Consider the following 57671-nt stretch of genomic DNA (forward strand, 5'->3'; position numbering starts at 1 on the left):
GAACTCTCGGGGGTAGGGCTTGGGCACAGCGACATCCTTCCAGCTCGCCCACAGGGCAAGCCATCTCAGATGTCACCTATCGGTGCAGCAGACCCAACATGTCAAAAACGTGCCCGGCCGGCCGAAGACCGATCGGCTCGACGCGGTGTGGCTGGCCAAGGTCGTAGAACGCGGAATGTGCCGGCCCAGCCTGGTGCACCCCAAGCCGATCCGGCAGCTGCGGGATGTGACCCGCTACCGGCGAAGCCTGGTACGCGAGCAGACCAGGGAAAAGCAGCGCCTGGAGAAGACCCTCGAAGACGCGCAGATCAAGCTGGACTCCGTCATCAGCGACCTGCACGGGGTATCCGGTCGGCAGATGCTGCAGGCGATGATCGACGGACAGCGCGACCCGAAAATCCTGGCGGAGATGGCCCACGGATCGATGCGCCGCAAGATCCCCCAACTACGCGAGGCGCTGACCGGCCACTTCGACGACCACCACGCCTTCATCTGCGCCACCATGCTGCACCGCATCGACGCCCTCGCTACCGACATCGCCGGCCTGGACGCCCGAATCGAGGAGTTGATCGCCCCTTTCGCGGCGATGGTGGAGAAGCTGGATGAGATCACCGGCGTCGGCGTGCGCTCCGCGCAGGAGATCATCGCCGAGATCGGCGTGGACATGACAGTCTTCCCCACCGCCGCGCACATGGTGTCCTGGGCCAAGTTCAGCCCCATCGACGCCCAGTCAGCCGGCCGCAAAAAGGCCAACCCCACCGGCAAGGGCAACCCCTGGCTGGCCGCTACCCTCGGCGAGGTAGTCGCCGGACTCTCCCGCACCAGCACCTTCCTCGGCGAACGCTACCGTCGCCTGGCCCGCCGACGAGGCAAGAAACGGGCAGTCGTCGCGGCCGGCAACTCAGTACTGACCATCGTCTGGCACCTGCTTACCGACCCCGATGCCCGCTACCAGGACCTGGGCCCCGGATTCCACGAGTCGAGGATCAGCAAGCAGCGCCGTCAACGTGATCTCATCCGTCAGCTCGAACAGCTCACCGGCCAGAAAGTCGATCTCCAGCCCCCACCGCAGCCAGCCATCGCCTAACCAGAAGCCCTCAACCCGACCCGGCTCCACTGCGCTCCGCCGGGTGCTGCCGCCTGCCCACTCACTCACCGATTTTCGAGTCAGCATCCCTGCCGGGTGGAGGGTCATCCTCGACGAGGCGGAGACGCGTGTCGCTGACCGATTCGCCCGGGTGGAGCCGCGTCGGACCGCGGCGGCGTTCGTCGAGGGGCTCCTGTCGAGCGTGGAACGCAAGACGTGCTGGTCGCTTGCCGAACGCGCCGGTCATGTCGATCCGCAGGCGATGTAGCGGCTGCTGCGCACGGCGGTATGGGACGCCGACGCCGTCCGCGACGACGTGCGTTCCTGGCTAGTGGAGCAGCTCGGCTACCCCGATGGGGTGCTGGTCACTGACGAGACCGGGTTCCTGAAGACGGGCGTGTGCTCGGTCGGTGTGCAACGGCAGTACACCGGGACCGCTGGGTGTGTGGAGAACAGCCAGGTCGGGGTGTTCCTGGCCTACGTGTCACCGGCGGGCCGGGCGATGATCGACCGTCGGCTCTACCTGCCCGAGGCGACCTGGTTCGGTCGCCCCGACCGCCTTGCCGCCGCCGGCGTCCCCGGGACGTCGTCTTCGCCGCGAAGCCGGCCCTGGCTCGGCAGATGATCGCCGCTGCGTTGGGCGCTGGTGTCCCCGCCGCATGGGTGACCGGCGACGAGGTTGACGGCGCCGACCCCGACCTGCGCGCCGACCTGGAACATCGCGGGATCGGCTACGTCCTGGCAGTCGGCTGTGACCGACGAGTGGCGGTCAGCGACGGCAGCACCCTCATCCGTGTCGACGACCTCGCCGAGCGGATCCCCACCGCCGAGTGGCAGTTGCACAGTTGCGGTCCGGGCGCGAAAGGCCCCGCGAGTACCTGTGGGCCTGGATCACCACCGCCACCGGCCCGGGTGAGCATCGGTGGCTGCTCATCCGCCGCAACCGCAGCACCGGCGAGCTGGCCTTCTACCTGTGCTGGTCACCGCGGCCGGTGCCGCTGCACACCCCCGTGACTGTGGCCGGCTCCCGCTGGAGCATCGAGGAGCTGTTCCAGACCGGCAGGCCAGGTCGGCCTGGACCACTACCAGGTCCGCAGCTGGACCGGCTGGCACCGGTTCATTCGGCAACGTCGCGATGATGGCGATGCGGAACTATCGCGGAGCTGCGCCCGTGCACCCGCCCTCATCCGCGGTCCAGGCGGTCACACCGTCGGCCATCCACTGCGCGAGGATGGCTGGCCGTGCTGCCCGCAGCACATGAAGGTCGGTGCCAGGACTTCAGGCCGCCGTGCCGGTCCATGGCGGCCACCGCCTCCGGCACGCCATTGACAGTGAGCTGTGGCGGTTCGTCTTCCAGGTGACGCCGAGCAGGTTTAGCACCCACTGGCACAGGCCCATGATGCCTACGGACTCGTTCGTGAACATGTTGCGCGGGTACGAAGCTTTTGCCACGCACGGTAAGCCGGTTGGCGAATCGTGCCGTGGGGGAACAGGCCACGCGAAGTCGCCGGGGTGGGCGGTGAGGATCTTCCGCTGCCAGTCGGTGAGCACGACAGGGCGCTCGTGCTTCCTGCCGAGGCCGTGCTGGGGCAGCAGGCACGGCCAGTGTTTGCCATAGCTCTGCAGGTTGACGCAACCCCGCGCCTACACGCCCTGCACCGCAGCTGCGAGCACCGCTCTTCATGGCGTCCTCTCGGGCGTCGATGAGGCCGGGCCAGGCATCGGAGCAGGAGATGCACGCCGCGGAACCCGGGCGGTGGTAACGAGGTGCCCGGTCGCCGAGGTAGAGGCCGAAGAGGTAGGCGTACTGGCCGAGGTGTATCGGATGGTCGACGTCCGAGCGGCAGCGGAAGCACCGCAGCCGGGACCCTGTTCCTTCGGCTTCGCTCGGATCTTGCATCAGTGCCGACGTGGGATAGGAGAACTTGACGGCGCGGGCAGCCTCCGCGAAGGTCGCCCCGTGGAGGTACAGGCAACGTGGTCGGGTGCGCACCTCGGGTGGGTGCATGAACGATTTTTGAACGCCCGTACGACATTTGGTGTCCCCGGTGGGATTCGAACCCACACTGTCGGAGGTTTGAGCTCCGTTTCTCTGCCGATTGGAATACGGGGACCGGCTCGCCTGACGCTGTCGCGTCCTCGCCCGACGCTGTGGCGTCATGCCATAGGTTACCCACTACGCTAGGGGCGGCGACACCCGGCACGGCGGGTGTCGAGCACAGACTGGTGGGAGAGGCTCGTGGCCGAGACGCAGACGGACGTCGAGCGCAGGCGCGTTCTGATCGCCGAGGACGAGGCGCTCATTCGGCTGGACCTCGCCGAGATGCTGGTCGAAGAGGGCTACGAGGTGGTCGGGGAGGCCGGTGACGGCGAGACCGCCGTCCGGCTCGCCGAGGAGCTCAAGCCCGATCTGGTCATCCTCGACATCAAGATGCCGATCATGGACGGGCTGGCCGCCGCCGAGCGGATCGCCGGCGCCCGGATCGCCCCGGTGATCATCCTGACCGCGTTCAGCCAGCGCGACCTGGTGGAGCGGGCCCGGGCGGCCGGCGCGATGGCGTACCTCGTGAAGCCGTTCCAGAAGAGCGACCTGGTGCCGGCGGTGGAGATCGCGCTGTCCCGCTACTCCGAGATCGCCGCGCTGGAGTCGGAGGTCGCCGGGCTGACCGACCGGCTGGAGATCCGCAAGACCGTGGAGCGCGCCAAGGGTGCGCTCATGACGACCTACGGGATGACCGAGCCGCAGGCGTTCAAGTGGATCCAGCGCACGGCCATGGACCACCGGATGACCATGAAGGAGGTCGCCGAGCGGATCCTGGCCGAGACCGCCGGCGGCGAGGTCCCGCAGCCCACCTCCTGACCCGGGGCGGAACACGCCGGGCCGCTCGGAGTCCGCGCCGGGCCCTCCGTCGCGGTCGGCCGGACTGCCCGGGGGTGACGCACCGGGACGGCGCGACACGCCGGGGCCCGTGGAACCGGGCTCCCCGCCGGGCCAGCCGATCGATAACATCTGATCCCATGTGGTCCCGGCGGCTGGTGGCGGTGCTCGGTGTGGCCGCCGCGCTGCTGGCCGGCTGCGACCGGGCCCCGGCGGAGCCCGCCGCCGAGCCGCTGCGCCCGGCGTGGCAGCCGCTGAGCCTGCCCGCGCCGCCGGGCGCGGCCGGCCGGCCGCTGTTGCGCGACGCCGTGGCCTGCGCCGGCCGGTGGTACGTGGTGGGCGGGCTGGCCGACGCGGCGGGGGAGACGCGGCCGGCGGCCTGGAGCAGCGCCGACGGCGCGGCGTGGTCGGCGCTGCCGGTGGCGGCGTCGAGCTTCTACGGCCGCCAGCACGTGCTGTACGCGGCCGCCTGCCGGGACGGGCGGGTGGCGGCGCTCGGGGCGAAGAACGGCGGCGTGCACGGCAATCCCCGCACGGGCACCTGGGCACAGGCCCCGGACGGCGCGCTGCGGGAGGTGCCGGCCCCCTTCGAGCTGTACGCGGGGCCGCGGGCGGTGAGCGTGGCCCGGTTGGCCGCCGGGCCGGCCGGTTGGCTGATCGCGGGGGCCCGGGTCGACGGCGCGGCGGTCTGGACGTCCCCCGACGGCGCGCGGTTCACCATCCGGGAGGGTGTGCCGGAGCTCGCCGGTGACGGGCGCGGCCGGACGGTGGCGTACGACGCGGTGGCCGTGCCGTCGGGCTGGTGGGTGGTCGGGGCGGTGCTGCCGCCGGGCGCGACCGCGCTGGCGCCCCTGGCGTGGGCCTCGGCGGACGGCCGTGCCTGGCGGCGGGTGGCGTTGCCGGCGGCGGACGGGCGCGGCCAGGCGCAGCGGGTGGCGTCGGTGGGCGACGGCGGGCTGGTGGCGGTCGGTCCGGTGCGCGAGGGGTTCGCGGCCTGGCGGCTGGCCGGGGACGAGTGGCGGCGGGTCGGCGGGTTCGGCGTGCCGGGGCCGGGGGTGTCGTCGGTCGACGGTCTGGTGCCGGCCGGGCGTGCTCTGGTGGCGGTGACCGGGGACGGCGGCGGTCACGGACTGTGGCTCTCGGTCGATTCGGGGGATTCGTGGCGGACGATGGCGATGCCTGCCGTGGTGCCCGACGGCGGCGACACGGCGGTGGCGGCGGCGGCCCAGGGAGATCGACTGGTGTTGGTCGCCGATGACGGCCAAACGTCCCGCGCCTGGTGGACGGGGTTGCCGGTCATGGATCGGTAGGGAGTGGGCGCTGACCTGCCCGTTACCGACGAAACGAAGGCGAGGGGCATTCATGACAGACGGTTCTTACAGCGATCGTTTCCAATCCGCCACGGCGTGTAACGGTTCGGTCAACCCGCTCCGCTGGGGCTTTCGTCACAGCTGAAAGGTGGGATAGCGTCCGGCCCCAGACCGGCGACGACGGTCTGGTTCGTCCGCCCCCGCAAGGGCCAATAGGCAGCGGGTGGTTCGGACCATGGGACGGAGGAGGGTTCGGGCCTTGAGGCAGAAGCTCGCGCGCGTTATCGGTGGGGTCGCCATGCTGGCGCTCGTCGCCGGCGGCACCGCATGCTCCAGCGGTGGAGACGACACGGCGTCCGGTGGGGAAGCTTGTGGCAACAAGATCGCGTTCTTCGGCGCGCTGACCGGCAGCTCGGCGGCGCTCGGCATCAACGAGAACAACGGCGTCAAGCTGGCCGTCGACAAGTACAACAAGGAAAACGCCGACTGCAAGGTCGAGCTGGTCTCTCTGGACTCGCAGGGCAGCCCGGACCAGGCCCCGCAGCTGGCTCAGAAGGCCATCGACGACACGAAGATCCTCGGCATCGTCGGCCCGGCCTACTCGGGTGAGTCGGAGGCCGCCGGTCCGCTGTTCAACGAGGCCGGTCTGGCGACCATCACCCCCTCCGCGACCAACCCGACCCTGGCGAAGCAGAACTGGAAGACCTTCTTCCGCGCCGTCGGCAACGACCTCAGCCAGGGCCCGGCCGCCGGTAACTACATCAAGAGCGTGATCAAGGCCGAGCGGGCCTACGTCATCGACGACCAGTCCGCGTATGGCGCCGGCCTGGCCGACGAGGTCAAGAAGGTCCTCGGCCCGGTGGTCGTCGGCTCGGACAAGGTCCAGGGCGAGGGCAAGCAGGTCGAGTTCTCCGCCGTGGTCACCAAGGTCAAGGCCGCCAACGTGCAGGCCATCTTCTACGGTGGCTACTACCAGGAGGCCGGCCTGATCCGCAAGCAGCTCACCGCTGCCGGGGTCACCGCTCCGCTGATCGCCGGTGACGGCGTGAACGACAACGCGTACATCACCTCCGCGGGTGCGGCGGCGGCCGAGGGCACCATCCTCACCTGCCCGTGCCAGCCGGCCACCGAGGCGCGGGGCACCTTCGCCCAGGAGTACAAGGCCCTCAACGGCACCGATCCGGGCACCTACAGCGACACGGCCTACGACGCGGCGAACATCCTGCTCGCCGGCATCAAGGCGGGCAAGACCACCCGTGCGGGCCTGCTGGAGTTCGTGAAGGGCTACAGCGGCGAGGGCGTCGCGGCGAGCTACAAGTTCGTCGAGGGCGGCGAGCTCGACCCCGCGCAGGTCAAGGTCTGGGCCTTCAAGGTCCAGGGCGGCAAGGTCGTCCCGGATCAGGAGATCCCGAAGTCCTGACGCCGGTCGCTGCTACAGCGATTGAGTTGTGATCGCGGGTGCGGCCGGGAGCTCGCTCCCGGCCGCACCCCCTTTTTCTCTCCAGACCCTGATGGAGCGTCCCTCCCTTGAACTTCGACGGACTGTTCTCCAACTTCGGAGAACTCACCACGACCGGCCTGACGCAGGGCGCGATCTACGCCCTGGTCGCGCTGGGCTACACGCTGGTCTACGGCGTGCTGAGACTCATCAACTTCGCCCACTCCGAGGTCTTCATCGCCGGCGCGTTCGCCGCCCTGGTGTCCTGGAGGCTGTTCGGCCTCGACCAGGACTCGCAGGTCAGCGGAGCTGGCACGATCATCTTCTACCTGCTCGTCGCGGCGCTCGCGGCGGCGATCGCCTCGGCGGGCACCGCGACGGTGATCGAGCGGGTGGCGTACCGGCCGCTGCGTAAGCGCAACGCCCCGCCGCTGGCCTTCCTGATCACCGCGATCGGTGCCTCCATCGCCATCGCGGAGGCGTTCGGCATCTGGACCCGCCGGCTGCCGCAGGGCGCGCCCGCCCTGGTCAGCTCCAAGCCGCTGTTCCACATCGCCGGGGTGCCGATCGACGCGATCCAGCTGCTGACCCTCGGGTCCGCGCTGGTGATGATGATCGCGCTGGACATGTTCATCAACCGCAGCCGGGTCGGCCGCGGCATCCGGGCGGTGGCGCAGGACGCCAACACCGCCGCGCTGATGGGCGTGAACAAGGACCGGATCATCATGATGGTCTTCATCGCCGGTGGCGCGATGGCCGGCGTGGCGGGTCTGCTCTACGACGTGCGGATCCAGACCCTCACCTACAGCGTCGGCTTCCTGCTCGGTCTCAAGGCGTTCACCGCCGCGGTGCTGGGCGGCATCGGCAACCTGCGCGGTGCGCTCGTCGGTGGCCTGCTGCTGGGCGTCGTCGAGAACTACGCCTCCGGCCTGTTCGGCAGCCAGTGGAAGGACTTCGCCGCGTTCGCGCTGCTGGTGGTGCTGCTGATGTTCCGGCCGACCGGTCTGCTGGGTGAGTCGCTGGGGAGGGCACGGGCATGACGACCGTCCTGGAGAAGGTGCGCTCCGGCCGCGAGGCGGCCGGGGAACGGTGGCGCGGCGCGCCGCGCTGGGTGCGCTGGGCGCTGCTCGCCGCGGTGATCGTGTTCTTCTACGCGCTGCCGAACAAGGAGTTCTACCAGTACCTCGGGCCGATCCCGACCCCCGGTGCGAACTTCACGCAGGTGATGTTCACCGTCTCGATCTACGTGCTGCTGGCCGTCGGACTGAACATCGTGGTCGGCTTCGCCGGCCTGCTCGACCTCGGCTACTTCGGCTTCTTCGCCGTCGGCGCGTACACCGTGGCGGTGCTGACCTCGCCGAGCAGCGACATCAAAACGCTGTGGCCGTGGCTGCTGGCGGTGCCGGTGGCGATCGCGCTGACGATGGTCTCCGGCGTGATGCTGGGTACGCCGACCCTGCGGCTGCGGGGCGACTACCTGGCGCTGGTGACGCTCGGCTTCGCCGAGATGATCCGGATCGGGGCGGTCAGCTCGGAGTTCCTGAAGGGCCAGCGGGGCTTCAACCAGATTCCGCACCCGCCCGGCCAGTACGCCGACGGCAAGCCGATCTTCGGCGTGCTCGACGCCCGGCCCTACTACTGGCTGGTGCTCACGCTGATCATCCTGGTGGTGATCGGGGTGCGGAACCTGACCCACAGCCGGGTCGGCCGCGCCTGGATCTCCATCCGCGAGGACGAGGACGCGGCGCAGCTGATGGGCGTGCCGACGTTCAAGTTCAAGCTGTGGGCGTTCGCGGCGGGTGCCGCCATCGCCGGGCTGGCCGGTGCGCTCTTCGCGGGCAAGCAGAACTTCGTCAACTCGCAGAACTTCGAGCTGCTCAACTCGATCATCATCCTGGCGGCGGTCATCTTCGGCGGCTCCGGCAACATCGTCGGCGCGATCGTCGGCGGCGGCCTGGTGGCGTACATGATCGAGCGGTTCCGCGGCATCGAGGTGCTCGGCTACGAGCTGTACGAGTTCCGGTTCCTCTTCTTCGGCCTGGTGCTGGTGATCATGATGATCTTCCGGCCCGAGGGCCTGATCCCGAACCGACGACGCGCGGCGGAGTTCAAGGACCGCCGCAAGGAGGTGACCGTCGGTGAGTGACACCGAGCAGACGCCGGCCGTCCCGGCGCAGGCCGGCGCGCCGGCCGTGGAGGCGGTGCCCACCCGGGAGCCGCTGCTGGAGGTCGACAACGTCACGCTGCGCTTCGGCGGCGTGGTCGCGCTGAACGAGGTGGACTTCACCCTGTACAAGGGGGAGATCCTCGGTCTGATCGGGCCGAACGGCGCCGGCAAGACCACCTGCTTCAACGCGATGACCGGCATCTACCAGCCCACCGAGGGGCAGATCAGGTTCCGTGGCCAGAAGATCAGCGGCAAGAAGCGGCACCAGATCACCAAGATGGGCATGGCGCGGACGTTCCAGAACATCCGCCTCTTTCCCGAGATGACCGCTATGGAGAACGTCCTGGTCGGCGCGGACGCGCACCACAAGACCAGCGTCATCTCCGCGCTGTTCCGCCTGCCGCGGTACTGGAAGGAGGAGCGCGAGGGCCGGGAGAAGGCCGAGCGCCTGCTGGAGTTCGTCGGCATCCGCAAGCGGATGCACGAGTTCGCCCGCAACCTCTCCTACGGCGAGCAGCGGCGGCTGGAGATCGCCCGCGCGCTGGCCACCGACCCGGTGCTGCTCTGCCTGGACGAGCCGGCCGCCGGTTTCAACCCGGCGGAGAAGGAGGAACTGCTCCAGCTCATCCGGCAGATCCGGGACACCGGCGTGACCGTGCTGCTCATCGAGCACGACATGCGCCTGGTCATGGGCGTCACCGACCGGATCGTGGTGCTGGAGTTCGGAAAGAAGATCGCCGAGGGGCTGCCCGCCGAGGTGCGGGAGAACCCGAAGGTGATCGCGGCGTACCTGGGGGTGCCGGACGATGCTGCTTGAGATCGACGACGTGAGCCTGCTGTACGGGCGGATCCAGGCGCTGCACGGCATCAGCCTGACGGTGGACGAGGGCGAGATCGTCGCCCTGATCGGCGCCAACGGCGCCGGCAAGTCGACCACGATGCGGGCCATCTCCGGGATCCGGCCGGTCGCCAGCGGGAGCATCCGGTTCAACGGTGAGGACATCACCAAGCTCCGGGCCGACCTGCGGGTCAGGCGGGGGCTGTGCCAGGCGCCGGAGGGCCGGGGCATCTTCCCGGGCATGACGGTGCTGGAGAACCTGGACATGGGCGCCTACACCCGGCGGGACCGGACGGGCATCGCCCAGGACCTCGACCGGGTGCTGAACCTGTTCCCGCGCCTGGCGGAGCGGCGCAAGCAGGCCGGGGGTACCCTTTCCGGCGGCGAGCAGCAGATGCTGGCCGTCGGCCGGGCCCTGATGAGTCGACCGAAGCTGCTGCTGCTCGACGAGCCCTCGATGGGTCTGGCGCCGATGCTGATCCAGCAGATCTTCGACATCATCACCGAGATCAACGAACAGGGCACCACCATCCTGCTGGTCGAGCAGAACGCCCAGCAGGCCCTGGCCCGGGCACACCGGGCGTACGTGCTGGAGACCGGCCGGATCGTCAAGAGCGGGACCGGTGCGGACCTGCTGCACGACCCGGCGGTCAAAGAGGCCTACCTCGGCGTGGCCTGACCGGCCGCCACCCCTCATCGCAAGGAGAACGACATGTTCCACATCTCTGGTGGCCGCCGGGCCGTGCTCGGCGCCACGGGTGCCGCGCTGCTCGCCCTCTCGCTCGCCGGTTGCGGCGAGAAGGAGAGCACCGAGCAGCCGGGCGCCGGACCCAGCGTCACCGCCGCCGCCGACTCGGCGCTGGCGGCGAAGGTGCCCGACGCCATCAAGGCCGACGGCGTGATCAAGGTCGGCACCGACTCGACGTACGCCCCGGCGGAGTTCCTCGACGCCGACGGCAAGACGGTCGTCGGCTTCGACGTCGAGTTGTTCAACGCCGTCGCGCAGAAGCTCGGCCTGAAGGCCGAGTACGAGTCGGCGCCGTTCGACTCGATCCTGCCCGGCGTGGACTCCGGCAAGTACGAGATCGGCGTCTCGTCGTTCACCATCAACGCCGAGCGGATGAAGACCGTCAACATGGTCAGCTACTTCTCCGCCGGCACCCAGTGGGCGACGAAGGCCGGCAACCCGGCCAAGATCGACCCGAACGACGCCTGCGGCAAGAAGGTCGCCGTGCAGGTCGGCACCGTGCAGCTCGACGACATCACCGCCCGGTCGAAGAAGTGCACCGACGCCGGCAAGCCGGCGATCACCATCGACCAGTACCAGGCGCAGAGCGACGCCACCGCCGCCGTGGTCAGCGGCAAGGACGACGCCATGCTGGCCGACTCGCCGGTCGGCGCGTACGCGGTGAAGCAGAGCAACGGCCAGCTGGAGCTGCTCGGCGACATCTACGAGTCCGCCCCGTACGGCTACGCGGTGAAGAAGGACCAGGCCGCGTTCGCCGAGGTGCTCAAGGAGGCGGTCACGGCGGTCATCGCCGACGGCACGTACCAGGGCGCGCTGAAGAAGTGGGGCGTCGAGGGCGGCGCCATCACGACCCCGGCGCTGAACCCGACCAGCTGACCATGTCGGTCGGAACAGAAACACCTGAACGGGCACGGCCGGAACCCATCCGCGCCGTGCCCGTGCGGCATCCCGGGCGGTGGGTCGCCGTCGCCGTGATCGGGGTGCTGGTGGCCATGTTCGTGCACCTGCTGGTGACGAACAAGGCGTTCAACTGGTCGCTCATGGTCGACGAGATGTTCCGCCCGCCGATCATGGAGGGGGTGCGCGGCAGCATCGCGCTGCTCCTGACCTCCATGCTGATCGGCATCGTGCTGGGCATCGTCCTCGCCATCATGCGGCTGTCGGAGAACCCGATCCTGCGCGGCGTCGCCTGGGCGTACACCTGGTTCTTCCGGGCGGTGCCCCGGCTGGTGCTGGCGATCCTCTTCGGCAACCTGGGCATCCTCTGGGCGCGCATCGAGTTCGGGCTGCCGTTCGACCGGCAGATCGGTGCCCTGTTCGGGGTCGACGACTTCGAGGCGCGGCTGTTCGGCTTCTCCGCCTTGGAGGTCCTGGCCGGCTTCGTGGCCGGCATGCTGGCGCTGGGCCTCTCCGAGGCCGCCTACATGGCGGAGATCGTCCGGGCCGGCATCCAGTCGGTCGACGAGGGCCAAACCGAGGCGGCCCAGGCGCTGGGCATGCGGCGGGGGCAGATCCTGCGCCGCATCGTGCTGCCGCAGGCCATGCGGGTGATCGTCCCGCCGACCGGCAACGAGACCATCGCCATGCTCAAGGACACCTCGCTGGTGGCCTTCGTGCCGGTCTCGACCGAGCTCTTCTTCCAGCTCAGGGCCGTCGGCAGCCGGACCTTCCAGGTCTTCCCGATGTTGGTCGCGGCGACCATCTGGTACCTGCTGCTGACCAGCGTGCTGCTGGTCGGGCAGTACTACCTGGAGCGGCACTTCTCCAAGGGCGTCGGGCGCAGCGGGCGGGCGAGGACCAGGCTGCGGGCGATCACGGCGGAGAGCGGCGGCACGACCGGGAAGGTGGATGGCGGATGACCGAGGTGACGGCGCCGGCCCAGGCCGGCGCGCCCACGGCGGAGTCCGGGCCGATGGTCCGGGCCGAGCAGGTGCACAAGTCGTTCGGGTCGGTCGAGGTGCTCAAGGGAATCGACCTGGAGGTCCGCAGCGGCGAGGTCTGCTGCCTGCTGGGCCCCTCCGGCTCCGGCAAGTCGACGTTCCTGCGCTGCATCAACCACCTGGAGAAGATCAACGCCGGTCGGATCCGGGTGGACGGCGAGCTGATCGGCTACCGCGAGCGCGGCGGGAAGCTGCACGAGATGCGGGAGAAGGAGGTGGCCGCCCAGCGCCGCTCGATCGGCATGGTGTTCCAGCGGTTCAACCTCTTCCCGCACATGACCGCCCTGCAGAACGTCGCCGAGGCGCCGGTGCTGCTGGGCCGGGAGAAGAAGGCCGCCGCCCGGGACCGGGCCGCCGCGCTGCTGGAGCGGGTGGGGCTGGGCGACAAGCTCGGCAACTACCCGGGCCAGCTCTCCGGCGGGCAGCAGCAGCGGGTGGCGATCGCCCGGGCGTTGGCGATGCAGCCGAAGCTGATGCTCTTCGACGAGCCCACCAGCGCGCTCGACCCGGAGCTGGTCGGCGAGGTGCTCGACGTGATGAAGGACCTGGCCCGCGACGGCATGACGATGATCGTGGTGACCCACGAGATCGGCTTCGCCCGCGAGGTCGGCGACTCGCTGGTCTTCATGGACGGCGGCGTCGTGGTGGAGTCGGGCAACCCGCGCGAGGTGATCGCCAACCCCCGGCACGACCGGACGAAGGCGTTCCTGGCCAAGGTGCTGTGACGGGGCCGCCGGCGCGGCCCGCTCGGGCCGCGCCGGCGTCCGCGCCGGGCCGGTGGCGTGGCATGCCGATGGCGGCCGTGCCGGTGTCCCGGACTGTCGGGGCGGGCGGCTAGAGTCGCTCGCGTGACAGCTACGACGCCGCGCCTGCTCCTCGTCGACGGACACTCCCTGGCATACCGGGCGTTCTTCGCCCTGCCGGTGGAAAACTTCTCCACCACCACAGGGCAGCCGACCAACGCGGTCTACGGCTTCACGTCCATGCTGATCAACGTGCTGCGCGACGAGCAGCCGACGCACATCGTCGTCACCTTCGACGTTTCCCGCCGTTCCTTCCGCACCGAGAAGTACGCGGAGTACAAGGCCGGCCGCAGCGAGACCCCGACCGACTTCAAGGGCCAGGTCAGCCTGGTCAAGGAGGTCCTCGCGGCGCTGCGCATCCCGGTGGTGGAGAAGGAGGGCTACGAGGCCGACGACGTCATCGCCACCCTCGCCTGCCAGGCCCGCGACCAGGGCATGTCGGTGCTGATCACCACCGGCGACCGGGACGCGTTCCAGCTCGTCGGCGACCAGGTCACCGTGCTCTACCCGCGCAAGGGCGTCTCGGACCTGGCCCGGATGGACCCGGCGGCGGTGGAGGCGAAGTACGGCGTCGCCCCGGACCGCTACCGCGACCTGGCCGCGCTGGTCGGCGAGACCAGTGACAACCTGCCCGGCGTCCCCGGCGTCGGCCCGAAGACCGCCGCGAAGTGGATCAACCTGTACGGCGGGGTCGAGGGAGTCGTCGCGCGGGCCGACGAGATCAAGGGCAAGGCCGGCGACAGCCTGCGCGAGCGGCTCGCCGACGTGATCCGCAACTACGAGATCAACTGCCTCGTCTCCGACCTGGAGCTGCCGCTGCGTCCCGAGGACACGCGCTGGGAGGGGTGGGACCGCGAGGCCGTCCACCAGGTCTTCGACACCCTCGAGTTCCGCATCCTGCGCGACCGGCTCTACCAGTACCTGGAGGCCGTGGAGCCGGAGGCCGAGGCCGGCTTCGACCTCACCGGCGAGGTGCTCACGGAGCCCGGGGCGGTGGCCGGGTGGCTGGAGACGCACGCGCCGGCCGGCACCCCGGTGGGCGTGGCGGCGAAGCTCGACACCGGGCCCAACCGCCGGCACACCGCCTCCGTGACCGGCATGGCCCTGGCGACCGCCGGCGGCGCGGCGGCCTGGCTCGACCCCGCCACCCTGGAGCCGGCCGACGAGGCGGCCCTGGCGGCCTGGCTGGCCGACGAGGCGCGACCCAAGGTGCTGCACGACAGCAAGCCGGCCGTGCTCGCGTTCGCCGCGCACGGCTGGCGCCTGGAGGGCATCCTCCGCGACACCCAGATCGCCGCCTACCTGGCCCGTCCCGACCAGCGCTCCTACGACCTGACCGACCTGGCCCTGCGCTACCTGCACCGCGAGCTGCGGGTCGACGCACCGGAGACCGGCCAGCTCACCCTCGACGGCCTCGGCAACGACGGCGAGGCGGAGCAGAACCTCATGCTCCAGGCCCGGGCCACCCTCGACCTCGCCGACGCCATCGACGCCGAGCTCTCCCGCGACGGCGAGCAGTCCGCCCGGCTGATGGCCGGGGTGGAGCTGCCGCTGATGCGGGTGCTCGCCGGCATGGAGCGCACCGGCATCGCCGCCGACACGCACTACCTCTCCGAGCTGGAGGCGCACTTCGCCGCCGAGGTGAAGGCCGCCGCCCAGGGGGCGTACGCGGCGGTGGGGCGCGAGTTCAACCTCGGCTCGCCGAAGCAGTTGCAGGAGATCCTCTTCGGCGAGCTGGGCCTGCCCAAGACCAAGAAGATCAAGACCGGCTACACCACCGATGCCGACGCCCTGCAGTGGCTCCACGCGCAGAACCCGCACCCGGTGCTGGCCCACCTGCTGCGCCACCGGGACGTGGCCAAGCTCAAGACCACCGTCGACGGGCTGCTCAAGTCGGTCTCCGACGACGGGCGCATCCACACGACGTTCAACCAGACGGTGGCGGCCACCGGCCGGCTCTCCTCGACCGAGCCCAACCTGCAGAACATCCCGATCCGCACCGAGGAGGGGCGGCGGATCCGCCGCGCCTTCGTCGTCGGGGAGGGCTACGAGTGCCTGCTCACCGCCGACTACAGCCAGATCGAGATGCGCATCATGGCGCACCTGTCGTCGGACGACGCGCTCATCGAGGCGTTCAACTCGGGCGCCGACTTCCACGCCGCCACCGCCTCGTCGGTCTTCGGGGTGCCCCTCGACGAGGTCACCGCGGACCAGCGGCGCAAGATCAAGGCGATGAACTACGGCCTGGCGTACGGGCTGAGCGCGTTCGGCCTCTCCCAGCAGCTCGGCATCACCGCCGAGGAGGCGCGCGGGCTGATGGAGGACTACTTCGCCGGCTTCGGCGGGGTGCGCGACTACCTCCAGGAGATCGTCTCCCGGGCCCGGCACGACGGCTACACCTCGACGATCCTGGGTCGCCGGCGCTACCTGCCCGACCTGGTGAGCGACAACCGGCAGCGCCGGGAGATGGCCGAGCGGATGGCGCTCAACGCGCCGATCCAGGGCTCGGCCGCCGACATCATCAAGGTGGCCATGCTGCACGTCGACACCGCGCTGCGCGAGGCTGGCCTGCGCTCGCGGATGCTGCTCCAGGTGCACGACGAGCTGGTGTTCGAGGTCGCGCCGGGCGAGCGGGAGGCCCTCGAGGCGCTGGTGCGGCGGGAGATGGGCGGGGCGTACCCGCTGTCGGTGCCGCTGGAGGTGTCGGTCGGCGAGGGGCGGGACTGGAACAGCGCCGACCACTGAGTGTCTTCGTGGTGGGGGTTCCGGGCAAGCCCGACCCGCTCGGGCGGTCAGGCTTGATCCCTGCGCGGGCCGGGCTGCCCCGGAACCCGTCGCGGTCGGCGTCGTGCCGAGACCCCATCGGCTCGTGGTCCTACGTGCTGGCCCGGTCCGGCGTACCACCCCTGCCGGGCGTCGTGGCCGGGTCCGGTTCAGCGTCCCGGTCCCCGGCGGGCCTTCGGAGGGGCGCCGTGCCGCTCCAGGGCCTTCCGGGACGGTCCGCCGGGCGACGGAAGCGGGGCCTTGACGGGATCGTGGCCCCAGTTCATCAGGGAGTACCGCCACCGGGTCTGGCGCACGTCGCCGCTGGGTCGCTGCGCCATGTGCCGCCGGACGTACCCGACGACCTTGCGCATGTGCCGGTAGTCGGCCTCCGAGAGCTGGTCGCGCTTGCGCCGCAGCAGATCGATGATCTTCCGGCCGGACTCGTGCCCGACGGACTCGCCGCCCTTGGTGCCCTTGCGCCACCCGACGTGCTTGGACTCCTCGGTCTCCAGCCACGTCGACAGCTCGCCCGGCTTCATGTTCACCGCCTCGGCGAACTCCCGGTAGACGTCCCGGTCCTCGTCACTCCCGCTCACGGCGCAGCACCTCCGGTCGGTGGGCGACGTCCCGGCCCGAGTCGTCGTTGCGGATCCGGTACTGCGGATGCTCCGGGGACGCGTTCACGGCGTGCCCGCGCACGTGCGTCCGGTCGATCAGTTTCTCCTTGACCACGCCGTACGCCCGGCCGCTGTGACTGGCCCAGGAGACGTGGTCACCCTTGCGGAACTCGTTCTGCTCGGCCATGCCGGGTGGGTACCCGGCGTCGATGCCAGGAAACGGCGGGCCGGCTACGGGGTGATCTCGGCGATCGGCAGCTCGATCTCGAACGGCTCGCTGAGTTCGACCAGCTCGGCGCTGTCGGTGATCAGTTCATACTGCCGCTCTCCGCCCGGCCCGAGCCGCTCGCCCCGGCGGTAGGCGTAGACGTGCACGGGATCCTGTTCGATGCGCCAGTGGAACGGGATGCCCGCGGCGGCGTACTCACCCGGCTTGGCGAACCTGTCGGTGCGCCGCGCGTACCCGGGGACACCACCTCCACGGCGAGGATGACGTCGTCAGGCACGAGCAGTGACCGGTCGGGGGTCACCTCGGCTCGGCGCAGCAGCACGTCCGGCTGTCGACTGGTGTTCGCGTTGAGGGCCACGCCGACGGCCTGAGCGGCGCGGAGGTGGGCGGGGGCGTGGGTCCGCAGCCACAGCCAGAGCAGGCTGGAGATGTCCTGGTGGCCCAGGGAGGGGGATGGTGTCACCTGGATGACTCCGTCGACGAGTTCGACGCGCGGGGCGTCGTCCGGCAGGTCGAGCAGGTCCTCCAGCGTGTAGTCCGCACGCTGCTGCCGGTCGGGTCAGGACACCAGGGGCCAGGTGGTGTCGCGATCGGCTCGGCGTTCACCGGCTCAGCGCAACCCTGCCGGCGGCCCCGGACGTCGCACCGACGGTCCGGCTTCTCAGGCGGGCTTCTCGGTGACGAAGATGGCGGTGCCGGGGAAGAGGCGGCCGCGCAGCGGGCTCCACTGTCCCCAGATCCCCTGGTGCCCCTCGGGCCACTCCGGCTCGACCAGGTCGACCAGGTCGAACCCGGCGCCCACGATCTCCCGGACCCGGTCGCCGAGCGTGCGGTGCTGCTCGACGTAGGTGGCCGCGCCGGTCTCGTCCTGCTCCACGTAGGGGGACCGGTCGAAGTACGAGTGCGTGGCGGTCAGCCCGCCCTCGCCCGGGTCGTCGAGGAAGATCCACCGCATCGGGTGGGTCACCGAGAACACCCAGCGACCGCCGGGGCGCAGCACCCGGAACACCTCGCGCATCACCGCCGCCGAGTCGGCCACGAACGGGATCGCCCCGAACGCCGTGCAGGCGGTGTCGAACGCCGCGTCGGCGAAGGGCAGCGCCAGCGCGTCGGCCTGCACCAGCGGCACGCGTACGCCGGTGCGCGCGGCGGCGAGGGCGGCGTGCCGCAACATGCCGGCGGACAGGTCCAGGGCGACCGGCCGGGCGCCCCGGGCGGCGAGCCACCGCGCGGCGGCCGCGGCGCCGCAGCCGACCTCCAGCACCCGCCGCCCGGTCAGGTCGCCCAGCAGCCGTACGTCCGCCTCGCGCACCCCCTCCGGGCACCAGACGAAGTCGAGGTCGCCGAGGAAGCCGCCGTGCTCGGCCTGGTAGTCGTCGGCGTCGGTGTCCCACCAGTGGCGGCTGGCGCGCCGGGCCTCGGCGTCGCCCACCCGGCGCCGGGTCACCCGGCTGCTGTCGTCGTCCACCCGCTCACGCTAGGCCCCTCCTGCGTCGGGCGCGACGGCGGGCGGCGGGGCCCGGGGCGCGGCGGAACGGAGGTGGCGCTACGGTTCCGGTGGTGCCGCTGTGACAGACGCGACACGTGGGGCGCCTTCCTGCCGAAATCTCCGCTTTCGCAGGTGGCGAGGCGTCGAGAGGGCGGGAGGCCTTGCACGCTGTGGTAATGCAGCAGGTAGGCTAGACGATGCGCTCGCGGATCGTGTGCCTCGGCAGGGAGCAGGTGCGCGGTCTCCGGGACCACTGGCGGAGTTACCTCCATGATCTCACTCGATCTTCGGTGTGCCCGGCGACGGATCCGCTGGCGCGAACAGGTCACCGCGACACCAGCCTGCTGTGACACACCATCCGACCGGAGCAACCGCCCACATGACGAGCAGCATCGAGGCCCCCTCGAGCGCCACCCGGGTCACCCACGACGATCTCGGTTCCGAGGAGGCTTTCCTCGCCGCGATCGACGAGACCATCAAGTACTTCAACGACGGCGACATTGTCGAAGGCACCGTCGTCAAGGTCGATCGGGACGAGGTCCTGCTCGACATCGGCTACAAGACCGAGGGCGTCATCCCCTCTCGGGAGTTGTCGATCAAGCACGACGTGGACCCGGCCGAGGTCGTTTCGGTTGGTGATCACATCGAGGCCCTGGTCCTCCAGAAGGAGGACAAGGAGGGGCGTCTGATCCTCTCCAAGAAGCGGGCGCAGTACGAGCGGGCCTGGGGCACCATCGAGAAGATCAAGGACGAGGACGGCGTCGTCCGCGGCTCGGTCATCGAGGTGGTCAAGGGCGGCCTCATCCTCGACATCGGGCTGCGTGGCTTCCTGCCCGCCTCCCTGGTCGAGATGCGTCGGGTGCGGGACCTGCAGCCGTACGTCGGCCGCGAGCTCGAGGCCAAGATCATCGAGCTGGACAAGAACCGCAACAACGTGGTCCTGTCCCGCCGGGCCTGGCTGGAGCAGACGCAGTCCGAGGTGCGCACCGAGTTCCTCAACAAGCTGCAGAAGGGCCAGGTCCGCAAGGGCGTCGTGTCCTCGATCGTCAACTTCGGCGCGTTCGTCGACCTGGGCGGCGTGGACGGCCTGGTGCACGTCTCCGAGCTGTCCTGGAAGCACATCGACCACCCGTCCGAGGTCGTCGAGGTGGGCCAGGAGGTCGAGGTCGAGGTCCTGGACGTCGACCTGGACCGCGAGCGGGTCTCGCTGTCGCTGAAGGCGACCCAGGAGGACCCGTGGCGGCAGTTCGCCCGCACCCACGCGATCCAGCAGATCGTGCCGGGTAAGGTCACCAAGCTGGTGCCGTTCGGCGCCTTCGTCCGGGTGGACGACGGCATCGAGGGCCTGGTCCACATCTCCGAGCTGGCCGAGCGCCACGTGGAGATCCCGGAGCAGGTCGTCCAGGTCGGCTCCGAGGTCATGGTCAAGGTCATCGACATCGACCTGGAGCGCCGCCGGATCTCGCTGTCGCTCAAGCAGGCCAACGAGGGCTTCGTCGAGGGCGAGGAGCACTTCGACCCGACCCTCTACGGCATGGCCGCGACCTACGACGCCGAGGGCAACTACATCTACCCGGAGGGCTTCGACCCGGAGACGGGCGAGTGGCTCGAGGGGTACGACAAGCAGCGCGAGACCTGGGAGAACCAGTACGCCGAGGCCCGTCAGCGCTGGGAGGCCCACACCAAGCAGGTGCAGACCTCCCGCGCCGCCGACGCCGAGGCCGCTGCCAACCCGGCTCCGGCCGTCACCGGTGGCACCACCACCTCGACCAGCGCGGCCCCGAGCCGGCAGGCCGAGGAGCCGGCCGGCACCCTGGCCACCGACGAGGCGCTCGCCGCTCTGCGGGAGAAGCTCGCCGGCGGCAAGTGACCCGCTGAACGACGGACGAGGGCCCCGTCCCCGCGATCGCGAGATCGCCGGGGGCGGGGCCCTCGCCGTTGCCCGCCCCTCCCGGCCCCTGCTCCGGCGCGGGTCGGCCGCTCGGCGCCGTTCCGGCGGGCCCAGGCACCGGCCGGTTCGATTCGGTGGGGCCGGGCCCGTCCGCGCCGGTGGGGCCCGGAGGCCGGGCCCATCCGCTCGGCGGCCAGCCAGACCCGTGGCTCAGACGGCCCGCGCCGGCCTCCGTCCGGCGTGGCGGGCGTGTCGGGCGCGGGCACCGGCCCGGTTTGGCGGTGCGGGGAAGATCGGGTTGACTGGTCCGGTGCTGATGGTGGGGTTGACCGGGGGGATCGGATCCGGCAAGAGCGCGGTGGCGTCCCGGCTGGCCGAGCGGGGCGCGGTGGTCATCGACGCCGACCAGGTGGCCCGGGAGGTGGTGGCGCCGGGCACCGAGGGACTGGCCGAGATCGTCGCGGCCTTCTCCGACCGGGTCCTCGACGCCGGCGGGGCCCTCGACCGGGCGGCGCTGGGCGCGGTGGTCTTCGCCGACGAGGCGGCCCGACGCCGGCTGGAGGCGATCATCCATCCCCGCGTACGGGCCCGCACGGCCGAACTGGCCGCCGCGGCGGCGCCCGATGCGATCGTGGTCAACGACGTGCCGCTGCTGGTGGAGGTGGGGCTCGCGCCCACGTACCACCTGGTGGTCGTGGTGCAGACGGCGGTGGCCACCCGGTTGGCGCGGCTGGCCCGCGACCGGGGGATGGACCGGGCGGAGGCCGAGCGACGGATCGCCGCGCAGGCCGACGACGCCCGGCGCCGGGCCGCGGCGGACGTGGTGCTGACCAACGACGGCAGCCTGGTCGACCTGCACGCGGCGGTCGACGCGCTGTGGGACGAGCGGCTGTTGCCCTACGAGGCGAACCTGCGCGAGCGGCGACCGGTGCGGCCACACCGCGTCGTGCTGACCGAGGCCGACCCGACCTGGCCGCAGCAGTACGCGCGGCTCGCCGCCCGGATCCGGCACGCGATCGCCCCCGCCGACCTGCGGATCGACCACATCGGCTCGACCGCGGTGCCCGGGCTCGCCGCCAAGGACGTGATCGACATCCAGCTCACCGTGCCGACCCTCGCCGACGCGGACGGCCCGCTGGCCGAGCGGCTCGCCGCCGCGGGCTTCCCGCGCCTGCCCGGCGACTGGTGGGACAACCCCCGACTGCCCGGCAGCGGCCGGTGGGAGAAGCGGCTGCACGGTAGCGCCGACCCGGCCCGCCCCGTGTACCTGCACGTCCGCGCCGTGGACTCGCCCGGCTGGCGGTACGCGCTGCTGATGCGCGACCACCTGCGTGCCGACCCGGACCAGCGGGCGGCCTACCTGCTGCTGAAGCGGGAACTGGCCGCCTCGGCCCCGGACAGCGCCACCTACACCACGGCGAAGGACCCATGGTTCGACGAGGAGCACCTGCGCGCCGAGGGATGGGCGGCGCAGACCGGCTGGCGCCCCTGACCGGTCACCGGCCGCCGTCGCCGGCGCGTCGGGGCCCTGACGTCACCCCGGCGGCGACCCCGGCCCCGCTCGGTCACCGCCCGGCGGCCGGCGCCTCCGGGCGCTGCGGCGTCGACCGGGCAGCGGGCAACCGGGGCACCGCGCCGGGGGTCAGGTCGAGCTGGGCCCAGGCACCCGACCGGGTACGCAGCTCCAGCCGGCGCAGCACGCCGGACCGGTCGATCCAGTAGCGCAGCAGCGCCCCGGACGTGCGCAGCTCGACCACGTCCACGGTCCTCCCGGACAGGCTGTCTCCGCGCACCCGGAGGGTGGCGCCCCGCGGCGCGGGCGACCGGGCGGCCCGCAGCGCCGCGTCGAGCAGCAGGCCCAGGTCGCCGGCGTGCGTCGGGTCGGCCCGCCAGCCCCGGGCGGGCGGCGGCAGCGGGGGCCGGCCGGGTGCCTCCACCGTGCCGGAAACCGTCGTGGCGGGGACCTCCGCCCGGGTCACGTCCGTCCCGTCGACGCGCAGCAGCGCCCGGCGCTCCGGTACGCCGAGGTCGGCGACGGCCACGTACGCGGCCCGGCCGGTCCAGCTCACCCAGCCGGCGCCGCGCAGGTTGGTGCCGGTGGCCAGGGGCGCGGTGAGGGTGACGGCGGCGCCGCCGGCGGCGCGGAGCCGGGCGGGCAACCGGTCCAGCCGGTCCCGCTCCCCGGCGGTCGGGGCGCGGGGCTGCCCGGGCCGGCCGCCGAGGGCGTCGACCGGCCGCAGCGTCGGCCGGTCGGTGCGGGTGAGCTGCACGGTGACCGGCCCGACGCCGGGCAGTCCGGTCTCCAGCCGGTGCAGGCGGGCGTCGCGGTCCAGCCAGTAGCGCGGGTGGTCGCCCGTCGCCGCGGACGCGGCTGGCGGTGGCGTGCCCGGGGCCGACGGCGCCTGGAGGATGTCGACCGGCTCCGCGCCGACGGTGGCGCGGCCCACCCAGCGGGCGGCCTCCGAGGGCGGCTCGGGGCGGTTCGCGCCGAGCCGGAAGAGCAGGTCGAGCACGGCGGCGAGCCCTCGCCCGCCGGACGGGTCGTGCAGCCGCCAGCGGTCCGCCGGCGGCACCAGCGGAGGCGGCGCGGCGGTGGGCACCGCCGACGGGTCGGGCCGCAGCACGGCCACGGTCGGCGTGGCCTGCAGCAGGCCGCGTTCGGCGCCCGCGCCGGGCCCGCCGACGTCCAGGTAGACCAGCGGCCGGGACCAGTCGACCCAGCCGACCAGTTCGGTGCGGTCGGATCCGGTGCCCGTCGTCACCCGCACCCCGGCCCGCAGGTCGCGGTGGTTGGTGACCCGCATCGCGGCCAGCCGCTCGCGCTCGTCGCCGGTCAGCGCCCGGGGCGGCTCCGACCGGTCGGGCGACCAGCTCAGCAGCCCCGCGACCAGCGCCGCCGCGGAGAGCACGGCCACGACCGCGAGCACCAGCAGGGTGGTGCGCCGGCGGCCGGTCAGCACCCGCGGGACGGCCCCGGTGTGGGCGTCGTCGTGTGGCGGGGAGGTCGGGTCGGGACGGGTGGCCCGGGCGGCGGAGGTGTCCACGGATGGTTGAACGGGATTCACCGTCGCGGGGTGACGAGCAGGGGCGCTCGCGGCGGCCGGTCAGCGCCTCGGGCGCGACCACGTCGGGTGCGCACGCCGGGCGTGCCGGGTGCTGCGACCCCTGTGCCGGGGGCGGGCCGGCCGCTGAGGGCCTGGCCGCCTGCCCGGTCGGCCGCCGCGAGCGGCCTACACCGAGAGCGTAGTCTCGTGAGATCGGCCACACAATGGGAATATCGAAGCCGATCAGGGACTGTCCGTAGTCGGCGCGGGGTGTCGGACCCCCGGCGTACCGTTGAGGTCATGGCGCTCGACATTCCCCGGCTCGACGGCCGCTTCCAGGTCGTCAGCGACTTCCAGCCGGCCGGCGACCAGCCGGCGGCCATCGACGACCTGGAGCGTCGGGTCCGACGCGGCGACCGCAACACGGTGCTGCTCGGCGCGACCGGCACCGGCAAGAGCGCCACCACGGCGTGGCTCGTCGAGCGGTTGCAGCGGCCGACGCTGGTGCTCGCGCCCAACAAGACGCTCTGCGCGCAGCTGGCCAAGGAGTTCAGCGAGCTGCTGCCGCACAACGCGGTGGAGTATTTCGTCTCCTACTACGACTACTACCAGCCCGAGGCCTACATCCCGCAGACCGACACCTACATCGAGAAGGACTCCTCGATCAACGAGGAGGTCGAGCGGCTGCGGCACTCGGCGACGATGTCGCTGCTCACCCGGCGCGACGTGGTGGTGGTGGCCACCGTCTCGGCGATCTACGGCCTGGGCACCCCGGAGGAATACCTCGACCGGGCCGTGCGCGTCGCCGTCGGGCAGGAGCTCGACCGCGACCAGCTGCTGCGCCGCCTGGTCGACATCCAGTACTCGCGCAACGACATGGCCTTCAACCGGGGCACCTTCCGGGTCCGGGGCGACACGCTGGAGATCATCCCGGCCTACGAGGAGCTGGCCGTCCGGATCGAGCTCTTCGGCGACGAGGTGGAGAAGCTCTACTACCTCAACCCGCTCACCGGCGACGTGGTCCGCGAGGTCGACCACCTGCTGATCTTCCCGGCCACCCACTACGCGGCCGGTCCGGAGCGGATGGAGCGGGCGATCCGCGACATCGAGGCCGAGCTGGGCGAGCGGTTGGCCGAGCTGGAGCGGCAGGGCAAGCTGCTGGAGGCCCAGCGGCTGCGGATGCGCACGACCTACGACATCGAGATGATGCGGCAGGTCGGTTTCTGCTCCGGCATCGAGAACTACTCGATGCACATCGACGGCCGGCTGCCGGGCAGCCCGCCGCACTGCCTGCTCGACTACTTCCCCGACGACTTCCTGACGGTCGTCGACGAGTCGCACGTGACCATCCCGCAGATCGGCGGCATGTACGAGGGCGACGCGTCGCGCAAGCGGATGCTGATCGACCACGGCTTCCGGCTGCCCAGCGCGGCCGACAACCGGCCGCTGCGGTTCGACGAGTTCCTGGAGCGGGTGGGCCAGATGGTCTTCCTGTCCGCCACGCCCGGCCCCTGGGAGCTGGAGCAGGCCCAGGGCGAGTTCGTCGAGCAGGTGATCCGGCCGACCGGCCTGATCGACCCCGAGGTCGTCGTCAAGCCCACCAAGGGCCAGATCGACGACCTGATGCACGAGATCAAGCTGCGCACCGAGCGCGACGAGCGGGTGCTGGTCACCACGCTGACCAAGAAGATGGCCGAGGACCTGTCCGACTACCTCCTGGAGAACGGCATCCGGGTGCGCTACCTGCACTCCGAGGTCGACACGCTGCGCCGGGTGGAGTTGCTGCGTGAGCTGCGCAAGGGCGACTACGACGTGCTGGTCGGCATCAACCTGCTCCGGGAAGGTCTCGACCTGCCCGAGGTGTCGCTGGTCGCCATCCTCGACGCCGACAAGGAGGGCTTCCTGCGCAGCGGCCGGTCGCTGATCCAGACCATCGGCCGGGCGGCCCGGAACGTCTCGGGCCAGGTGCACATGTACGCCGACAAGATCACCCCGTCGATGGCGGACGCGATCGACGAGACCAACCGGCGGCGGGCCAAGCAGATCGCGCACAACGAGGCGCACGGCATCAGCCCGGAGCCGCTGCGCAAGAAGATCCACGACATCCTCGACGACATCTACCGCGAGGCGGAGGACACCGAGAACAGCCGCGTCGGCGGTGCGGTGCGGCAGCTGTCCCGGGGCAAGGCGCCGGTGAAGGAGACCCGCAGTCGCGGCCGGGCCGCCGGCGCCGGCCCCGCGCGGGAGGGGATGGCCCGGGCCGAGCTGGCCCAGCTCATCCAGGAACTCAACGACCAGATGCTGGCCGCGGCGCGGGAGCTGCAGTTCGAGCTGGCCGCCCGGATCCGCGACGAGGTCGCCGACCTGAAGAAGGAGCTGCGCGGCATGGACGCCGCCGGCGTGAAGTGACCGCCTGGAGGAAGCCGGCGGAGCCGCCGGCTTCCTCGCCCTGCGGTTACACCACGAGGCCGGCCCGTCGCCCGAAGATCACCGCACGCTTCCACCGAGCGGACCCCGGCCCCGGGCGCCGGGCCCGGGGTCCCGGAGGCGCCCGCCGTACTGCACCGCCCCCGTGACCTGGTTGGCGACGTCTGCTCGTTCGGCACGTACCGGCCCTGACAGGCGGCCGGCGGCGCCCGGCCGGCAACGGGGCTACTAGTCTCGATTGCGGTACGCGAGCAAACTATTGCGCTGGGTGATCGTCCTGCGTAATCTCCCTCGGTGGGGAGGCGGGGATGCCGTTGTCAACGAGTCCGGTCATTCGACGCGCGCGGTTGGGCGCCGAGCTGCGCCAGTTGCGCAGGCGGGAGGGGCTGACACTGGAGCAGGTCTGCGACCGGCTCGGCTGGGCGTCCACCTCCAAGCTGTCCCGCATCGAGCTGGGGCAGAGCCGGCCGGATCTCGCCGACGTCCTCGACCTGCTCGACGTCTACGAGGTGCCGCCGCCGCAGCGGGAGTCGCTCATCGTCATCGCCCGCGATGCCGCCACCAGCCGGGGCTGGTGGAAGGCGCTGGGGGAGATGGGGGAGCGGCAGCGCACCTACGCCGAGCTGGAGGCGGGGGCGGCGACCATCGTGGACTGGCAGCCCGCCGTCGTGCCGGGGCTGCTCCAGACCCCGGCGTACGCGCGGCTGCGGATCGCCGCCGGGCGGCTGCTCGACCCGACCGTCGACGTGGAGGCCGACGTGCGCGCCCGCGCGATGCGGCACGAGGTGCTGCGGCGGGCCGACCCGCCCCGCTACACGGCGCTGCTCGCCGAGGCGGCCTGCGAGGCCGGCGACACCCCGCCGCAGGTGTGGCAGGAGCAGCTGCGGCACCTGGTCGAGCTGGCCGGCCTGCCGCACGTGACGATCCGGCTGCTGCCCCGGGGCGTCGCCGCGCGGGGCGGGGCGCAGCCGCTCACGCCGTACTCCTGCTACTCGTTCCCCGACCCGGCCGACCCCCGCACTGTGATGCTGGAGGCGCTGACCACCGACGTGCGCCTGGCGACGACGGCCGACGTCGGCCGCTACGACCAGCTCACCGGTTGGCTGCTGGACGCGGCGCTCAGCCCGGAGGAGACGAGCGCGGCGCTGAGCCGGCGTGCCGTCGAGTGATTCCTGCCGGGGCGGCGATGCCTGCCGACTGACCCGGCCGCGTGCGAGCAGCGCGGCCGAGGCGCTGCCCGCCGGATATCGCCGCGCGGGCCACCGGGCCCGGCGCCCCCGAGCCCGTCGGGACCGGCAGCCGGCGCGTGCACCGCGCAGGGTAGGACAGGGGTACGACAGTCTCAGGCCGGCACGTCCACGAAGTGCTCGACCAGCGGCGGGTTGGCGAAGTACGGGCCGATCAGCGCCCGCCACTGCGTGAAGCGCTCGGTGCCCCGGAAGTTGTCGTTGTGCGCCTCGACCGAGTCCCACTCGACCAGCAGCACGAACCGGGACGGGGACTCCACGCCCCGGGTCATCCGCACCGACCGGCAGCCCGGCGTTCCGGCGAGCACCGGGTGCCCCTTGGCGTACGCGGCGGCGAACTCGTCCTCGTGTCCCGGCAGTACGTCGATGAGCGCGACCTCAAGCACCATGGCCGCAGCCTTTCACGTCGCCCCGGCGGCCCGCCGTCGCGGGGGCCTGTTCCCGGTGGTCGGGCGGATCTAGGGTGGGCGCGCGGAGAGGGGAGAGGCATGATCGACTGGCTCATCGGCACGGCGTTCACCGTGGCGGGCACCGGCACCACCCGCGCGGAGCTGCTGGGCTTCGCCACCGGGGTGCTCAACGTCTGGCTGGTGGCCCGGCAGCGGATCGCCAACTGGCCGGTCGGCATCGCCAACGTGTTGCTGCTGATGCTGCTGTTCTGGACGGCCGGCCTGTACGCCGACGCCGGCCTCCAGGTCGTCTACGTCGTCCTGGGCCTGTACGGGTGGTGGGCGTGGCTCTACGGCGGCGAGCGGCGCAGCCGGCTGACGGTCAGCCGGACCAGCCGCCGGGAGTGGTGGGCGCTGGGCTGGCCGGGGTGGCGCTGACCGGCGCGCTGTGGGCGCTGCTGGACCGGGCCACCGACTCGACGGTGCCGCTGCCGGACGCGCTGACCACCGCGCTGTCGCTGCTGGCCACGTACGGGCAGACCCGCAAGCGGGTGGAGAGTTGGTGGCTGTGGATCGCGGCCGACCTGATCTACATCCCGTTGTATGCCTACAAGGGCCTGTACCTCACGGCGGCGCTCTACCTGATCTTCCTCGGTCTCTGCGTGCTCGGGCTGCGCGAGTGGCGGGCGGACCTGCGGCGCGGCGCCGGCGCGACCCGGGCGCCGTCCGGCCCGGCCCCGGTGGCGGCGTGACGGGCCCGGCGCCGGCCGACGAACGCCCGGCGCCGGCCGACGAACGCCCGGCGGCGGGTGGCGGCGGCGCGGCCGGGCCGGGGGCGCCGGAGTTCCGGCACGGGCTGGTGGTGGGCATGTTCTATCCGCCGCACGCCGGCCACCACGCGCTGATCGCGGCCGCCGCCGCCCGCTGTGCGGCCGTCACCGTGGTGGTGGCGCCCTCGCGCCGGGAGTCGATCCCGCTCGCCCTGCGGCTGGACTGGCTGCGCGAGGTGCACGCGGACACCCCGTGGGTCCGCTTCGTCGGGCGGTACGACGACCACCCGGTGGACTACGCCGACCCGGGCGTGTGGGACCTGCACTGCGCGGTGTTCCGCGAGGCGCTGGGCGGGCGGCGGGTGGACGCCGTCTTCTCCTCGGAGGCGTACGGCGAGGAACTGGCCCGGCGCTTCGACGCCGTCGGCGTGTGCGTGGACCAGGGGCGGCGGTGCGTGCCGGTCTCCGGGACGGCGGTGCGTGCGGACCCGGCGGGCCACTGGGACCGGCTCAGCGCGCCGGTGCGGGCGTGGTTCGTCCGGCGGGTGGTGGTGGTCGGCGCGGAGTCCACCGGCACCACCACGATGGCCGCCGCCCTCGCGGAGCACTACGGCACCCGGTGGGTCCCCGAGTACGGCCGGGAGTTGACCGAACGGAAGCTGGCCCGGCTGCGCGAGCGGAACCCGGCGGCCACGATCTTCGACGTGGTTTGGGACTGCGACGACTTCGCCGAGGTGGTCCGGGAGCAGCAGGCGGCGGAGGACGCGGCGGCCCGGTCGTGCGGCCCGCTGCTGTTCTGCGACACCGACGCCCGGGCCACCGCCGTGTGGGAGGAGCGCTACCTCGGGTCGGCGTCGGCGGAGGTGCGCGCGGCGGCCCGGCGGCCCGCGCTGTACCTGCTGACCGACCACGTCGGGGTGCCCTTCGACGACGACGGGCTGCGCGACGGGGAGCACCTGCGGGCGTGGATGACCGGGCGGTTCCGGACGGAGTTGGCTGGGTGCGGGGTGCCGGTGGTCGAGCTGACCGGCCCGCATCCGGAGCGGCTGGCCCGCGCGGTGGCGGTCTGCGACGCGTTGCTCGCGGACGGCTGGCCGCTGGCCGACCCGCTGGTGCCCGGCGGGTCGCCGGCGGACCCGCACGGCCCCGCCACCCGGGAGCACCTAGCCTCCTAGGATGCACTACGCACAGTGCGTGTGGCCTCACCAGGAGGGTCGGCGGCTGCCGGTGGGCGAAGACACGGGCAGCCCGAGGTGCGGTGGCTGGGTGCGGTGGGCAAGAATGGCGGACGAGGAGGGGAGTATTCCCCCGCGACGGAGTCGTCAGCACGGTCGAACGCCGATCCCCGGTGGGCGACCCGGCCCCGTCGGTCACCGCCTCCAAGGGCGATGGCGGAAGAGACCTCCGACAGTCACCAGAGTCAGCGTCACCGGCACACCGCGCCCACCGAGGGCGTACGGTGTGCCCGTCGTTGCGTGTCTGCCGGAGGAATGAACCTTGGACGTGTCCGGACTGGTCTGGGCGGGGACCCTCGTCGTACTGACCGGGATCCTGCTCGTGGATCTGCTGATCATCGGTCGGCGGCCGCACGAGCCGAGCGTGCGCGAGTCAAGCCTGTGGGTCGGCTTCTATGTCGCCCTGGCCCTGATCTTCGGCGCCGGCGTCTGGCTCGCCTCCGGGGCGAGCGCGGCGGGGGAGTTCTACACCGGCTGGCTGACGGAGTACAGCCTCTCGGTCGACAACCTCTTCGTCTTCGTGATCATCATGGCGCGCTTCGGCGTGCCCCGGAAGTACCAGCAGAAGGTGCTGCTCATCGGCATCGTGCTGGCGCTGGTCATGCGGGGCGGGTTCATCGCCGCCGGCGCCGCGCTGATCTCCCAGTTCTCCTGGGTGTTCTACATCTTCGGCGCGTTCCTCATCTACACCGCGATCAACTTCGTCCGGCAGGGCGAGCCGGACGAGGACGATTTCAGCGAGAACGTGCTGATCCGGTGGAGCCGCAAGGCGCTGCCGATCTCGCGGGACTACGACGGCGCCAAGCTGACCACCCGCTCGCCGAAGGGCAAGCGGATGTTCACTCCGATGCTGATCGTCATGATCGCCATCGGCACCACCGACCTGATCTTCGCGCTCGACTCGATCCCGGCGATCTTCGGCATCACGCAGGAGCCGTACCTGGTCTTCACCGCCAACGTCTTCGCGCTGATGGGTCTGCGGCAGCTCTACTTCCTGCTCGGCGGCCTGCTGGACCGGCTCATCTACCTCACCTACGGCCTGGCCGTGGTGCTCGGCTTCATCGGCGTGAAACTGGTGCTGGAGGCGCTCGCCGACAACAACCTGCCGTTCGTCAACGGTGGGGAGCCCGTCTCCTGGGCCCCGCACATCCCGATCTGGCTCTCGCTGACGGTCATCCTCGGCACTCTCGCCGTGGCGACCGTGGCCAGCCTGGTCAAGTCCTCCCACGACCGGCGCCGCCTGCTGTCCGACGCCCGCCGCTGAGGCGTACCCGCGCGACGAGGGGGCGCTCCCGGACCGGGAGCGCCCCCTCGTGCCGTACGCGGGTCAGACCCGGTGCGCGCCGACCAGGGTGGCGGTGCGTTCGGCCGGCAGCCGCTCCTCCAGCACCCGGCGCTGCAGGTAGCAGGCGTGCAGCATCCGCCGGTCGTCGCCGGGACGAGGGTCGGCGGTGACGATGCCGATGTGGTGGATCTTCCGGCCGGGCCGGGCGAAGAAGTAGAGGTCGCCGGGGCGTTCCGTGCCCAACGGCACCGGCGTGGTCGCCGCGGCCTGGTCGTCGGCGTCGCGCGGCAGCAGCACGCCGAGCCGCCGCCAGGCCAGGTGGACCAGGCCGGAGCAGTCGATGCCGTACGCGGACACGCCGCCCCAGATGTAGACGACGTCGACCAGCCGCTGGGCGACGGCCAGCACCTCCCCGGCCGACGGGGGCGTGGTGGGCACCGGCACGGCGTGGGCGGCGGGCAGCCAGAGCGGGTCGGCGTGACCGGGCGCGTGCACGGGGCGCCAGCCGTCGACCGCCGGGCCGGCCGGGGCCAGCCGGGTGCCGAGGACCACCCCGGGCACGACCTCGGCGCCGCCCGGGGCGGTGCGCAGGGCGGTGACGGTGGCGTCGACCACGAGCGGCTCGGCGTCGGCGGGGCCCGCGCCCGGGGCGAGTTGCTCGGCGGGGAGCCAGCCGGGGTAGCCGCGCGGGTGCAGCCCGGGGGCCGGCTGCTCGACGGCCACCACCTGCGCCCAGCCGTCCGGGCGTACGTCGGTGACGAGCACCCGCTCGCCGAGCAGCAGTTGGCTCAGCACGCAGTCGCCGACCTGCTGGTCGGTGTCCATCCCGGAGATCCAGGCCGCGATGTCGGTGCGCGCGGCCAGGGCGGGACCGTCGACGGGTCGTACCGCCTCGGGGGCGGTCCAGAGGGTCGCGACGGCGACCCGGACCACGGCCTCCCGGCCCGGTTGCAGCTCCACGTCCACCCCCAGCTCGATCGTTCCCGCGACCCTATGAAAGTTTCCGCCAGTCATCAATCACGAGTCTGCATCTTTGCTTCAGTCACGGAGGTCACGCCGAGGCCCGGCGCGTCCGGCAGCACGACGGTCGCGCCGTCGTACCGGAGGCCGTCCCGCACCGGCGACCGGGCCAGCCACCACGCGGCGTCCAGGTCGGCGACGGCGGTGGTGCCGTAGGCGGCGACCAGGCTGGCGGCGGCGCCGATGCCCACCTGGCTCTCCATCATCGACCCGACGACGGTGCCGAGGCCGTGCGCGGCGGCCAGGTCGAGCAGGGTCCGGGCGGGGTGCAGGCCGCCGCACTTGGCGAGCTTGACGTTGACCATGTCGGCGGCCCGGCGGCGGATGACCTCGACCAGGTCGCGGACGCCGAAGACGGACTCGTCGGCGAGGACCGGCACGTCCACCCGGTCGCTGACCCAGGCCAGCCCGTCGAGGTCCCAGCGCGGGACGGGCTGCTCGACCAGTTCCACGTCCAGCCCGGCGTCCTCGACGCCGCGGATCACCCGGACCGCTTCGCGCGGGGTCCAGCCCTGGTTGGCGTCGAGCCGGATCCGCACGTCCGGGCCGACGGCCGCCCGCACGGCGCGGACCCGCTCCAGGTCGCCGGCGGCGTCGGTGCCCACCTTCATCTTGAGCACGCCGAAGCCCTCCGCCTGCCGCTGTCGGGCCGCCGCCGCCAGGTCCACCGCGTCGCCGGCGGCGAGCGTGACGTCCGTGGGGACCCGCAGGCCGGTGCCGCCGAGCAGCCGCACCAGCGGTACGCCGAGCCGTCGCGCCGCCAGGTCGTGCAGGGCGACGTCGACGGCCGCCTTCGCCGCCTCGTTGCCGGCGACGGCCCGTTGCACCTCGGTGCAGCGGGCCACCAGGTCGTCGGCGTCCCGCCCGGTGAGCGCCGGGCCGAGCAGGTCGCGGACGCACGCCTCGGAACCGGCCACCGACGCCCCGGTCACCTGCCACACCTGGGGCGCCTCGCCGTAGCCGGAGCGGCCGTCGGCGTCGACGACCTCCACCACCAGGGTCTCCACGGTGGTGGTGCGGCGCAGTGCGGTGACGAACGGGGTGTGCAGGGGGGCGGAGAGCCGGTGGGTGCGTACCGCGGCGATCGTCATGTCCGGCACCCTATACGGACACGCACGGGCGAAGGGGAGGCCGATGAGCGGACGGAGCGAGCGGGGCTGGGACCTGGTGGGCGCGCCGAACGCGCGGGACCTCGGCGGGTTGGTCGGCGTGGACGGCCGGCGGGTGCGGCCGGGTGTGCTGATCCGCACCCCGGCGCTGGGCCGGTTGGCCGACGAGGACCTGCCGGTGCTGGCGAAGCTCGGCCCGGCCTGCGTGGTCGACCTGCGGGACCACTCGGAGATCGTGGTCGCCCCGCCGGATCGGCTGCCGGGTGAGCCGACCGTGGTGCACCTGCCGGTGCACGACGCCGAGCACCCCGTCTTCACGTACGTCTCGGCGGTGCTGCTCGGGCACGACCTGGGCGCGTACGCGGCCCTGGCCGAGCAGGGCACCCCGGCGGCGATGGCGGCGATCTACCGCTGGTTCGTCACGGGGGCGTCGGCGCGGGAGAGTTTCGGCGCGGCGGTGCGGTTGGCCGCGGAGGCGCGGAACCTGCCACTGGTCTACCACTGTTCGGCCGGCAAGGACCGCACCGGCTGGTTGACGGTGCTGCTGCTCAGCGCGCTCGGCGTGGACGAGGCCGCGATCCGGGCGGACTACCTGGCGAACAACGCGCTGACCGAGAGCCTGCGGGAGGTCCTCCTGGAGGCGATGCGCCGGCGGCAGCCGGGGCTGGACGTCGGGGCGGTGCGGCCGGTGCTGGAGGTGCGCGAGGAGTACCTCGACGCCGCGTACGGGGAGGTGCGCCGGGTGCACGGCTCGTTCGGGGCGTACCTGCGCGACGGGCTCGGGATCACCGATGACGTCGTGGCGGCGTTGCGGGCGCACCTGCTGGAGTGACGGCACTGCGCGGTGCCGCTCCGGCAGGCCGACCGGCCGTCACAGGTCGTGCCGGGCGGCCCAGGCGGCGGCGGAGATCCCGGCGATCAGCCGGCAGGCGTCGTCCTCCGCCTCGTCGCCGTCGGGGCCGCCGTCGGCGAGGTCGGTGGTGGTGCAGGCGACCACCGCGTACGGCGGCGCGTCGTCGGGGAAGACCACCCCGGCGCCGTGCCGTACGCCGTGCACCCAGCCGTTCTTGTGCGCGATGCGGGTGCCCTCGGGCAGCCCGGCGGCGAGGTCCTCGCGGTGCTCCTGGGCGAACAGCACGTCGAGCATGGCGGCGCAGCCGGCCGGCGAGGCGAGCGGGCCCGGGGTGTGCGCCCCGGTGGCCAGCGCGCCGAGCAGGGCGGCCAGGTCGGCGGCGGTGACCAGGTTGGTGATGCCCGCCTCGCGGGCCGCGAAGTCCTCGATGCCCCGCCCGGTGACGCTGTGTCGGGCCCCGGCGAGCGCCCAGACCTCCGCCACCGCCGGCAGGCCGACGTGGCCGATGACGATGTTGGTGGCCAGGTTGCTGGAGCGGACGATCATCCGGTGGGCGAGCCAGCGCAGCGGCGCGCTGTCGCCGACCCGATCCCAGACGGCATCGTCGTTGTCGTAGTGGCGGGCGCAGGAGAACCGGGGCGTGCCGGGCAGCGCCGAGTCGAACTCGTTGCGCACCGGCACCGGGGCGTCCAGGTCGAGGGTGCCGGCCTCGGCGGCCCGGTGCAGCGCGACGAGCACGGCCGCCTTCATGGTGCTGGCCGCGTAGTGGGTGGCGTCGGCGTGCCGGGTCCAGGCGGGGTCGGCGCCGGGTCGCCCCACGTACGCCGACACGGTGCCGGGCACCCCGTCCAGGTGGGCGTCGAGCTCGTCCCAGGTCATGCGGGTGACCGTAGCGGATCACCGGCGGGGCGGCGGAACGGGGCGATGGGTCGTACCGTGCGGAGATGACGGTTGCCGCCTACGACGCGCACGCCGACTGGTACGAGGCGTTCGCCGCCGACACGTCCAGCGACTACATGACCCGGGTCCGCGGCCGGCTGCGCGACCTGCTCGGTGCCGGCGCCGGCCGCTGCCTCGACCTGTGTTGCGGCACCGGCCTGCAGGCGGCGGAGCTGCGCCGGCTGGGGTGGTACCCGGTGGGGGTCGACCTGTCGGGCGGGCAGTTGCGGCACGCCCGGCCGCGCCTGCCGGTGGCCCGCGCCGACGCGGCGGCGCTGCCGGTCGCCGACGGCTCGGTGCCGGCCGTGGCGTGCGTGCTGGCCCACACCGACGTGCCGAACTACGCGGCGGTGGTCGCCGAGGCGGCCCGGGTGCTCGCGCCCGGCGGGCGGTTCGTCCACGTCGGAGTGCACCCGTGCTTCGTCGGGGCGTTCGCCGACCGGTCCGACCCGGAGCGGATCGTGGTCGACGGCGGCTACGCCGACCGGGAGCGCAGTTTCCGGGCCTGGACGCCGCACGGGGTGCGGGTGCGTGTGGGCGCGTGGCACGTCCCGTTGGCCGACCTGCTCAACGCGGTCACCGACGCCGGCCTGACCCTGGTCCGCACGGCCGAGTCCGGCCCCGGCCCGGTGCCCGACCTCTTCGCCTTCCTCGCCACCCGCCCCGCCTGACCCGGGCGTCGCGAACGGGCGGAGCCCGGACCGCGCGGGGCGGTCCGGGCTCCGGGAAGGCTGCGGTCGTACGTCAGCCGGCGTGCTTGCGGCGGGCGGCGGCCCGGCCGCGGGCGGTCTGGTCGAGCACCACCTTGCGGATCCGGACGGCGGCCGGGGTGACCTCGACGCACTCGTCCTCGCGGCAGAACTCGAGGGCCTGCTCCAGCGACAGCTTGCGCGGCGGGATCAGCTTCTCGGTCTCGTCGGCCGTGGAGGAGCGCATGTTGGTGAGCTTCTTCTCCTTGGTGATGTTGACGTCCATGTCGTCGGAGCGGGAGTTCTCCCCGACGATCATGCCCTCGTACACCTCGGTGCCGGGCTCGACGAAGAGCTGGCCGCGCTCCTGGAGGTTGGTCATCGCGAACGCGGTGACCGCGCCCGAGCGGTCGGCGACCAGCGAGCCGTTGTTGCGGGTGCGCAGCTCGCCGAACCACGGCTCGTACGACTCGAACACGTGGTGCAGGATGCCGGTGCCCCGGGTCTCGGTGAGGAACTCGGTGCGGAAGCCGATCAGGCCGCGGGCCGGGACCAGCCACTCCATCCGGATCCAGCCGGTGCCGTGGTTGACCAGCTGCTCCATCCGGCCCTTGCGGGTCGCGAGGAGCTGGGTGATCGCGCCGAGGTACTCCTCGGGGGCGTCGATGGTGAGCCGCTCGACCGGCTCGCAGGTCTTCCCGTCGATCTCCCTGGTGACGACCTGCGGCTTGCCCACGGTCAGCTCGAAGGACTCGCGGCGCATCTGCTCGACCAGGATGGCCAGGGCCAGCTCGCCGCGGCCCTGCACCTCCCAGGCGTCCGGGCGCTCGGTGGGCAGCACCCGCAGCGACACGTTGCCGATCAGCTCCTTGTCGAGCCGGTCCTTGACCATGCGGGCGGTGACCTTGGCTCCCTTGACCCGGCCGACCAGCGGCGAGGTGTTGGTGCCGATGGTCATCGAGATGGCCGGCTCGTCGACGGTGATCAGCGGCAGGGGCTGCGGGTTCTCCGCGTCGGCCAGGGTCTCACCGATCATGATCTCGGGGATGCCGGCGACCGCGATGATGTCGCCCGGGCCGGCCGAGTCGGCGGGCTTGCGCTCCAGGCCCTCGGTCATCAGCAGCTCGGAGATGCGGACCCGCTGGGTGCTGCCGTCGGTGCGGCACCAGGCCACGCTCTCGCCCTTGCGGATGGTGCCCTGCCGCACCCGGCACAGCGCCAGCCGGCCGAGGAACGGGGACGCGTCGAGGTTGGTGACGTGCGCCTGCAGCGGCGCGTCCTCCTCGTACGCGGGCGGCGGGATGGTGTCGAGCAGGGTGCGGAACAGCGGCTCGAGGCTGTGGCTGTCGTCCGGGACCGCGCCGTCGGCGGGCTGGGTCAGCGAGGCGATGCCGTCGCGGGCGCAGGCGTAGACGATCGGGAAGTCGATCTGCTCCTCGTCGGCGTCCAGGTCGAGGAAGAGTTCGTAGGTGTCGTCCACGACCTCCTTGATGCGGGCGTCGGGACGGTCCACCTTGTTGATCACGAGGATGATCGGCATGCGGGCCTTGAGCGCCTTGCGGAGCACGAACCGGGTCTGCGGCAGGGGGCCCTCGCTGGCGTCCACCAGCAGCACCACCCCGTCGACCATGGTCAGGCCGCGCTCGACCTCGCCGCCGAAGTCGGCGTGGCCGGGGGTGTCGATGATGTTGATGGTCACCGGGTCGGAGCCGTCCGCCGGCATGTACCGCACGCCGGTGTTCTTGGCCAGGATGGTGATGCCCTTTTCCCGTTCGAGGTCCATCGAGTCCATGACCCGCTCGGTTACCTCGCCGCGGGCGCCGTAGGCGCCGGCCTGCCGCAACATGGCGTCGACCAGGGTCGTCTTGCCGTGGTCGACGTGGGCGATGATGGCGACGTTGCGGAGGTCGGTGCGAAGCTGCATACGCTTCATACTCCTGTCTGCGGTTGCCGGGGCATGCGTCGGGGTCTCCCCCCAGATGGCCCGGATCTCTGCCGAAACTGATGTTCCGACCGTTTCAGCGCCTGGCATGCTGACCCCCGTGGGAATGGGGGCCCGATGCACGACCTGCTGACCTGGCTGCAGGGCCTGCCGCCCCTGCTGATCTATGTGATCGCCGCGATGATCGTCGCGGGGGAGACCGCCGTGATCTTCGGTCTGCTGGTGCCGGGCGAGGCGACCCTGCTGCTGGTCGGTTTCCTAGCGTACGCGGGGACGCTGCGGCTCGCGCCGGCCCTGCTGGTGATGATCCTTGCAGCCGTGATCGGGGACACACTCGCGTTCCGTGCCGGCCGCCGGTACGGGCCCCGGCTGCGGGCCGGCCGGCTCGGTGCCCGGGTGGGCCACGAGCGGTGGGGCCGGGCGGACGCGATGCTGGGCCGGCTGGGCGGGCGTGGCGTGCTGACCGCCCGCTGGGTGGCCTTCGCCCGCACCCTGGTGCCCCGGCTGGCCGGCGCGGCGGGGATGCCGTACCGGCGGTTCGCGCCGTGGAACCTCGCCGGCGTGGTGACCTGGGTGGGCGGTTCGGTGCTGGCCGGCAACCTGGCCGGCGAGTCGTACGAGACGGTCTCCCGGCTGCTGGGGCGGGCCACCGGTGCCGTGCTGGTGCTGGTGGCCGCGCTGGTCGCGGTGGTGCTGGCGGGGCGGTGGCTGGGCCGCAACCCGGACCCGGCGCGGGCGCTGGCGTCCCGGGCCGCCGGGCTGCGGCCGGTGCGTTGGCTCAGCGGCCGCTACGGCGTGCTGTTCTTCCTGCTCGCCATGCACGTGGGGCCGGCCTGGACGCTGCTGATCAACCTGGTCGGCGGGCTGCTGCTGCTCTTCGTGGCGGGGTTCGCCATCGCCTGGGTGCTGGGGGCGGTGGTCCGGCACAGCGGGCTGGCGGTGATCGACGGGGCCATCGCCGACTGGTTCGCCGACCGGCGTACGCCGGGGGCGGTCGACGTCACGCTGGCGGTCGTCTCGGCGCTGCGCGGGTCGACGCTGATCGTGCTGGTGGCCGTCGTGGCCGCGGTGCTGGCCTGGCGCAACCGGCCCTGGCGGGCCGACCTGCTCAGCGTGGTCGGCACGGTGGGGGCGTTCGTGCCGCTGGTGGTGCTCGCCGTGGTGGTCGACCTGACAGGGTCGGCCACCGGCGGCCCGGGGAGCCGGGATCCCGCCCTGTTCCCGACGCAGAACGCCGTGGTGGCGGCCAGCCTCTGCACCCTCGCCTGGCTGCTGTCGCGCGGGGCGCGGTGGCCGGTGGCGGTGGCCGCCTGGACCGGCGCGGCGGCCGGGATGGTCGGCATCGTCGGTGCCCGCCTCTACCTGGGGTGGAGCAGCGCCAGCGGCAGCGCCACGGCGGTGCTGCTCGGGGTGGCGTGGACGGTGTTGTTCGTGGTGGCCTGGGCCACCCGCGACCGGGCGGTGGGCGACGCCCCGGCGGAACCGGAACCGGCGGCGGTGCGCGCCGACGCCTGACCGGGGTCCGCGGCCTCCTTCGGGGCCGTGACGTCGCCGAGTGGGCGACCCCGACCCGGCGGGCCAGACCGCGCCACGGCCCCGGATCGCGTCGGTCAGTCCCGGGCCGCTGCCGGCTCCGGGTGGGCCGGGGCGTCGGCCGTGGCGGGCTCGGGGGTGATCCGGCCCGGCCACCAGAAGCGGTCGCCGAGCGCGAACGCCAGCGCCGGCACCAGGACCGTCCGGACGAGCAGGGTGTCCAGCAGGACGCCGATGCAGACGATGATCCCGATCTGGGTCAGCAGGATCAGCGGCAGGACGCCCAGCACGGCGAAGACCGCCGCGAGCAGGATGCCGGCGCTCGTGATGACGCCGCCGGTGACCCGCAGGGCCGACAGCATGCCGTCCCGGGTGCCGGTGCGCCGCGCGTCCTCGCGGGCCCGGGTGACGAGGAAGATGTTGTAGTCGACGCCCAGCGCCACCAGGAACACGAAGGCGAGCAGGAGCACACCGCTGTCCAGCGCGGGGTACCCGAGCACGTGGTCGAAGACCAGCCACGACGCGCCGATGCTGGCGAAGAACGACGCGATCACGGTGAGCACGAGCAGCACGGGCGCGATCAGGCCGCGCAGGAGCAGCACGAGTACGGCGCCGACGAGCAGCAGGATGACCGGCAGGATGAGCCGTAGGTCCTTGCCGTCGGCCTCGCCCGAGTCGTAGGTCGCGGCGACCGGGCCGCCCACGACGGCCCCGTCGAACGCGGCGGCGCCCTCGACCGGGGGCGGGGCGGAGCCGGGCACGGCAGCGACCGCGTCGCGCAGCGCCTCGACGGTGCGGTCGGAGGCGGCGGTGCCGGGCTCCGCGTCGAGCACGACGTCGACCTGGGCGATCCGCGTGCCCGCCTCGCCGGGCCGCGCCGAGGCGACGCCGGGCACGGCCGCGGCGGCGTCCGTGACGGCCCGTGCCGCCGAGGGGGTGGTCAGGACCGCGACCGGCTGGGTCGTCCCGGCGGGGAAGGCGCGGGCGAGGGTCTCCGCGCCGGCCACCGCCTCGGGTCTGACCCGGAACTGCTCGGTCTCGGACAGGCCGGTGCGGATGCCGAGCCCGCCGAGGGCGAGCCCCGCGAGCAGCAGCGTCGCGAGCACGGCGACCGGCAGCGGACGGCGTTCGACGGCGGCGCCGAGCCGGCCCCACAGCCGGCCCTCGCGGACCGGGCCGCCGACCCGGGGCACGAACGGCCAGAACAGGCCGCGGCCGAAGATCACCAGTGCGGCGGGGAGGACGAACAGCGCGGAGAGCATGGCGAGGACGACGCCCGTCGCGCAGGCCACGGCGAGGGCGCGGTTCAGCTCCTGCTCGGACAGCAGCAGGGTGAGCACGCCGAGCACGACGGTGAGGCCGCTGGCGAGGATGGGCTCGGCGGTGCGGCGCAGCGCGGCGCGCATCGCGACGAAGCAGTCCTCCTCGCGGCGCAGCTCCTCCCGGTAGCGGGCGATGAGTAGCAGCGCGTAGTCGGTGGCGGCGCCGAAGACCAGGACGCTGGCGATGCCGGTGACGGCGCCGCCGGGCAGGTTGATGCCGACCGCCGGGACGATCGTGTCGAGGGCGCGCAGCGTGAGCTGCTCGGTCGCCGCGACGACGACGAGCGGCACGATCCACAGGACCGGGCTGCGGTAGGTGATCAGCAGCAGCAGCGCGACGACGCAGGCGGTGACGACGAGCAGCGTGGTGTCGGCGCCGTCGAAGACCTTGGTCAGGTCGGTGGTGAACGCGGGCCCGCCGGTCACCTCGACGGTGAGCGTCTTGGGCACGTCGTCCAGGGAGGCGCGGAGCTCGTCGACCCGGCCGGCGACCTCCTCCTGCCCGCCGCCGGTGGACAGCGGCACGGCGACGAGCGCGACGGTGCCGTCGGGGGAGACCTGCGGTGGGCTGACGCGGCCGCCGGCGGCGAACCGGCCGAGGTCGCCGGACTGCCCGGTGAGCGCCGCGCGGTCGGCCTCGGTGAGCGGGCCGCCGTCGGCGCGGCTGACCACGACGATCGCCGGCTGGACGTCGCGGGAGGGCAACTGGTCCTGGAGGCGCTCCACCTGGGTCGACTGCCACTCGACGGACAGGCCGGTGGCGGAGACGGGAGGAGGGTTGTCGGGCTTGGGCAGAGCGAAGACGGCCGTACCGAGGACGATCGCGGCGGCCACGGTGAGCCACGCGGCCAGTCGTCCGCGGGCCACGCGGGTGAACACGGACATCGGACGCCCTCACGGTCTCTCGACGGGACTGCTTCGACGCAAGACCTCGCCGCCAACCGGAATTATGCCGACCGTCGAGTATCTCGATGATCGAGATTATCGGCTGCTGAGTTATGCTGCAACCGGAGCGGCGGCGGGAGGAAGCGGCGGACGTGACAGGCCACGGCATGTACCGGCGGCGCGACACCCGCCGCGAGAAGCTGGTCGCCGAGATCGCGGCCGAGCTGCGCCGCTACTCCGTCGACGCGCAGCACGTCGGGCACGCCTTCGCCAACCTGCACGGGCTGGGCGCCACCGACCTGCAGGCGCTGATCGCGGTGATGGACGCCGAGCTGGCCGGCCAGTCGATCACCCCGGGGCGCCTCGGCGAGCAGCTCAGCCTCTCCTCCGGATCCGTCACGGCGCTGATCGACCGGCTGGAGCGCGCCGGGCACATCCGCCGCGACCGCGACACCGCCGACCGGCGCAAGGTCTTCCTGCACTACGCCGAGCGGGGCGCGGCGCTGGCGACGGACTTCTTCCGGCCGCTGGGCCGGCGCACCGACGAGGTGATGGCGGGCTTCGGCGACGAGGAACTGGAGGTCGTGCACCGGTTCATGGCCGCGATGACCGCCTCGATGCGGGAGCACCGCGACACCGTCCGGGCCGCCCGCGACGAGCCGCCCCGGCGCGCGAAGGGCTGACGTCGTGCTCGACCGGCCGGCGGTCCGGCTCGCCGCCGCCGCGCTGCGGCTGCCGCCCGCGCGCACCCGGCGGGTCACCGTCACCCGCGGCATCGCGGTGCGGGTCCGCGACGGTGTGCCGCTGCGCACCGACCACTACGCCCCGGACCTGCCCGGCGCGCCCACCGTGCTGATCCGCACCCCCTACGGGCGGGGCGGGCCGATGCGGCTGCTCGGCCGGCTGGCCGCCGAGCGCGGCTTCCACGTGGTGATCCAGTCCTGCCGCGGCACGTTCGGCTCGGGCGGCACCTTCGACCCGCTGGTGCACGAGCGCGACGACGGCCTGGACACCCTCGACTGGCTGCGCCGCCAGCCCTGGTGGTCCGGCGCGTTCGGCATGTTCGGCGCGAGCTACCAGGGCTTCGTGCAGTGGGCCCTGGCCGCCGACGCGGGACCGGAGCTGCGGGCGATGGTCGCGGTGGTGACCGCCTCGGGCACCCGCGACTCGACGTACGCCGGGGAGTCCTTCGCCCTGGACACGGTCCTCACCTGGGCGGAGCTGCTCCAGGCGCAGACCGTGCCGTGGCTGGCCCGGCAGTGGGAGCTCAAGCGCGGCCAGCCCCGGCTCACCGCGGCGCTGGCGCACCTGCCGCTGCTGGAGGCGGACCGCGTGGCCACCGGCGTGACGGTGCCGTTCTTCCAGGAGTGGCTGCGCCACCACACCCCGGACGCCGGCTACTGGCGCGACCGCGTCTTCGGCGACCGGATCGCCGAGGTCCGCGCCCCGGTGGCGATGGTGACCGGCTGGCACGACATCTTCCTGCCGGCGCAGCTGCGCGACTTCGCGGCGCTGCGTGCGACCGGTGCCCACCCCCGGCTGACCGTCGGGCCGTGGACCCACGGCAGCCCGGGGCTGTTCGTCGCCGCCCTGCGGGAGGGGCTGGACTGGCTCGACGAGCACCTCGCCGGCCGCCCGCCGCACCGGGCGGAGCGGAGGGGCGCCGCCGCCGGCCGGGCGGCCCCGGTCCGGGTGCACGTCGGCGGGGCCGGTGGCGGCTGGCGCGACCTGCCGGACTGGCCCCCGCCGGCCGCGCCGATCCGGTGGCACCTGCACCCGGGCGGCCGGCTGGGCACCGCTGCGCCGGTCCCGTCGGCGCCGGACCGCTTCCGCTACGACCCGGCCGACCCGACGCCCTCGCTCGGCGGGCCGCTGCTCGTCGCCCAGCGTGCCGGGCCGGTGGACAACCGCCCGGTCGAGGCCCGACCCGACGTGCTGACCTTCACCAGCGCCCCGCTCGACGCGCCCGTCGAGGTGATCGGCCCGGTACGCGCCGAGCTCCACCTCCGCAGCGAACTGTCCCACCTGGACGTCTTCGTGCGACTGTGCGACGTGGACCGGCGTGGCCGATCCTGGAACGTCTGCGACGGGCTGGTCCGCGTCGCGCCCGGCCGGTACCCCACCGACCCGGCCGGCGTGGTGCGCGTGCCGGTGGAGCTCTGGCCCACGGCACACCGGTTCGCGCCCGGGCACCGGCTGCGGGTCCAGGTCTCCGGCGGCGCCCATCCGCGCTACGCGCGCAACCCCGGCACCGGCGAAACCCTCGGTGCTGCCGTCACCCTCCGTGCCGGATGGCGAGAGATCCTGCACGACCCGCAGCGACCGTCCGCAGTGGTCCTGCCGATCACGGCGACCGTCACACAACTTTCTCCCAGTCGAAAAAACCCCTCCTGAGCTGGGCATTCATTCATCAGCGGCGTTATGGTTGGGCCAACGCCCGGCGCTGTGCACCACTCGGCCGGGCCCCGCGCGTGTGGCCCCACACCGCCTACGCGGTGTCACCGTCGTGCCCGGCCCCTGACCATCCGCAAGGGGGAATCCCATGACGCGGGCACCGGAGAACCTGTTGACCGTCCGCCGTCTGCTGCTCGACCACCTCGACATCGACCCCGACACCGGCCGCAGCCAGGACCTCGAACCCGCCGAGGTCGGCATCGTCGGCGACCCCGCCCACCGGGGCGGCTACCACTGCGGCTCCGACCGGGTGGTGACCAGGGACTACTCCGTCGTCGAGTCGCCGCGCGACTCCGCCGGCCTGACCCTCGACGCGGCGGCGCTCGACGTCGGCCTCTTCGAGGTCCCCTCCAACGGCCGTACGCACGACCTGCGCACCTTCTCCAGCTGGTGCGTGGCGCAGTGCGTCGCCAACACCCCGGACAGCCGGGACATCAGGGAGATCATCTACTCCCCGGACGGCAAGGTCGTCCGACGGTGGGACCGCCTGCGCAAGCGAACGAGCGGGGACGACTCCCACCTGTGGCACACCCACTTCAGTTTCTTCCGCGACTCGATCAAGGCGAGACGGGACCAGACCCCGCTGTTCCGCCGCTACCTGACCGCCATCGGACTTCTGGAGGACGACGACATGAGCGCACAGGCCGAGAGTCAGATCAACAGCATGTACACCGGAATGTTCTACGGCGGGTCGAGCATGGGGCGCAGCGTCGACCCCGACGCGGGCGGCCCCGAGAAGGCCAGCAACAGCATCGTGGCGAAGCTGGACTACACGATGCAGCGGCTCGACACGCTCGTCGCGCAGCTCACCGCGCTGTCCGGCAAGGACTTCACCGACGAGCAGGCGATCGTGGCGGGCGTGCTCGCCACCCTCACCCCCGAGAAGATCGCCGCGGCGATCCCCGCCACCATGGCCGCGCAGGTCGCCGACGAACTGGGTCGCCGGCTGGCCGCCTGAGCCGCCGGCGACCCCGATCGTCGGGGGTCGCGAGCGGGGTGTCGATCCGCTGTGTGCGGCGGTACGGAACTGGCAACGACAGTTGCGCAATGATATTTGCGCAACGGTCATTGCGGATGCCAGACTGGCGGCATGACGAACCCTGAGGTGCGCCAGATCACCGACTCGCGGGTCCTCGCCGCGCTGTCCCACCCGCTGCGTCGCCGGTTGATGGACGTGCTCAAGGTGCACGGCCCGTCGACCGTCGGCCAGCTCGCCGAGCGGACCGACCAGGCGCCGGCGAACGTCAGCCACCACCTCAGGGTGCTGGCCGGCGCCGAGCTGCTCGAGGAGGCGCCCGAGTTGGCCCGCGACCGCCGGGAACGCTGGTGGCGCCTGGTCAGCCGGGCCGTGCGCTGGTCCCAGTCGGACTTCGACGCCGACCCCGCCACCCGGGCGGTCGCCGACGCCGCCACCTCGCTCAACCTGGACCGGCACGTCGCCCTCGCCCGCGCCTGGCACGCCACCGACGAGGCCAGCCAGGCCGCCTGGCCCGCGGGGCCGTTCTCCACCGACCGGTGGCTGCACCTGACCGACGAGGAACTCGCCGAGCTGGGGCGCGAGGTGAACGACCTGCTCGCCCGGTGGGCCGACCGGGAGGTGCCCGACGACGGGCGGAAACGCGAGCCGGTCTTCCTGTTCGCCTACGGCATTCCGGCCACGCCGTGACGCGGGCCGCCGGCTCCGCGCCGCGCCGTACCCCCGCCGCCGGCGAGACCCCGCCGGCACCCGCGCCGAACCCGCCGGGTGACCCGGGGGCACGACGCGGCGGCCTGCTGCGGCACCGGGACTTCCGGCTGCTCTGGGCCGGGCAGACGGCCAGCGCCGTCGGCAGCAACGTCACCACCGTGGCGCTGCCCCTGGTCGCGGTCACCGTGCTCGACGCCGGCGCCTTCGGCGTCGCGGTGCTCACCGCCGCCTCCTGGCTGCCCTGGCTGCTCGTCGGTCTGCCGGTCGGCGCCTGGGTGGACCGGCTGCCGCGCCGGCCCCTGATGATCGCCTGCGACCTGGTCTGCGCGGTGCTGTTCCTCAGCGTCCCGGTCGCCGCACTGCTCGGCGTGCTGACCGTCGGGCAGCTGCTGGTGGTCGCGCTGGGCGCCGGCCTGGCCCGGGTCTTCTTCGAGACCGCCGACCAGGTCTACCTGCCCGTGCTGCTGCGCCCCGAGCAGGTGCCGGAGGGCAACGCCAAGCTCCAGGCCACCCAGACCGCGAGCTACGTGCTCGGCCCCGGGCTCGCCGGCGGGGTCGCGCAGCTCGCCGGCGCGGTCACGGCGCTGCTGCTCGACGCGCTGAGCTTCCTGTTCTCCGCCGTCTGCCTGCTGCGCATCCGCACCGTCGAGAAGCCTCCCGGGCGCGTGCGGCGGTCCCGGTCGCTGCGACGCGAGATCGGGGAGGGGATCCGGTTCGTCGCCCGGGACCCCTACCTGCGGGCGCTCACCGTCTTCGGCGCGGCCAGCAACGTCGGGCTGGTCGGCTACCAGGCCGTCCTGGTGGTCTTCCTCGTCCGGGAGGCGCGCCTCGCGCCCGCGTCGGTCGGCGCGCTGGTCGCGGTGATGAGTCTCGGCGGCATCGTCGGCGCGCTGCTGGCCGCCAGGCTCGGCCGGCGCCTCGGCACCGCCCGGGCCCTGCTGCTGGCGGGGGTGCTCAGCGGGCCGCCGGCGCTGCTGATCCCGCTCGCCGGCCCCGCGGGCGCGCTGGTGCTGCCGGCGGTCGGCGGCGTGCTGATCAGCCTCGGGGTGGCGGTGGGCAACGTGGTCAAGGGCAGCTTCCGGCAGAACTACACTCCGCACCACCTGCTGGGCCGCGTCACGGTGAGCATGCAGATGCTGAACTACGGCACGATCCCACTGGCCGCGCTGCTCGCCGGGGCGATCGGCGCGGCGTACGGGACCGGCACCGCGATCGCGGTGATGACCGGCTGGCTGGCGCTCACCCCGGTGATCCTGCTGGTCGGGCCGCTGCGGCGGCGCCGGGACCTGCCCGCCGCGCCGGAGGTGCCCTGAACGCGCTGCGGCGGCGGCCGGCTCCCGGCCGCCGCCACCGGCACGGATCTACATCGGGCGGACGTTGTCCGCCTGCGGACCCTTCTGCCCCTGGGTCACCTCGAACTCGACCTTCTGGCCCTCGTTCAGCTCCCGGTAACCGCTCGTCGCGATGGCCGAGTAGTGGACGAAGACGTCCGGCCCTCCGCCGTCCTGCTCGATGAAGCCGAAGCCCTTTTCCGAGTTGAACCACTTAACCGTGCCGGTTGCCATGCATCTCTCCCTGTTCCCAAGCGGGTGATCCCTCGGTGCTCGACCGATGATCGCCCGGTACCTCCCCGACAGTAACCGGCCGAACGCCGATCTGCTGGCCGAAGTGCCGTAGGCGGCGTGGTGAACTCTCGGGGTCACTGGGCGAAAGCCGCGCGGCGACCGGCCCGCTGGGGCATGCTTGCGCCGGTGAGAGGTGCCACAGCCGTCGCGCTGACCGAGCTGGAGCGCGAGATCGACGCTCCGGGCGGCGGCCTGGACCGGCTCCGGCTGGTGCGGGCGCCGTTCGTGCCCGAGGTGCGGCTGCACCTGGCCGAGGACGCCATCGTGTGGTGGGCCCGGATGGAGGCGCACGCCGGGCACGCCCTGCCGCCGCCGTACTGGGCCTCGGTCTGGGCCGGCGGGCAGGCCCTCGCCCGTCACCTGCTCGACCATCCCGACCTCGCCGCCGGGCGGCGGGTGCTCGACCTGGCCGCCGGGTCCGGCCTGGTGGCGATCGCCGCCGCGCTCGCCGGTGCCGACCGCGTGGTCGCCAACGACATCGACCCGTACGCGGTCGCGGCGGTGACCGTCAACGCCCGCGCCAACCGGGTGACGGTCGCGGCCACCGGCGGCGACCTGCTCGACTCCGATCCGTCCGAGGTGGACCTGCTGGTGGCCGGGGACGTGCTCTACGACGAGGCGATGACGGCGCGGGTGCTGCCCTTCCTGCGCCGGGCCGCCGCCACCGGCGCCGACGTGCTCGTCGGCGAACCCGGGCGGGGGCACCTGCCGCCGGACGTGCTGGCGGCGGTGACGAGCTACGTCCTGCCGACCACCGAGCCCGCCGTCGACACACCCGTCCGGCGGGTCCAGGTGCTGCGCCCCCGGTGACCCCGGGCTCCTCAGGGTCGACCCCGACCCGGATACCAGGGGGCGGTGGGGGATCGGACCCGATGCCCGGGGTGGCCGGGCGGTCATAGCGTACGGGGCATGGCGGATTGGCTGGCCCAGGTCGGAGAGCTTCCCACCACCCTGCTCATGGGGGTGCTCGGGGTGGTGATGCTCTTCGACGCCGTACCGCTGCTCGGCGTGCTGGTCCCGGGGGACGTGGCGATCCTGGCCGCCATGGGGGTCGGCGGCCCGGTCACCGGCGTCGCCACCTTCGCCGTCGTGGTGGCCGGCTGCCTCTCCGGGTGGTCGCTGAGCTTCCTCGCCGGCCGTCGGTACGGGGACCGGCTGCGCCACAGCCGGATCGGCGGGTGGATCGGCGAGGAGCGCTGGGCGGCGGCGGAGGGGATCCTGCGGCGCGGGGGCGGCCGGATGGTGCTGATCGCGCCCTTCCTGCCGGTGTTCAACGCGCTGCTGCCGCTGGCGGCGGGCGGGCTGCGGATGTCGTACCGGCGCTTCCTGGGCTGCGCGACGGTCGGCGCGGCGGCGTGGGCCGGGCTCTACCTGGTGCTGGGCACCGCCTCGCGGTCGCTGGCCGGGCTGCTGCCCGGGGAGTCCAGCCCGATGCTGGTCACCATGGCGGTCGGGCTGCTGCTGGCGGGGGTGGTGCTGATGGGCACGCGGCGTCGGCTGCGGGCGGTGACCGGGGGCTGACCGCCCAACGGGGGGAGCAGGGCCGGGCGCGCGACGCGCCCGGTCCCGCCGGTGCTCACCAGCCCCGGGCGCGCCACTGGGGCAGCGCCGGGCGCTCCGCGCCGAGCGTGCTGTCCTTGCCGTGGCCGGGATAGAACCAGGTGTCGTCGGGCAACCGGTCGAACAGCTTGTGCTCCACGTCGTCGATCAGCGCGGCGAACCGCTCCGGGTCCTTGTCGGTGTTGCCGACCCCGCCGGGGAAGAGGCTGTCGCCGGTGAACAGGTGTGGCGTCCCGGCCGGGTCGCGGTAGAGCAGCGCGATCGAGCCGGGGGTGTGCCCCTTGATGTGGATGACCTCCAACGCGCAGTCGCCCACCGGCACGGTGTCGCCGTCGGCCAGCGTCTCCGCCTCGATCGGCAGCCCCGCCGCGTCGTCGGCGTGCACCAGCGGGCGGGCGCCCGTCTTGGCGACCACCTCCTCCAGCGCCACCCAGTGGTCCATGTGCTGGTGGGTGGTGACCACGGTACCCAGCCCCGCGTCGCCGACCAGGTCGAGCAGGCGCGGGGCCTCGTTCGCCGCGTCGATCAGCACCTGCTCGCCGGTGGCCCGGCAGCGCAGCAGGTAGGCGTTGTTGTCCATCGGGCCCACCGACACCTTGGTGATGGTGAGCGCGTCGAGCTCGCGTACGGCCGGCGCACCGCCGGGCGTGACGTCTCCGCTGTAGGTCATGGGTCGGCTATATCCATTCCGGTGGTTGCGGCAGGGGACCGTCGGGGGTGACGGCCAGCACGGTGCCGGGGCTGCGGCCGATCAGCCAGGCGGCGAGTTCGGGGGCGGAGCCGGCGACCGTGGGCGCGGCCGAGCGGTCGCCGACGACGAGCTCGTGCCGGCTGCCGTCGAAGCGCAGCACCATCGGCGGCACGTCGGCGCGGCCGGCGAGGTCGCCGGCGACCTCGTGCAGCAGCCGGTGGCCGAACGACTCGGGCCAGTCGGCCGGCCGGTAACCGGCGTCGAGGTCCACGTGGTGCACCTCGATCTCGCGCAGCCGGCCCCAGACCAGCATGGCCGTCGGCCACGGGCCGCGCCGGGTCTGGACCGTGCCCGCCCACGCCTCGACGGGCATCGCCGCGACCGCCTCGGCGAACCGGTCGGCCGAGCGGCGCAGGTCGTCGAGGTGGGCCTCGGGTGGCCGGGGAGCGCCGGCCTCGATGTCGGCCTCCCGGGCCGTCGCGGAGGCGTACATCGGGACGGGCTCGCCGGTGCGGGCCGCGGTGAACAGGTTGACGAATCCGTCGGCGTTGCGGGCCAGGTGCGCCAGCACGTGCCCGCGGGTCCAGCCGGGCAGCAGGGAGGCGGCGGCGACGTCCGCAGCGTCGAAGGTGGCCGCGGTCCGCAGCAGGCGGTCCGTGGCCGCGTCCACCTCGCCGGTCAGCAGGAGTGGATCAGTGGTCACGTACCGACCCTAACCGTCGGGCCGCCCCGAGTCGCCGGGGAAATCGCTTTCGGCGCGTCGTCGCGCGCCCTACCGTCGGCGTCGGACGCGGCACCGGAAGTCGGGGAGGAGGTGGTGACGTTGCCGGTCGCAGCACGCGTGCACCACCCGCTCCGACACCGATAAGGAATACCATGACCATCGATCTCACCGCCCTCGGCTGGGACGCCGACCGGGCGGCACACGTACGACGGCGCAACGACCACCGCCCGGGCCGGGTGGCCCGGGTGGACCGGGGCGTCTGCACCGTGCTCTGCGCGGACGGCCCGGTCCGCGCCACCCTGGGCGGGGCGGTCCTGGCCGCCGCCGCCCGGGACCTGACCCGGCTGCCCTGCGCCGGCGACTGGGTGCTGCTGGGCACCTGGCCGGACCGCAACGTGACCGTGGAGGCGGTGCTGCCGCGGCGCACCGCCCTGGTCCGGCGGACCGCCGGCAAGGACGCCAGCGGCCAGGTGCTGGCCGCCAACCTGGACGCCGCCGCGGTGGTGGAGCCGGTGCACCCGGAGCCGGACACCGGCCGGATCGAGCGGCTGCTGTCCCTGGCGCACGAGTCGGGCGCCCGGCCGCTGGTGGTGCTCACCAAGGCCGACCTGGCGGCCGACCCGCAGGCGGTGGCACGCCAGCTCACCGCCGTCGCCCCCGGGGTGCCGGTGCTGGCCGTCAGCGCCGAGCGCGGCACCGGGCTGGAGCCGCTGCGCGCCGAGGTGGCGCCCGGCCGCACGCTCGGCCTGCTCGGCCCGTCCGGTGCCGGCAAGTCGAGCCTGGTCAACGCGCTGGCCGGGGCCGTGGTGATGCCCACCCAGGCGATCCGGCGCGTCGACGGCAAGGGCCGGCACACCACCACGTGGCGGGCGCTGGTCCCGGTGCCCGGCGGCGGGGCGGTGCTGGACACCCCTGGGGTGCGGGCCGTGGGCCTGCTGGACGGCTCGGCGGGGCTGGACCGGGCGTTCGCCGACATCGCCGAGCTGGCCACCGGCTGCCGGTACGCCGACTGCGGGCACGACGGGGAGCCCGGCTGCGCGGTGCGCGAGGCGCTGGAGAACGGCGAGCTGCCGGCGCGGCGCTGGGAGAGCTGGCGCCGGTTGCAGCGGGAGGTTACGTACGAGAGCCGGCGGCGCGAGGCGCGGCTGGCCGCCGAGCGGCGCGGCGGCTGGCGCTCCGCCCGCCGGCGGGCCGCCCGCCCCTGACGGGGGGCGTCGCGCGACAGCGGCCGGTCGGCGCGTGGCGCTCGACCGGCCGCGGGTGCTCCGCGGCCGGTGCTCCGCGGTGGGTGCTCGGCCTGTGCCAGGGGGTGGCCGGCGGCGCGGCCGACCGGGCTGAGCTGGGGGAATGTGCCGGCGGGGAAAAGTGTCGTACCTCGGGGCTAGAGTTGCCGGGGCGCCTTTCCTGTGCGCGGACAACCGCTCAGACCAGCCTCAGAGCGGACATTTCCTCCTCATCTTCTTCACCCGGGAGTACACGGACAGTGGCCGACCGACTGATCATCCGTGGCGCGCGCGAGCACAACCTGCGTGACGTCAGTCTCGACCTGCCCCGGGATGCCCTGATCGTCTTTACCGGGCTCTCCGGGTCGGGCAAGTCGAGTCTGGCCTTCGACACGATCTTCGCCGAGGGGCAGCGCCGCTACGTCGAGTCGCTGTCGTCGTACGCGCGGCAGTTCCTCGGCCAGATGGACAAGCCGGACGTCGACTTCATCGAGGGCCTCAGCCCGGCCGTCTCCATCGACCAGAAGTCCACCTCGCGCAACCCGCGCTCGACGGTGGGCACCATCACGGAGGTCTACGACTACCTCCGGCTGCTGTTCGCCCGCATCGGCGAGCCGCACTGCCCGGTCTGCGGTGAGCGGATCTCCCGGCAGACCCCGCAGCAGATCGTCGACCGGGTCCTCGCCATGGCCGAGGGCACCCGGTTCATGGTGCTCGCGCCGGTGGTGCGTGGCCGCAAGGGCGAGTACGTCGACCTCTTCGCCGAGCTCCAGGCCAAGGGTTACGCCCGGGCCCGGGTCGACGGCGTGGTGCACCCGCTCACCGAGCCGCCGAAGCTGAAGAAGCAGGAGAAGCACACCATCGAGGTGGTGATCGACCGGCTCACCGTCAAGCCGAGCGCCAAGCAGCGGCTGACCGACTCGGTCGAGGCCGCCCTGGGTCTCTCCAGCGGCCTGGTGCTGCTCGACTTCGTCGACCTGGCCGAGGGCGACCCGGAGCGCGAGCGGCGCTACTCCGAGCACCTGGCCTGCCCCAACGACCACCCGCTCGCCATCGAGGACCTGGAGCCCCGGGTCTTCTCCTTCAACGCGCCCTACGGGGCGTGCCCGGAGTGCACGGGCCTCGGCACCAAGAAGGAGGTCGACCCCGAGCTGGTCGTCCCCGACCCCGAGCGCAGCCTGCGCGAGGGCGCCATCCAGCCCTGGTCGACCGGGCACAACCTGGAATACTTCCTCCGCCTGCTGGAGGCCCTCGGCGAGGCCGAGCACTTCGACGTCGACACCCCGTGGCGGGCCCTGCCGTCCCGGGCGCAGAAGACGATCCTGCACGGCTCCGACGACCAGGTGCACGTGCGCTACCGCAACAAGTTCGGCCGCGAGCGCTCCTACTACACCGGCTTCGAGGGCGTGGTGCAGTGGATCGAGCGCCGGCACACCGACACCGAGTCGGAGTGGTCGCGGGAGAAGTACGAGGGTTACATGCGGGACGTGCCGTGCGCGGCCTGCGGCGGCGCCCGGCTCAAGCCCGAGGTGCTCGCGGTGACCCTGGCCGGCAAGAGCATCGCCGAGGTCTGCAACCTGTCGGTCGGCGAGGCCGCCGACCTGCTCGCCGGCATCGAGCTGACCGACCGGCAGAAGATGATCGCCGAGCGGGTGCTCAAGGAGATCAACGCCCGGCTGAAGTTCCTGCTCGACGTCGGCCTGGACTACCTCTCCCTGGACCGCCCGGCCGGCACCCTCTCCGGCGGCGAGGCGCAGCGCATCCGGCTGGCCACCCAGATCGGCTCCGGCCTGGTCGGGGTGCTCTACGTGCTCGACGAGCCGTCGATCGGGCTGCACCAGCGGGACAACCACCGGCTCATCGAGACCCTGGTCCGGCTGCGCGGCCTGGGCAACACGCTGATCGTGGTCGAGCACGACGAGGACACCATCCGCACCGCCGACTGGATCGTCGACATCGGCCCGGGCGCCGGCGAGCACGGCGGCAAGATCGTGCACAGCGGCTCGGTGCCGGCGCTGCTGGAGAACCCGGAGTCGGTGACCGGGGCGTACCTGTCCGGCCGCCGGTCCATCCCGACGCCGCAGCAGCGTCGCCCGCAGACCCCGGGCCGGGAGCTGGTCGTGCACGGCGCGCGCGAGCACAACCTGCGCAACCTGACCGTGTCGTTCCCGCTGGGTCAGCTCATCGCGGTCACCGGGGTCAGCGGCTCCGGCAAGTCCACGCTGGTCAACGACATCCTCTACGCGGTGCTGGCCAACCAGATCAACGGCGCGCGGCTGGTCCCCGGCCGGCACACCCGCGTCTCCGGGCTGGAGCACGTCGACAAGGTGGTCGGCGTCGACCAGTCGCCGATCGGGCGGACGCCGCGGTCCAACCCGGCCACCTACACCGGGGTCTGGGACCACGTCCGCAAGCTCTTCGCGGAGACCACCGAGGCCAAGGTCCGGGGGTACGGTCCGGGCCGGTTCTCGTTCAACGTCAAGGGCGGCCGCTGCGAGGCGTGTTCCGGCGACGGCACCATCAAGATCGAGATGAACTTCCTGCCCGACGTGTACGTCCCGTGCGAGGTCTGCAAGGGCGCCCGCTACAACCGGGAGACCCTGGAGGTCCACTACAAGGGCAAGACCGTCTCCGACGTGCTGGAGATGCCGATCGAGGAGGCGGCGGAGTTCTTCTCCGCCATCCCGGCCATCCACCGGCACCTCAGGACGCTGGTGGACGTCGGCCTGGGCTACGTCCGGCTCGGCCAGCCCGCGCCGACGCTGTCCGGCGGCGAGGCGCAGCGGGTCAAGCTCGCCTCGGAGCTGCAGAAGCGCTCCACCGGCCGGACGGTCTACGTCCTCGACGAGCCGACCACCGGCCTGCACTTCGAGGACATCCGCAAGCTGCTGATGGTGCTGGAAGGGCTGGTCGACAAGGGCAACACGGTGATCACGATCGAGCACAACCTCGACGTGATCAAGTCGGCCGACTGGCTGATCGACATGGGTCCCGAGGGCGGTCACCGGGGCGGCACCGTGCTCGCCACCGGCACCCCCGAGGAGGTCGCCGAGGTGCCCGAGAGCCACACCGGGCAGTTCCTGCGGCAGGTGCTCAAGCTCGACGGCGAGGCCAAGGGCGCGGCGGCGGCCACCTCCCGGGCGGCCAAGGCCAACGGCGCGAAGTCCCGCGCGCGGAAGGTCCCGGCCGGGGCCCGCTGAGGCGCGCCGGCACCCGTCCGGGCGGGCCGCCGGGCCGTCCGGCCAGCCCGGCACTCGCCGATCGGGTGAACCGTCGGGCACAGTGTTGCGTGTATCCGAGCGTGGCCGCGGATCATCACTGGGCGGCGGCAGCCGAGAGAGAGGCAAGGCATGAGTGACGAGCAGGAGCTGACCGGGCCGGCGACGCAGACCCGGCGCGCCCTCCTCACGGGCGCCGGCGCGGTCGGCGCGGCGGTGGTCCTGGCTGCCTGCGGCAGCGACGACTCCGGCGGCGGCGCGACCCCGACCAGCGGCGGCCCGGCGGTGCCCAGCACCGGCGACGCCGGCGGCGGCGACCGCGCGGGTGCGCAGTCGTTGGCCCGCACGGCCGACATCCCGGTCGGCGGCGGCGCCGTCTACCCCGCCCAGGGCGTGGTGGTCACGCAGCCGACAGCGGGTGATTTCAAGGCCTTCGACTCGATCTGCACGCACCAGGGCTGCCCGGTGACCAACGTCGACGGCGGCACCATCAACTGCACCTGCCACTTCAGCAAGTTCTCCATCGAGGACGGCTCGGTGAAGGGCGGCCCGGCCAAAAAGCCCCTCCCGGCGAAGAACATCAAGGTCACGGGCGACCAGATCTCGCTGGCCTGACCGGACGCACCGCGGCCGGCGACCCCACCGGGTCGTCGGCCGTCGTCATCCCGTCGTGGCGTCCGCGTCGACCGCCGCCCGCCGCCCGGCCGGGGCTCCCGGAGGGCGGCCGGCGGCAGGAACCGCTCCAGCACCAGGACGCCGGCCGCGCCGTCGGCGGGTCGTCCACCGGGCCCGGGCGCGCGGGACGGCGCCCGCGCTCCTGACGGGGGCTGTCGGAGGCGCGGACTAGGCTTGCTGCCGTGGCTGACCCCTCGACCTACCGTCCCGCGCCCGGCACGATCCCGGAGTCACCGGGGGTCTACCGGTTCCGCGACGGCACCGGCCGGGTGATCTACGTCGGCAAGGCGAAGAACCTGCGCAGCCGCCTCAACTCCTACTTCGCGGACCTGTGGGGCCTGCACCAGCGCACCCAGCAGATGGTCACCACCGCCGAGTCGGTCGACTGGGTCACGGTCGGCACCGAGGTCGAGGCGCTCCAGCTCGAATACACCTGGATCAAGCAGTACGACCCGCGCTTCAACGTCCGCTACCGCGACGACAAGTCGTACCCCTACCTGGCGGTCACCCTCGACGAGGAGTTCCCGCGCCTGCAGGTGATGCGAGGCGCCAAGCGCAAGGGGGTGCGCTACTTCGGGCCCTACTCGCACGCGTGGGCGATCCGCGAGACGCTCGACCTGCTGCTGCGGGTCTTCCCGGCCCGCACCTGCTCCGCCGGGGTGTTCAAGCGCGCCGGCCAGGTCGGCCGCCCCTGCCTGCTGGGCTACATCGGCAAGTGCTCGGCGCCGTGCGTCGGCAGCGTCACCCCCGAGCGGCACCGCGAGATCGTCGACGGTTTCTGCGAGTTCATGGCCGGCCGCACCGACAGGATGGTCCGCAAGCTGGAACGGGAGATGACCGAGGCCAGCGAGCAGCTGGAGTTCGAGCGGGCGGCCCGGCTGCGCGACGACGTCGCCGCGTTGCGCCGGGCGATGGAGAAGCAGACGGTGGTGCTCGGCGACGGCACCGACGCCGACGTGGTCGCGTTCGCCGACGACCCCCTGGAGGCGGCCGTCCAGGTGTTCCACGTCCGCGACGGCCGGGTCCGGGGCCAGCGCGGCTGGGTGGTGGAGAAGACGGAGGACCTGACCACGGGCGACCTGGTGCACCACTTCTGCACGCAGGTCTACGGCGGCGAGCAGGGCGAGGCCGACGTGCCGCGCGAGCTGCTCGTGCCGGCGCTGCCCGCCGACGCCGACGCGCTGGCCGACTGGCTCTCCGGCCACCGGGGCAGCAGGGTGACGCTGCGGGTGCCGCAGCGCGGCGACAAGCGGTCGCTGCTGGAGACGGTCGAGCGCAACGCCAAGGACGCCCTCGCCCGGCACAAGCTGCGCCGTGCCGGCGACCTGACCACCCGGAGCAAGGCGCTCGACGAGATCAGCGAGGCGCTCGACATGCGCACCTCGCCGCTGCGCATCGAGTGCTTCGACATCTCCCAGATGCAGGGCACCGACGTGGTGGCGAGCATGGTCGTCTTCGAGGACGGGCTGCCCCGCAAGAGCGAATACCGACGGTTCATCATCCGTGGCGCCACCGACGACCTCTCCGCCATGTCGGAGGTGCTGCGCCGCCGCTTCGCCCGTTACCTCGACGCCCGCGCCGAGACCGGTGAGGTGGGCGTCGAGCCGGCCGACGACCCCGACGCCCCGGCCGGGCAGGCCGGGCCCGACGAGCCGCGGGTCGGCATCCTGGTCGACCCGACCACCGGCCGGCCGCGCAAGTTCGCGTACCCGCCGCAGCTGGTGGTGGTCGACGGCGGCGCGCCGCAGGTCGCGGCGGCGGCCCAGGCCCTCGCTGAGTTGGGCGTCGACGACGTGGCGCTCTGCGGCCTGGCGAAGCGGCTGGAGGAGGTCTGGCTGCCCGACGACGAGTTCCCGGTCATTCTGCCGCGCACGTCCGAGGGACTCTACCTGCTGCAACGGGTGCGTGACGAGGCCCACCGCTTCGCCATCACCTTCCACCGGCAGCGGCGCTCGAAGCGGATGACCGAGTCGGCGCTGGACACGGTCCCCGGCCTGGGCGAGGTGCGGCGCAAGGCGCTGCTGCGGCACTTCGGCTCACTCAAGCGGCTCTCCGCCGCCACCGTCGAGGAGATCACCGAGGTGCCCGGCGTCGGTCGGCGCACCGCCGAGGCGATCCTCGCCGCCCTCGGCGGCGGTGAGCCGCCCGCGCGGTCCTGACTGCCAGTCCGGACGCCTCTGCTCCGTGCCGTACCGGCCCTTCCGGGCCCTCGCCTTCTTCCGGACCTCCGAGCTGCCGGCGGTATGTTTACCGGCCCACGCCCACCGAGCCGCCACCGCGGCCGTGGCCGGCCGCCGCGGCCGACTGCGTCAGGGTCTTGACATCCGACACGTTCGATATACGGTCAAGGCCGTAATGCGGCCCCTTGATGGTGGGCAGGAAACCGTCGACAGCCGCGAATCCTCCTTCACGCCACCGCTCCATGGAGGTCGACTTGCTCATACCGATGCGGAAACTGCACCTGGCCGTAGCGGCCGGTGTCCTCATGGCGTCAACGGGTAGCGGGGCTCTCGCCGCTGCGCCGGTCCAGTCGCAGACCGTGGACTCGGTCGTGCGGAACGGTGGATTCGAGGATCCTGCCTCGGCCACTGCAATTCCGGGCTGGACCCAAAGACACGGGACGGGCGGCTTCAGCGTCGTCGCATCGCCGACGCGCGGCGGGTCGCAGGCGCTTTCCATGGAGGATCCCAGCAACACCGGCCAGTTTGGCCTGCTCAGCGACCCGGTGCCGGTGATCGCTGAGCAGAAGTACGACTTCGGGGCCTGGGTGCTCGTCAAGCGCGGCATTCCGTCGATCGTCGTCTACTACTACGACGCGGCGGGGCGGCAGCTCTCCAGCAGCACGCACCGCATCTACTACAGCGACCCGACCGCCTGGGCCTGGGAAGGGGTGACCGCGACAACCCCCGCGGGGACGGCCGCCG

At 72.9% G+C, this 57671-nt stretch carries 50 protein-coding genes, 1 tRNA gene and 2 pseudogenes (1 of these 53 running past the window's edge); 36 read left to right on the forward strand and 17 right to left on the reverse strand.

The genetic code is table 11. The annotated features are described in order from the left end of the window. Window positions 1-19: 19 nt before the first annotated feature. The 3 genes and pseudogenes from AB0G14_RS21835 to AB0G14_RS21845 all read left to right on the forward strand — a co-directional run bounded on the left by AB0G14_RS21835 (window position 20) and on the right by AB0G14_RS21845 (window position 2101). A complete protein-coding gene (locus AB0G14_RS21835) occupies window positions 20-1087 on the forward strand; it encodes an IS110 family transposase (protein ID WP_357700082.1) in 1068 nt (355 codons plus the stop codon). A 43-nt stretch (window positions 1088-1130) separates the two neighbouring features. Then, window positions 1131-1355, forward strand: coding sequence for a hypothetical protein (locus AB0G14_RS21840; protein ID WP_357700084.1), 225 nt, complete (start codon window positions 1131-1133; stop codon window positions 1353-1355). A gap of 63 nt (window positions 1356-1418) precedes the next feature. Further along, window positions 1419-2101: pseudogene (locus tag AB0G14_RS21845) on the forward strand (transposase). A 1023-nt stretch (window positions 2102-3124) separates the two neighbouring features. Here the strand turns inward: AB0G14_RS21845 and AB0G14_RS21850 are convergent. Continuing rightward, window positions 3125-3201 (reverse strand) — tRNA-Leu (locus AB0G14_RS21850). A gap of 125 nt (window positions 3202-3326) precedes the next feature. Between AB0G14_RS21850 and AB0G14_RS21855 the strand changes: the two genes are divergently transcribed. The 11 genes from AB0G14_RS21855 (at window position 3327) to polA (ending at window position 15954) form a co-directional block, all read left to right on the forward strand. Next, on the forward strand, window positions 3327-3947 hold the full coding sequence (locus tag AB0G14_RS21855; protein WP_357700086.1) for a response regulator: 621 nt from the start codon (window positions 3327-3329) through the stop codon (window positions 3945-3947). Between the two features lie 158 nt (window positions 3948-4105). Then, window positions 4106-5275, forward strand: a complete 1170-nt coding sequence (locus AB0G14_RS21860; protein ID WP_357700088.1) for a hypothetical protein — start codon at window positions 4106-4108, stop codon at window positions 5273-5275. A 259-nt stretch (window positions 5276-5534) separates the two neighbouring features. Next, window positions 5535-6695, forward strand: coding sequence for a branched-chain amino acid ABC transporter substrate-binding protein (locus tag AB0G14_RS21865; RefSeq protein ID WP_357700090.1), 1161 nt, complete (start codon window positions 5535-5537; stop codon window positions 6693-6695). A gap of 107 nt (window positions 6696-6802) precedes the next feature. Next, on the forward strand, window positions 6803-7753 hold the full coding sequence (locus AB0G14_RS21870; protein ID WP_357700092.1) for a branched-chain amino acid ABC transporter permease: 951 nt from the start codon (window positions 6803-6805) through the stop codon (window positions 7751-7753). Beyond that, the gene (locus AB0G14_RS21875) at window positions 7750-8859 is read left to right on the forward strand and encodes a branched-chain amino acid ABC transporter permease (protein ID WP_357700094.1); all 1110 of its coding nucleotides are present in this window, start codon (window positions 7750-7752) and stop codon (window positions 8857-8859) included. The genes AB0G14_RS21870 and AB0G14_RS21875 overlap by 4 nt, the downstream gene beginning before the upstream one ends. A gap of 46 nt (window positions 8860-8905) precedes the next feature. After that, a complete protein-coding gene (locus AB0G14_RS21880; RefSeq protein WP_357700178.1) occupies window positions 8906-9697 on the forward strand; it encodes an ABC transporter ATP-binding protein in 792 nt (263 codons plus the stop codon). Beyond that, window positions 9687-10397 (forward strand): ABC transporter ATP-binding protein, encoded by a 711-nt coding sequence (locus tag AB0G14_RS21885; RefSeq protein WP_357700096.1) that lies wholly within the window; start codon window positions 9687-9689, stop codon window positions 10395-10397. The genes AB0G14_RS21880 and AB0G14_RS21885 overlap by 11 nt, the downstream gene beginning before the upstream one ends. Window positions 10398-10430: 33 nt before the next feature. Then, window positions 10431-11342, forward strand: a complete 912-nt coding sequence (locus tag AB0G14_RS21890; RefSeq protein ID WP_357700097.1) for an ABC transporter substrate-binding protein — start codon at window positions 10431-10433, stop codon at window positions 11340-11342. Between the two features lie 2 nt (window positions 11343-11344). After that, window positions 11345-12325, forward strand: a complete 981-nt coding sequence (locus AB0G14_RS21895) for an amino acid ABC transporter permease (protein WP_357700098.1) — start codon at window positions 11345-11347, stop codon at window positions 12323-12325. Next, a complete protein-coding gene (locus AB0G14_RS21900; protein WP_357700099.1) occupies window positions 12322-13131 on the forward strand; it encodes an amino acid ABC transporter ATP-binding protein in 810 nt (269 codons plus the stop codon). The genes AB0G14_RS21895 and AB0G14_RS21900 overlap by 4 nt, the downstream gene beginning before the upstream one ends. Before the next feature lie 123 nt (window positions 13132-13254). After that, window positions 13255-15954 carry a DNA polymerase I gene (gene polA, locus AB0G14_RS21905; protein ID WP_357700101.1) on the forward strand — a complete coding sequence of 900 codons (2700 nt, stop codon included), beginning with the start codon at window positions 13255-13257 and terminating at the stop codon, window positions 15952-15954. A 188-nt stretch (window positions 15955-16142) separates the two neighbouring features. On the opposite strand, the gene AB0G14_RS21910 is transcribed toward polA, so the two are convergent. The 5 genes from AB0G14_RS21910 to AB0G14_RS21930 all read right to left on the reverse strand — a co-directional run bounded on the left by AB0G14_RS21910 (window position 16143) and on the right by AB0G14_RS21930 (window position 18289). Next, window positions 16143-16571, reverse strand: a complete 429-nt coding sequence (locus tag AB0G14_RS21910; protein ID WP_357700103.1) for a DUF3140 domain-containing protein — start codon at window positions 16569-16571, stop codon at window positions 16143-16145. Beyond that, window positions 16558-16779: a DUF2945 domain-containing protein gene (locus tag AB0G14_RS21915; protein ID WP_357700105.1), complete on the reverse strand. Its 222-nt coding sequence runs from the start codon at window positions 16777-16779 to the stop codon at window positions 16558-16560. The genes AB0G14_RS21910 and AB0G14_RS21915 overlap by 14 nt, the downstream gene beginning before the upstream one ends. A 44-nt stretch (window positions 16780-16823) precedes the next feature. After that, the gene (locus AB0G14_RS21920) at window positions 16824-16967 is read right to left on the reverse strand and encodes a hypothetical protein (protein WP_357700107.1); all 144 of its coding nucleotides are present in this window, start codon (window positions 16965-16967) and stop codon (window positions 16824-16826) included. Then, window positions 16901-17350 carry a Uma2 family endonuclease gene (locus AB0G14_RS21925; protein WP_357700182.1) on the reverse strand — a complete coding sequence of 150 codons (450 nt, stop codon included), beginning with the start codon at window positions 17348-17350 and terminating at the stop codon, window positions 16901-16903. Before AB0G14_RS21925 ends, AB0G14_RS21920 begins: the two co-directional genes overlap by 67 nt. A 132-nt stretch (window positions 17351-17482) precedes the next feature. Beyond that, window positions 17483-18289, reverse strand: a complete 807-nt coding sequence (locus AB0G14_RS21930; RefSeq protein ID WP_357700109.1) for a class I SAM-dependent methyltransferase — start codon at window positions 18287-18289, stop codon at window positions 17483-17485. A gap of 400 nt (window positions 18290-18689) precedes the next feature. Here AB0G14_RS21930 and rpsA point away from each other — a divergent pair, with 400 nt between their 5' ends. Both rpsA and coaE read left to right on the forward strand, forming a co-directional pair. Further along, window positions 18690-20180, forward strand: a complete 1491-nt coding sequence (gene rpsA, locus AB0G14_RS21935) for a 30S ribosomal protein S1 (RefSeq protein ID WP_357700111.1) — start codon at window positions 18690-18692, stop codon at window positions 20178-20180. A gap of 331 nt (window positions 20181-20511) precedes the next feature. Next, window positions 20512-21693: a dephospho-CoA kinase gene (coaE, locus tag AB0G14_RS21940; protein ID WP_357700184.1), complete on the forward strand. Its 1182-nt coding sequence runs from the start codon at window positions 20512-20514 to the stop codon at window positions 21691-21693. A gap of 73 nt (window positions 21694-21766) precedes the next feature. On the opposite strand, the gene AB0G14_RS21945 is transcribed toward coaE, so the two are convergent. Beyond that, window positions 21767-23245 (reverse strand): hypothetical protein, encoded by a 1479-nt coding sequence (locus AB0G14_RS21945; protein WP_357700113.1) that lies wholly within the window; start codon window positions 23243-23245, stop codon window positions 21767-21769. Window positions 23246-23545: 300 nt separating this feature from the next. Between AB0G14_RS21945 and uvrB the strand changes: the two genes are divergently transcribed. After that, entirely contained in the window at window positions 23546-25654 is a 2109-nt protein-coding gene (gene uvrB / locus AB0G14_RS21950) for an excinuclease ABC subunit UvrB (RefSeq protein WP_357700115.1), read from the forward strand. A 326-nt stretch (window positions 25655-25980) separates the two neighbouring features. Then, complete coding sequence (locus tag AB0G14_RS21955) at window positions 25981-26841, forward strand: helix-turn-helix transcriptional regulator (protein ID WP_357700117.1); 861 nt, start codon at window positions 25981-25983, stop codon at window positions 26839-26841. A 173-nt stretch (window positions 26842-27014) separates the two neighbouring features. On the opposite strand, the gene AB0G14_RS21960 is transcribed toward AB0G14_RS21955, so the two are convergent. After that, a complete protein-coding gene (locus tag AB0G14_RS21960; protein ID WP_350709211.1) occupies window positions 27015-27308 on the reverse strand; it encodes an antibiotic biosynthesis monooxygenase in 294 nt (97 codons plus the stop codon). A 99-nt stretch (window positions 27309-27407) separates the two neighbouring features. On the opposite strand from AB0G14_RS21960, the pseudogene pnuC reads away from it, so the two are divergent. The 3 genes and pseudogenes from pnuC (at window position 27408) to AB0G14_RS21975 (ending at window position 30577) form a co-directional block, all read left to right on the forward strand. Continuing rightward, window positions 27408-28060, forward strand: a pseudogene (pnuC, locus tag AB0G14_RS21965) (nicotinamide riboside transporter PnuC). Beyond that, entirely contained in the window at window positions 28057-29253 is a 1197-nt protein-coding gene (locus AB0G14_RS21970; RefSeq protein ID WP_357700120.1) for an AAA family ATPase, read from the forward strand. Before pnuC ends, AB0G14_RS21970 begins: the two are co-directional and overlap by 4 nt. 322 nt (window positions 29254-29575) lie before the next feature. Beyond that, complete coding sequence (locus AB0G14_RS21975; protein ID WP_357700122.1) at window positions 29576-30577, forward strand: TerC family protein; 1002 nt, start codon at window positions 29576-29578, stop codon at window positions 30575-30577. 63 nt (window positions 30578-30640) lie between these two features. Here AB0G14_RS21975 and AB0G14_RS21980 read toward each other — a convergent pair whose 3' ends face one another. Further along, on the reverse strand, window positions 30641-31612 hold the full coding sequence (locus AB0G14_RS21980; protein WP_357456766.1) for an NlpC/P60 family protein: 972 nt from the start codon (window positions 31610-31612) through the stop codon (window positions 30641-30643). After that, a complete protein-coding gene (locus AB0G14_RS21985; protein ID WP_357700124.1) occupies window positions 31612-32709 on the reverse strand; it encodes a dipeptide epimerase in 1098 nt (365 codons plus the stop codon). The genes AB0G14_RS21980 and AB0G14_RS21985 overlap by 1 nt, the downstream gene beginning before the upstream one ends. Before the next feature lie 43 nt (window positions 32710-32752). Here AB0G14_RS21985 and AB0G14_RS21990 point away from each other — a divergent pair, with 43 nt between their 5' ends. Continuing rightward, window positions 32753-33559 (forward strand): tyrosine-protein phosphatase, encoded by an 807-nt coding sequence (locus AB0G14_RS21990; RefSeq protein ID WP_357700126.1) that lies wholly within the window; start codon window positions 32753-32755, stop codon window positions 33557-33559. 39 nt (window positions 33560-33598) lie between these two features. On the opposite strand, the gene AB0G14_RS21995 is transcribed toward AB0G14_RS21990, so the two are convergent. Next, a complete protein-coding gene (locus tag AB0G14_RS21995; protein WP_357700128.1) occupies window positions 33599-34459 on the reverse strand; it encodes a serine hydrolase in 861 nt (286 codons plus the stop codon). A gap of 65 nt (window positions 34460-34524) precedes the next feature. Between AB0G14_RS21995 and AB0G14_RS22000 the strand changes: the two genes are divergently transcribed. Further along, the gene (locus AB0G14_RS22000; RefSeq protein WP_357700130.1) at window positions 34525-35190 is read left to right on the forward strand and encodes a methyltransferase domain-containing protein; all 666 of its coding nucleotides are present in this window, start codon (window positions 34525-34527) and stop codon (window positions 35188-35190) included. A gap of 73 nt (window positions 35191-35263) precedes the next feature. Here AB0G14_RS22000 and typA read toward each other — a convergent pair whose 3' ends face one another. After that, a complete protein-coding gene (typA, locus tag AB0G14_RS22005) occupies window positions 35264-37132 on the reverse strand; it encodes a translational GTPase TypA (protein WP_357700132.1) in 1869 nt (622 codons plus the stop codon). 135 nt (window positions 37133-37267) lie between these two features. Between typA and AB0G14_RS22010 the strand changes: the two genes are divergently transcribed. Beyond that, complete coding sequence (locus AB0G14_RS22010; RefSeq protein WP_357700134.1) at window positions 37268-38665, forward strand: DedA family protein; 1398 nt, start codon at window positions 37268-37270, stop codon at window positions 38663-38665. A gap of 95 nt (window positions 38666-38760) precedes the next feature. Here the strand turns inward: AB0G14_RS22010 and AB0G14_RS22015 are convergent, their stop codons facing one another. After that, window positions 38761-40890, reverse strand: a complete 2130-nt coding sequence (locus AB0G14_RS22015) for an efflux RND transporter permease subunit (RefSeq protein ID WP_357700136.1) — start codon at window positions 40888-40890, stop codon at window positions 38761-38763. Window positions 40891-41057: 167 nt separating this feature from the next. On the opposite strand from AB0G14_RS22015, the gene AB0G14_RS22020 reads away from it, so the two are divergent. The 5 genes from AB0G14_RS22020 to AB0G14_RS22040 all read left to right on the forward strand — a co-directional run bounded on the left by AB0G14_RS22020 (window position 41058) and on the right by AB0G14_RS22040 (window position 46344). Continuing rightward, on the forward strand, window positions 41058-41573 hold the full coding sequence (locus AB0G14_RS22020; RefSeq protein WP_357700186.1) for a MarR family transcriptional regulator: 516 nt from the start codon (window positions 41058-41060) through the stop codon (window positions 41571-41573). A gap of 4 nt (window positions 41574-41577) precedes the next feature. After that, on the forward strand, window positions 41578-43284 hold the full coding sequence (locus tag AB0G14_RS22025; protein WP_357700138.1) for a CocE/NonD family hydrolase: 1707 nt from the start codon (window positions 41578-41580) through the stop codon (window positions 43282-43284). A gap of 148 nt (window positions 43285-43432) precedes the next feature. Then, entirely contained in the window at window positions 43433-44302 is an 870-nt protein-coding gene (locus tag AB0G14_RS22030; protein ID WP_357700140.1) for a hypothetical protein, read from the forward strand. A gap of 132 nt (window positions 44303-44434) precedes the next feature. Further along, a complete protein-coding gene (locus AB0G14_RS22035; RefSeq protein WP_357700142.1) occupies window positions 44435-45010 on the forward strand; it encodes a metalloregulator ArsR/SmtB family transcription factor in 576 nt (191 codons plus the stop codon). Continuing rightward, on the forward strand, window positions 45007-46344 hold the full coding sequence (locus AB0G14_RS22040; RefSeq protein ID WP_357700144.1) for an MFS transporter: 1338 nt from the start codon (window positions 45007-45009) through the stop codon (window positions 46342-46344). Before AB0G14_RS22035 ends, AB0G14_RS22040 begins: the two co-directional genes overlap by 4 nt. Window positions 46345-46392: 48 nt before the next feature. Here AB0G14_RS22040 and AB0G14_RS22045 read toward each other — a convergent pair whose 3' ends face one another. Continuing rightward, window positions 46393-46596, reverse strand: coding sequence for a cold-shock protein (locus AB0G14_RS22045; protein ID WP_007072071.1), 204 nt, complete (start codon window positions 46594-46596; stop codon window positions 46393-46395). Window positions 46597-46770: 174 nt separating this feature from the next. On the opposite strand from AB0G14_RS22045, the gene AB0G14_RS22050 reads away from it, so the two are divergent. Then, entirely contained in the window at window positions 46771-47466 is a 696-nt protein-coding gene (locus AB0G14_RS22050) for a 50S ribosomal protein L11 methyltransferase (RefSeq protein WP_357700188.1), read from the forward strand. A gap of 99 nt (window positions 47467-47565) precedes the next feature. Then, window positions 47566-48177 (forward strand): VTT domain-containing protein, encoded by a 612-nt coding sequence (locus AB0G14_RS22055; RefSeq protein ID WP_357700146.1) that lies wholly within the window; start codon window positions 47566-47568, stop codon window positions 48175-48177. Between the two features lie 55 nt (window positions 48178-48232). On the opposite strand, the gene AB0G14_RS22060 is transcribed toward AB0G14_RS22055, so the two are convergent. Together AB0G14_RS22060 and AB0G14_RS22065 are read right to left on the reverse strand one after the other, a co-directional pair. Next, window positions 48233-48886, reverse strand: a complete 654-nt coding sequence (locus AB0G14_RS22060) for an MBL fold metallo-hydrolase (RefSeq protein ID WP_350709178.1) — start codon at window positions 48884-48886, stop codon at window positions 48233-48235. A gap of 7 nt (window positions 48887-48893) precedes the next feature. Continuing rightward, window positions 48894-49610, reverse strand: coding sequence for a maleylpyruvate isomerase family mycothiol-dependent enzyme (locus AB0G14_RS22065; RefSeq protein WP_357700148.1), 717 nt, complete (start codon window positions 49608-49610; stop codon window positions 48894-48896). A gap of 173 nt (window positions 49611-49783) precedes the next feature. Here AB0G14_RS22065 and rsgA point away from each other — a divergent pair, with 173 nt between their 5' ends. The 4 genes from rsgA to uvrC all read left to right on the forward strand — a co-directional run bounded on the left by rsgA (window position 49784) and on the right by uvrC (window position 56906). Continuing rightward, window positions 49784-50836: a ribosome small subunit-dependent GTPase A gene (rsgA, locus tag AB0G14_RS22070; protein WP_357700150.1), complete on the forward strand. Its 1053-nt coding sequence runs from the start codon at window positions 49784-49786 to the stop codon at window positions 50834-50836. 278 nt (window positions 50837-51114) lie between these two features. After that, window positions 51115-54054 (forward strand): excinuclease ABC subunit UvrA, encoded by a 2940-nt coding sequence (gene uvrA, locus AB0G14_RS22075; RefSeq protein WP_357700152.1) that lies wholly within the window; start codon window positions 51115-51117, stop codon window positions 54052-54054. A gap of 150 nt (window positions 54055-54204) precedes the next feature. After that, window positions 54205-54687 (forward strand): Rieske (2Fe-2S) protein, encoded by a 483-nt coding sequence (locus AB0G14_RS22080; protein ID WP_357700154.1) that lies wholly within the window; start codon window positions 54205-54207, stop codon window positions 54685-54687. Window positions 54688-54929: 242 nt separating this feature from the next. After that, entirely contained in the window at window positions 54930-56906 is a 1977-nt protein-coding gene (gene uvrC / locus AB0G14_RS22085) for an excinuclease ABC subunit UvrC (protein WP_357700156.1), read from the forward strand. A gap of 88 nt (window positions 56907-56994) precedes the next feature. Here uvrC and AB0G14_RS22090 read toward each other — a convergent pair whose 3' ends face one another. Then, a complete protein-coding gene (locus AB0G14_RS22090; RefSeq protein ID WP_357700158.1) occupies window positions 56995-57189 on the reverse strand; it encodes a hypothetical protein in 195 nt (64 codons plus the stop codon). A 235-nt stretch (window positions 57190-57424) separates the two neighbouring features. On the opposite strand from AB0G14_RS22090, the gene AB0G14_RS22095 reads away from it, so the two are divergent. Beyond that, window positions 57425-57671, forward strand: partial view of a hypothetical protein gene (locus AB0G14_RS22095; RefSeq protein WP_357700160.1) — the beginning only. The gene runs 1991 nt beyond the window's last position; only the first 247 of its 2238 coding nucleotides appear in the window; the start codon lies at window positions 57425-57427; its stop codon lies beyond the right edge, outside the window.

Source organism: Micromonospora sp. NPDC023814, from assembly GCF_040639595.1.
GTDB lineage: Bacteria > Actinomycetota > Actinomycetes > Mycobacteriales > Micromonosporaceae > Micromonospora.

Bases quoted from the DNA above. Each gene is read 5' to 3' on its own strand.
- AB0G14_RS21860 (WP_357700088.1), top strand. From the start codon at position 4,106: ATGTGGTCCCGGCGGCTGGTGGCGGTGCTCGGTGTGGCCGCCGCGCTG.
- AB0G14_RS21875 (WP_357700094.1), top strand. From the start codon at position 7,750: ATGACGACCGTCCTGGAGAAGGTGCGCTCCGGCCGCGAGGCGGCCGGG.
- AB0G14_RS21885 (WP_357700096.1), top strand. From the start codon at position 9,687: ATGCTGCTTGAGATCGACGACGTGAGCCTGCTGTACGGGCGGATCCAG.
- AB0G14_RS21890 (WP_357700097.1), top strand. From the start codon at position 10,431: ATGTTCCACATCTCTGGTGGCCGCCGGGCCGTGCTCGGCGCCACGGGT.
- AB0G14_RS21895 (WP_357700098.1), top strand. From the start codon at position 11,345: ATGTCGGTCGGAACAGAAACACCTGAACGGGCACGGCCGGAACCCATC.
- AB0G14_RS21900 (WP_357700099.1), top strand. From the start codon at position 12,322: ATGACCGAGGTGACGGCGCCGGCCCAGGCCGGCGCGCCCACGGCGGAG.
- AB0G14_RS21915 (WP_357700105.1), bottom strand. From the start codon at position 16,779: ATGGCCGAGCAGAACGAGTTCCGCAAGGGTGACCACGTCTCCTGGGCC.
- rpsA (WP_357700111.1), top strand. From the start codon at position 18,690: ATGACGAGCAGCATCGAGGCCCCCTCGAGCGCCACCCGGGTCACCCAC.
- uvrB (WP_357700115.1), top strand. From the start codon at position 23,546: ATGGCGCTCGACATTCCCCGGCTCGACGGCCGCTTCCAGGTCGTCAGC.
- AB0G14_RS21955 (WP_357700117.1), top strand. From the start codon at position 25,981: ATGCCGTTGTCAACGAGTCCGGTCATTCGACGCGCGCGGTTGGGCGCC.
- AB0G14_RS21960 (WP_350709211.1), bottom strand. From the start codon at position 27,308: ATGGTGCTTGAGGTCGCGCTCATCGACGTACTGCCGGGACACGAGGAC.
- AB0G14_RS21980 (WP_357456766.1), bottom strand. From the start codon at position 31,612: ATGACTGGCGGAAACTTTCATAGGGTCGCGGGAACGATCGAGCTGGGG.
- AB0G14_RS21985 (WP_357700124.1), bottom strand. From the start codon at position 32,709: ATGACGATCGCCGCGGTACGCACCCACCGGCTCTCCGCCCCCCTGCAC.
- AB0G14_RS21990 (WP_357700126.1), top strand. From the start codon at position 32,753: ATGAGCGGACGGAGCGAGCGGGGCTGGGACCTGGTGGGCGCGCCGAAC.
- AB0G14_RS21995 (WP_357700128.1), bottom strand. From the start codon at position 34,459: ATGACCTGGGACGAGCTCGACGCCCACCTGGACGGGGTGCCCGGCACC.
- AB0G14_RS22000 (WP_357700130.1), top strand. From the start codon at position 34,525: ATGACGGTTGCCGCCTACGACGCGCACGCCGACTGGTACGAGGCGTTC.
- typA (WP_357700132.1), bottom strand. From the start codon at position 37,132: ATGCAGCTTCGCACCGACCTCCGCAACGTCGCCATCATCGCCCACGTC.
- AB0G14_RS22010 (WP_357700134.1), top strand. From the start codon at position 37,268: ATGCACGACCTGCTGACCTGGCTGCAGGGCCTGCCGCCCCTGCTGATC.
- AB0G14_RS22015 (WP_357700136.1), bottom strand. From the start codon at position 40,890: ATGTCCGTGTTCACCCGCGTGGCCCGCGGACGACTGGCCGCGTGGCTC.
- AB0G14_RS22020 (WP_357700186.1), top strand. From the start codon at position 41,058: ATGTACCGGCGGCGCGACACCCGCCGCGAGAAGCTGGTCGCCGAGATC.
- AB0G14_RS22030 (WP_357700140.1), top strand. From the start codon at position 43,433: ATGACGCGGGCACCGGAGAACCTGTTGACCGTCCGCCGTCTGCTGCTC.
- AB0G14_RS22035 (WP_357700142.1), top strand. From the start codon at position 44,435: ATGACGAACCCTGAGGTGCGCCAGATCACCGACTCGCGGGTCCTCGCC.
- AB0G14_RS22045 (WP_007072071.1), bottom strand. From the start codon at position 46,596: ATGGCAACCGGCACGGTTAAGTGGTTCAACTCGGAAAAGGGCTTCGGC.
- AB0G14_RS22050 (WP_357700188.1), top strand. From the start codon at position 46,771: ATGCTTGCGCCGGTGAGAGGTGCCACAGCCGTCGCGCTGACCGAGCTG.
- AB0G14_RS22055 (WP_357700146.1), top strand. From the start codon at position 47,566: ATGGCGGATTGGCTGGCCCAGGTCGGAGAGCTTCCCACCACCCTGCTC.
- AB0G14_RS22060 (WP_350709178.1), bottom strand. From the start codon at position 48,886: ATGACCTACAGCGGAGACGTCACGCCCGGCGGTGCGCCGGCCGTACGC.
- rsgA (WP_357700150.1), top strand. From the start codon at position 49,784: ATGACCATCGATCTCACCGCCCTCGGCTGGGACGCCGACCGGGCGGCA.
- AB0G14_RS22080 (WP_357700154.1), top strand. From the start codon at position 54,205: ATGAGTGACGAGCAGGAGCTGACCGGGCCGGCGACGCAGACCCGGCGC.
- AB0G14_RS22090 (WP_357700158.1), bottom strand. From the start codon at position 57,189: ATGAGCAAGTCGACCTCCATGGAGCGGTGGCGTGAAGGAGGATTCGCG.